Source organism: Vibrio sp. Isolate23, assembly GCF_022398095.1.
Lineage (GTDB): Bacteria > Pseudomonadota > Gammaproteobacteria > Enterobacterales > Vibrionaceae > Vibrio > Vibrio coralliilyticus_A.
The window spans coordinates 1-57671 of sequence record NZ_JAKEUV010000003.1; the positions used below are offsets into that span (position 1 = coordinate 1).

The window sequence follows — 57671 nt, forward strand, 5'->3', positions numbered from 1 at the left end:
GTGAATCCCGCCAAGCATTGATGAAAACATACAGCCCTTATGGGGAAGAGGATTTATCCTAATGAAAAAGCGCCATCATCAGAATACACAACAAACAAGCTCATTTGAGTTTAACCCCAGTCGAAGAAAATTTGTTAAAAATACGTCAGTGATGCTAGGGGYAGGGGCCGTGGCGTCAACCACCTCTTTGGGGGCTATCGCWGGCTTTGGTACCGAAAAGACGGGGGGGARTAMCCCGTTGYTGGCWAACCCACTAGGTTTTAATGGCGAACGGAAAATGCCGCTCCCAGGACGYTATCACCTGGGTAACTACCGAGTATATAACCCCAGCGTGGGGCGTTTYCATAGTCATGATAGCCTAAGCCCCTTCGGAGCGGGGGGACTGAACGGCTATCAGTATGGTAATGGTAGCCCTTTCTCCTATAAAGACCCGAGTGGACATATTGCTTTCATTCCAATATTAATTGGTGCGGTGGTTGGCGCGGTGGTTGGCGCAGCCGTGGCAACAGCAGCAGAGGTCATTGATATGGCTGTATCTGGTGATCCGTTTGACTGGGAACAGGTACTGATAGGGGCGGCGTTGGGTGCGCTAAGTGGTGGAATCGGTGCAGCTGCTGGAGCAGGAGCATCCACTGCGACTAAAATTGCGGTGGAAGCGATAGACACGGTAGTCTCAGCGGGAGCGGAGTTTGGTATTAATGTTGCGATGGGCAACAGTGTYGAGAAGTCTTTGCAGATGGCGGCTGTTGGTGCTGCGATAGGCGTAGCGAGTACATCGGCAGGAATTGGAGTGGGTAAAATTAAATCCAAAAATGGGCAATACGAGGCATTAGAAATGATGCCAGGGGCAAACCCTAATAAGACCAAATCATATCATGGAGATCGTATGACCGATCTAAAGAAGTTTGGGAAAGGAAATGCCTCGCATCTATATTTTTTTAAGGGCTCTTATAAAGGTGAATCGAGAATAACAATTAATGCGCATGGTTACTATGGAACGAAGAACTCTGTTGTTGGGTTGACAAATAAATCTTATAGTGCGGACAAGATAAATGGGATGTTAGCGGAAGCGTATGATGACTATGATTCGATTAGGCATATTAGAGTTGTAGCATGTCGCTCTGCAAATGAAATGCATAAAGGAGCTAAGGTCGGCTCCTTTATTCAGAGGCTTGCTGATTTATCAGGTAAAACAGTTAAAGGCTATAAAGGGCCTGTCTCTGTTGTTAGGCCGGAATTTGGTAAGGTATCGAGACATAGCTTGTTCTCTATTATTAAACACGGTGTTAACTATCGTCCAGTAATTGTCAGTCCTAGCTATTAAAAAGCTCCCCCCACCACATAAAACGCAACACCTCCGTAAGCGTGTTTTAATCGTCTTATTGACTTTCACGTGTCAACAAAACCGCCAACTAAGGCGGTTTACACCGCAACTTCTTTTCTCTTCCAGACATCAGAAATCAGCATATCTCTGGACTTAGAAAGTCAAGAAAGGAATGCAAAAAGCAAAGAGAGTAAAATCTAGGTATCGACTCCATACAATAACATTGTTCCTTCTTTAACTAGCCTCCTTGAATTAGATACTGTGTGCCTATACAAATAACTAATGCTTTAGTAGGTGAAACAGCAAGTTGCGTTGTACTTCTCTTGAATGCACGACAAACGAAATTTATTTGAGTATAGGAAATGATATGGACGCATCCCCAATTAACAGGGCCGACGATGATTCGATTGATGAGGAAGGATACTCCCTGTCACGGCATCAAGGTGCCCAGTGTGGTTCAATCGAGTGAACTATCGACATTGGGAGTATCCAAGATGGACAGTAACGTATTTGGTATTGATATCGCAAAACAGGTTTTTCAAATTCACTGGGTTGATCAAGAAACGGGAGAAATCCACTTAGACAAAGTAAAGCGAAAAGACTTTGTTCAATATTTTGCCAATCAGCAGCCATCAATGACTGGGATAGAAACATGCGGTGGTGCTCATCATTGGGGAAGGTTGTTCGAAAAAATGGGTCACACCGTAAAATTATTGCCAGCTAAGAAAGTAAAACCTTTCGTTGTCGGGAACAAAAATGATGTGGTAGATGCTCGTGCCATTTGGACGGCGATGCAGCAACCTGACATGAAATTTATTGCCGAGCAGCAGGCTATTTTAGGCGCCCACCGAATGCAAGAGCTGTTAGTGAAACACAGAACCGCACAAATCAATTCGATACGTGGGCTCCTGACAGAGTTTGGACTTGTGATGCCGAAAGGCAAGCAAGCATTCAAAGAACAATTACCTGATTGTTTAACACAACTCGAAGATAGGGCGCCAAGAGTCTTTATGTGTGCCTTGCAAGTTCAAGTGGAGCGGTTAGCTCAGTTGGATGACGACATCAAACAACTGGAAAAGCAAATACAAAGCTGGTTTAAGCACAATGAAGATTGTCAGCGCATCGCAAAAGTGCCAGGCATTGGACCACTCACCGCTACTGCACTTATCGCTTCAATGGGGGATGTGTCAGCGTTTAAATCCAGTCGAGAGTTTGCAGCATGGATAGGCATGGTACCACGGCAAACAGGAACAGGAGGTCGAGTCCACTTACACGGCATAAGCAAACGAGGAGATGTGTACTTACGAACACTGCTGATACATGGAGAACGAGCAGTGATGAGTCACAGTAAAGAAAAGAGTGAATGGCTTGTGTCTTTGCCGTTAAGAAGGCCGAAAAATGTCGTGACGGTTGCATTAGCGAACAAGATAGCTCGAACCGTTTGGGCGTTGGTTGCCAATCAAACCTCTCATGCTTCATACTAGCAATCCAATCATCAAACCAAAGCTGGTCTTCTCAATCTTGCAGAAGAGCTTGGCAATGTATCTAGAGCCTGCAAGGTTATGGGTGTCTCACGAGACACGTTCTATCGCTATCAAGAATTAGTTGAAACTGGTGGCATTGATGCTCTGATTAATCAAAGCAGAAGAACACCAAACTTGAAGAACCGAGTTGATGGCGAAACAGAACAAGCCGTTCTCAAGTACGCCATTGATTTTCCTGCTCATGGACAAGTTCGAACAAGTAACGAGCTGCGTAAGCTAGGTGTGTTTATTTCGCCAAGTGGCGTGCGTTCAATCTGGCTTCGTCATGACCTAGAAAACTTCAAAAAGCGCCTTATCGCCTTAGAAAGACAGGTAGCTGAAAACGGTATCATTCTAACGGACGAACAAGTTGCTGCTCTTGAGCGTAAGAAGCACGATGATGAAGCTTGTGGTGAGATAGAAACAGCACATCCAGGTTATCTAGGCTCTCAGGACACGTTTTATGTCGGCAACCTTAAGGGTGTTGGACGCATCTATCAGCAGACGTTCGTTGATACCTATAGCAAAGTAGCTTTCGCTAAGCTCTACACAACCAAAACACCAATCACAGCAGCAGATATGCTCAATGACAAAGTCCTACCGTTCTTCGAGACTCACGCGCTACCTATGCTCAGAATCTTAACCGACCGAGGCACTGAATACTGTGGCCGCGTTGAACAGCACGACTATCAACTCTACCTTGCCATCAATGATATCGACCACACCAAAACTAAAGCCATGTCGCCACAGACAAATGGCATCTGCGAGCGCTTCCACAAGACCATATTGAATGAGTTCTACCAAGTAACATTCAGAAAGAAACTGTATGGGTCGATGGAAGAGTTACAGAAAGATCTGGACGAATGGATGGACTACTACAACAATCATCGTACTCATCAAGGAAAAATGTGCTGCGGCAGAACGCCAATAGAAACATTAGAGGATGGGAAATCAATCTGGGCAGAAAAGAATCTAGCCCAGATATAATCTGACAGGCACCGAGTCAAAAAGTGGGTAACTGTCAGATCAGGTCTGAATTAGTACAGTTTAATTGCAAACTATCCATATAACCTTTTACTTGCCGAATCTTTTAATATTTAAGCTTCTGATACCACATGTTGTAAATCACTTAATAACCAGCCATTTGCAAGAGTAGATCGTTAAAAACATATACTCTCTACATTTAGTACACGTAGAGTAGGGGACGTATGATCTGCTCCAGCCAGACTGGCCACCGCCAGTTGCAATTCTTCTTCTCAATCTTTATCTTGCTTCTGGCTCTGGTGTAATTCACGAATAAGGTATGGAGACAGGCAACGTTCAATATTGCGGACTTGGGTTTGCAATCTTATGGTTTTTGCCATGCTAATGATGCATTCAGTGTTATCCTGCAGTATCTTGCGCGCTGTTTCTACTTGTTCTATGAGACGCGCATTGGTCTTCTCTAAACCTGCTCGCGTCATCGATGCGGTGTCTTTCAAGGTTTTACCTAATGTGCCTGACACGGCGTCTTTCTGTTGTGTAGCAAAGGCCTCAATGAGACTCTTTCGACTAGTTAGGGTTGAGCGAGTGTTGATCATCCCCTTAGCGTTCAACCGCCTAAATAGATTTGCCTGTGTAATTGGAGACTGTTCAAAGCCCTCATCACACATCCTGATCAGCTCTTTCTCGATGACTGTGTCCAGTTCATGCCCTTTAAGTTTGTAAGTCATTTTTAGCTCCTAAATGGCTTTGTTTGACATTAACGATTATTTTCATTGAGCTTCCCTTAGTGGATTACAAGTACCCGCATTTAAGACTTGTTCATTTCCAGTTTACGGTGTTCAAGCGCGAACAGACTGGACAACATTATAGGTTTCTTCATATTGTCCAATTCCAATAGGCTGATTTGAATTTTTTCATCTTCAAAGGTCTGAGACTGACCAAGATGGTACTGGATGTGAACCTTTCGCAAGTTGAGGGCCGTAAGTATTTCGTCAGCCTCAGTCACTTCCATATCACCGGTCATTTTCATTTGATTGATGATCGCAAGCTCAGATTCGATGCACGCTGCCAGTTGTTCCACTTTCTGAAGTTCACCTTCCCGTCCCGTAAGGGTGAAATATGGGCATGGGCTACCATCTTGACACTTCATGTTGTAAGGGCATTGGAATGTGGCCAATTTGCGACGGCAACTGCCAATATCCATAGGATTCAGGTCAGTATGGCGCGCCGCGGTTTCTTGCTTTTCTTTGTCGGAAAGGATGCCAAACATTTCATCGAACTCACTAAAAGCATTACTGTTTGAATTACTGACCACATCAACGACGAACGCAGATTTATCTTGCTTAGTCGTGTGAGTATTCATGGCCTGAGCCAGTGCATTGGCTGAGGTAAGCTTGGGATTTAAACCAATCTGACCTTCGGTCTTAATCCGCTCAAGTGCTGTCTCTTGTTTAAAATACGAATCTGGGTTATTCACCGTTACAAGTTCTGTTGAGATAGCTCTCTCGGTAATGGCAAGGTGATGATAATGTTCATTTTGGGTTAAGTCATGGCGCCCCATGAACATAGCTTGAAGGTGGTCAGAAACCCCCGCAATGGCAACGAAAGTATTGATGCCATGACGTGGGGTGTGACTGTACAACATGGTGACCTCACCGTTTTCGTCAGTGAGGCCGTATTTGGCAAAGATGCTGCGTTGACGATTGGTTTCCGAACCGTAACCTAGGAAGGGGATCAGCACGAATTTGTCGATTACTTGCGGCACCACTTTCATCGTGCCCGTACGTTTAGTGACCCCACTACCTTCGGGAATGATGAACAGCAAGTCCTCATACGGTATGCTATTGACAACTTTGGTTTTGGCGTCCGTAGTGCGATAATTGAAGTCATTCGATATACGGGCGTGACTCTCGATAGTATGGCGGATAAAGCGTTCCATGTCCGACTGAGTATAGCGAATCTCTTTTGCGTTATTGCGGCCAAGCTCGATAACAGAGTGAGGCTTAATACCCAGCCCACTGTTTTTGATTTTTTTAGTAGCCTGATCCCTTAAAGAAGAACGACCACGCGCAGTTGCGGTCGTAGAATAGGATTCATAAACCTCATCCACAATAGCATCGAGGTTGACTAACACCTCATTCATTTCGATCACGTTGTCGTGGCGTGTGTGCCACACTTTCGGCAGGTAAGACCCAAAGCCCGTTTCACGAACGTACTCTATCTGTACACGTAGTTTCTCGGTTAACACGATGGTGTTGACCCAAAGCTCCTCAACAATATCCACAGCGAACGGCTCAAGCCAGTGAGTCCGGTGTCCAGCCCCTTTTTCACCTAAGTAGACGATGCCGACGTAATACGTGGGCAGGCCGCGTTGTTCCATCAGCGCTTTAGTGGCGCGATCTTCGATCTCCACAACTTTAAAGCTATTGTAGCGCAGGGCTGCAGCCTCCATGTGGCGAAGTCCGGTAACCATTAGCAATAATACAAGGTTTAACACGATCCGCTCGCCATCATACTGTACCATGCCACGCAGAGCGACCACGTTCAAAAAGGTCTGAATGGAGAGGTTTTTTTCATGTTCGTCTTGATCGAGGTCTTCGCCGAAATCTGACTTTTTGGCTTTTTTTCCAGCCTTGGTTGTGTTGGTCGCGACACTTTTTTGTTTCTTTTTGATTTCAAGAGGCGTTGGAGTAATCCCCAGGTAATTGAGGTGCCTAGCGATCACACTAGCATCATCATAATCCTTGCCAGCATTATTTATTGCAGTGTTGCCAGTACGCGATTTTGCCAGCATGTCGGTGGCCTGTTGTAGAAACTCGGACGTGATGTTGACTGGATGTGGTTCAATACCAGACATCACCATGCGGACATAGACACGCTTCAATAACATCTGTTGAGCGTATACCACCGCGCCGGACGGGTTGCTCCCTTTATAAAGTGATGTGCAGTAGGCTTTCATGAAGTCGACATAAGTATGGTTGATATGTAGTGTCTTGAAAGGTTCGTCGTCCGGTTTGAACAGACCACCTAATCTGCGAGCGTTGATTTCGTGGAAGTTAATAGTCGTCAACGCCTTCGCCAGAAAGCCCTGAGAGGCTTGAGCATATTTCCAAACATTGGTCTCCCATGAGTAGAACGCGTCGAGATTGGTGACGCCCATATTCACATCAGGCAGTAAGGCTGTCTCAAAAAAGTCCTTTTGCGCCGTGATAAATTGCTCCAAGGCTTGGTAGTTTTCTTTCATCGTAAGCCCCTCTTGAGGCGGTTAATGACCATTTCTATTTCATTCTTGGTTTGCGTGGCAGCGTCAATCAGCAGGTTGTTATGCTGACCTGCGTCTTGCGACGTTTTGACCAATTCAAATAGCTCATGCGTGATAACTTCAAGGACGGTTTCATGCTTGTTCAAACTTTTAAACGGGCGGAAATAGAAGCAGCCATAACAAGAACGCACCAATGCAAGATGGCACTTATCTTGTAGCCGGTTGCAGCCACCGATGCGGTGGATTAGTTTACCCACGAGCATACTTGACACTGTTTTACCCGACCACTTAGACTCATCGGTGAGGTAACCGGTGAGTAGCAGTCCCATCATGTCTTTCCAAACAGGATTTTGGCCGAGTGCCTTGTGTTTCAGCAACGCCAGTTCTGGGGTCGACATGATGTAATACTGCGCCGCAACTGTGGTGGTTTGGCCGAGTACCATGGCAATTTCCTCAGCACTAGCCCCAGCCATTGCCATCGAATGGCCAATATTGTGGCGAAAATCATAGGCGGTATACATAGGGCGATGCATTTTTTTTAAGCGTATTTTTTCTTTAACATCATCCGGTTGTATGAAGAGCAACGCGTCGTTTAACGCTTTATGGATCTCACGCGATAATGCGTTATTGACGTCCCCAGCATAAGGAAATAATGCATTATCATCCCCAATGCTAAAGCGACGTTTATATTCATCCAACAGCGCACCAATTTCCTGACTCAAATTCACTTTAGGCGCGTCGACAGGCACCGTTGGCTGTTTTGCTAAGGGGACAGATACTTCGTAGAGCTTTAATGTGGTCCTATGATTAGCTGCAATGAGCTTCACTGAGCCACCTAATAGCATAGCGAATTGCTGTGGGCGGGGGCCTATAGCAAAAGATAAACCCAGCACACAGAGATTTTTTAAGTCTCTGTCCGCCAATGACCGAAGGCCTTCCTCCGAGCCAAACTCCACCAAGCGGTTGGCAATAAGATTCTTAAAGTGGGTAGGCATGATGTCATTCACTTCTTGATAGCGAAGAAAGGGATCAGTGACATTCGGGGTCGCTACACGCTGTAAAGTTTCCTCATCATCAATGTCGAAGCTAGGGAATCCATGGCGAATCAGCATATGAGTAGCTGACTTAAGTAGGTAATATTCATCCGCACTTTTCGATTTAGCCAACATTTCGAGTCGTTGTTTAAAGTCTAAAAACGAAAAACTATCAAATCCTCTTATCAGCCTTTTAATTATGCTAAACCGTTTAGTTCCAAGAGGAGCCATATGAGATTCTGTATGTATGGTAGAAAACCATTTCAGCATCTTGTTGCTGAGCACATCCAAGTCAAAGATTTCACTATTGGTACACCCCAAACGGACATACTCCCAACGGTCACTTTTCGTCTGAACATAAGGGGTATCAAACTTGGAGGCTTGGGTAATCTCCATCACACTCGGTAGTGTCATGCTATTTATAAACTTAACCTGTTCTGGTGTGAATACACAACTAATACCTCTGTGATGGACTTTCTTAACTGAATGCGGCATCCCATTCATCCTTATTGAAATCAGTATCACTGTTTACGTTGAAGTGATTGCGATACACCTCCATGAGAGTTTGATTGGCATGCTCTTGAATAAATCGCTTCGCGTATTTGGCAGGCATAACGGATTTCTTAGCCCATCCCCCCATAACTCTTAATTGCTCCTGCGCATCCTCCATAATCCCCTTAACATTGACCACTCCGTAGTCAATGTACCGACGTTTTTCCTTCTCATAAATAGCAGATAACATCGCATAGGCCCAAGTATGACGAAGCCAGTGAGGGGTGATAGTTTCACTGATGGATTCGGCATATTTTGGGTCAAAATGTTCTGGAAAATGTTCCTTAAATGATTCAACGACTTGTTTAAATTGAGTCTGAATGGTGGTGTAGGACACTGGCTTGTAGGGCTTCAAAGACGAAGCGAAGATGAAGTCGTGCTCGCATTCCTTTGGACGGATGAATTCGAAGTAGACTTGAATTTTCTTGTAGTCTTCGGCCGTGATCTCCACATCTCGAACGCTGTCTGCGGTCTTAATTTGCGGCTTATTATGACGCACATCGTCCATGGTGATATCGCTTAATTCGTAATCTTCTAGGTTACGAACGCGCATGATGACTTTGTTAGAGTTACTTTTTAGTGGAAGGAAAGATTGCTTTCGCAGCAACAATGACTCTCCAGTCCGCAGACCATAGCGGACGAGCAAAGTGGTGAACAGATAATTACGCATCTGTACATCGTAACTAACGATAGGATTGAGTGGGTTTTCCTTAATGAGTTTAAAGCTGGCTTGAATAGTGCCATTTGGTAATTTTACCGGAACTGGCTTCATTACATTCGGAGTAAGAACATGGAATAAGTCCTCAAATTGCTCGCTGGTCATACTGCGTAAAGTGCTGTGGGGGGAGACTTCTTTATTGGATTTCTTCCACTTTGAAAACTTGCGTTTCGCATCTTTCAGTCTGAGTTTTATTTCGGTGCGTAGGCGGCGTAAGTGATGAGGATCTTCATCACGGTAGGCCGTGGTTAGATATACCTCCGACAAGAATTGAATGAAATTACAGATGACCTGACAGTGTTTAGCGGCTGTGCGTTTTTTCTTGGCCATCTCTTTTTGACTATTGTTGGGTGACGGCAGCAAAACCACATTGGAAAACTGCTTCTCCGCAAGGAGATAATCCCAGAACGCCATCAGCTCGTGTGTCAACGCTTCAACGTCTTGGAAATCTTTGAGATGCAAAGCGTAATCAAGTGTGATGCCATGCTTAGCCAACCAGAAGTCATAAAACAGTTTCACAGAGGTGAGATAGCTTTTTTGTGTCGCCAGTGATTTCTCTATGAGTTCTTGCTCGGTCCAGCGAAATGCTAACAGAGATGGCATGGCGGTCACCATATCCAATAAGCAATAAAACTTACCGTTGCAATTTTCTATCTTAAACATGTACAAATGTCCATTCGTAGGTTTGGCTTTTATGTACAAGAGTAGGTATGGAGATTTTGCTTTGTCAAGATGTTGCAGATTTTCCTAAACTATTGATTTTAAGAAGTGGGAAACTAGCTCGTGTACATTATACTGATCGTATAGAATTTAACATAATATACATAATGCGCACTTAGCTTGTAAGAGCAATTTAGTAATGTCTGGTTTGAGCAATTTCAAAATGTCCTCTTATGCTTAATGCACACACTGAGCTTTGAGGACCTCAACCGATGCTAATTCCCATGAGTGACCGATACATTAACCGTTTTAAAGTGCTGCAAGATGTTCGCGAACGCCGCCTTCGTCATATAAATGCAGCCGACATACTCGACGTTGTTTATTGAGTTAGTTAAACCATTTTGGTGCTTATTCCTTAGCCCACGAAGAAAGATTGATATCATTAATGAATATTGATTTAATTGTTATCCTTCTAATGCATTTAATCAGTATAGATAATGAAAAATTTTATAATTAGCGCACTAATTTTATTAATTCCATCTTTGGTCGGTGCTGCCGAAATTTCCTGTAAAGGAACAGTTAGCTTGATTATGGCAGATCATACTTCATGTAGAGATGATAATGGAAAAAAACAATTGGCTTTTAAAGTTACGGGTGACAATTATTGGCTTTGTAGCGGTAGCGATAGTGCGTCTTCGCTTGTTTTAAGTGTTAAAATGTCGGAAAAAAATCTAGTGGTTTATTTTGATGACAATGGAGGTTCTCTGACTTGTCAGTCACACCGTCATTATTTAAAACCCAAGTACATAATCAATAAATAGGCTTCGCGGCCACAGTACTCAGTATCTCGGTTAGTCAAGATTTGCAATTCATAAGTCTTGAAGATCAATTGTTTAAAAAGTAATAAGGAACATTGTGTGAATAATGTCATCAAGCCTGCTGTCATAGGTATACTACTTTTCTCATTCTCGAGCCTTTCTTTCGCTTTTGGAAGCTCGCCTTGGACTACAGTAGAAGAAATAGTCCAAGGTCAAGGAAATAAAAACCTATTGTAAAACTTGTTAATGCTGGAGAAGCTGGTTCTGGCTGCGATAGTAAAGATTATTTGAGGATAAAAGATGCAGATTCAGGAGCAGGAAAACGCCAATTCTCGATTTTGTTAGCAGCTTTGAGCTCAGGAGCTGAAGTATTAATTGAGTCAAAAACATGCTTTCATGGCTCTCCAGCTATAGATACAGTATACATCAAACGATAATCAAAGAGCATTTGCGGACGAACGTCATCTAAAGTCTTGGAAGTGCTTTAAGTTACTGTCTATATTTAATTGACAATTCTTTCAGCTCATCGCCTTAGTGCTTAGTGCAGCTCTGATAATTCTCGGGGGTACAGTAAGTCATCGGGATATACATCACCTCCTCTACTGGCTGCTCATTGGCAAGCTTATAGAGAGTTAAGATGGCTTGCCTACCCATTTCATAAGGGTTTTGGCCTATATTGACATGCGCTAAATTATCTTTTAGGTATTCCAATTGCTCTTGAGCCGTGTCAGCCGTGATTATAATGATTTCTTTGTTTAGTATGGCATCTTTGTGAGGTGTAACAACATCTCTATACTCTTCTAGAAACTGAGTCCAGCCTCCTACTGCCACTATTGCATGGATCTTTCTTTCTTGATAGGAATTGAGTACGTTCTTGAGGTCTTCTAATGCTCTATGAAATTGACCAAAATTGTATAGGGGCTGGCTGAACTCCGTCCAGCCATTTTCGCCTTTCAAGCGCTCACCTGGAGGCGTTAAGTACTGCTTTCCTGATAGCGCTGAGCGCACTCCCATCACTCTTAGGTTTAAATTTGGTGAATCTGGACGTCCACTTTGAATGATCACTGTACCACCATTAGGGAGTTGAGATTTCAGTTGCTCACCTAACGCCTCTCCTAAGTCATAATCATTAGTGCCTATATAAGCAGCTCTTAATTCTGGATAGCTAGCTAGGGTTTCTTGTGCGAAGTCTGCGTCATAAGTGATTACTGGTACACCGAACTCCTTTGCTTGTTTCATACTATTTTCAAGCATAAACTCCGACTGAGATACAGCGATGGCAATGCCATCTATTCCCTCATCTAACAATTCAGCAATTATCTTATCTTGCTTTCGCACATCAACCGATTTGGGGCCTCGATAAATACACTCCACATTCTCTAACTCTTTGGCCGCAGCCATGCAACCTTCCCTACTGGCATCAAAGAATGGGTTGAGCTCTTCTTTGGGTACAACGGCAAAGCGAAGCAGTTTAGCTTCAGATATGCTGATAGTACACAGTAGTAGGCTGAGAGTCGTTACGCTTCTAACAAAACCAATCATATCGGCTTGTTCCCTTACAAAACTAATAATTTTACTTGTACTGTAAAAGTTAGCTCATAACGTGGAATTTTGGCGATTTCTCATATCTGTAATGTAAAACTGTGTAAGCATTACTTTTTGATATTCAATTATTTTGATAAGGTTTGCTATTATTGCTTATGCATTGAAGCTCACTCCGTGAGTAAAAACAAAAATATAAGGTTGCATCCATGGAAACCATGTCTCTTCAAGACAGTAAGGCGATTGCTTGTGAAGATCATTTGATCATCTGGTTTTGGGAAACCCATTTGCACAAAAAAGGGTTGGCACAAAATGTCATTTTGGCTGAACTAAAAAAACTTGGTGACTTGCTAGTCAGTCTAAGACAAGATACGGCCCACTTTTTATTGCCAAGTTCACGACTCGAATTAGTCGTGGACATCGTACCGCATACATTGTTGCTAGGTGATAAATTCTATGAGAAACATTACTACTTTGTTCAGGAAATCCGAGATCTAATAGACAAACAGGACCAAAGCCAGTTACTGTTTGAATACGCTTAACGTTAGTCCTTTACTTGCAACATCAAAAGTGACATTGTAACTCATAGCAAATTAATCAATATACTTATCCTTCTGTTTTAAGAACACTTCATCTCTAGATGTTTCTATCGCTTCCCATATTTTTTCCGCAAGTTCTGGATTTTTTTCAACAAATTGATGACTCAATACCAAGTAATAATTTTTGGTTGTGATTGCCGGTTCAATTTGTTTAATGTTGTTCATCTTTTGGCTACTCAAAAACTGTTGTGCCATTGTATCTTGTACAGCAATAGCCGATAAACGTTCTAATTGAAGCATGGTGAACAGTTGCTCCGTTGTTTTTACTTCATGTACTTTCAATTGCTTTTTCTTTAACTCTCTGACGATAGAAAAGCCTAGGTGGGCACCGACTTTTTGATCTGTATCCGCTAAGCTTTGTCCATCCCATTCCAAGGTATGATTTTGCAATGTATAAAAATAGTAGCCTATGGTTGCAATACGCTTACTGGCATCAGGCTTGTTATCACTCATTGGATAACTAGCATATTGTGCACGCTGTGTATTGAAAGAAAAGATGAAACCCCCATCGACTTTTGCCGCCCCTATATCTTGTAGAACTCGCTTTCCAGGTAGGCGTACATATTCAATGTTCAAGTCCAATTGTAATGCAACATGATTGATGACATCCAATGCTAGTCCTGGAGGATTAGCGACACTAGCCCCATTCCCCATCTGAAATGGATAAGATTCAACATCCGAGTATGCCAGTCTAAGAGTCGTTGAGGCCCAAACGGAAAGAGACATGGAGGCGGCTGCCAAAAATAAACAAAGTCTGCGAGTAAAGTGATTCATACGCTTTCCTTTTTTACCTAATTAAAGAAAGCATAGAGTGTATTGGTATGAATGTCCTGAAATTCCTTACCGTAACAAAAATGTATTATTGGGTGCTTTACTGCTCCGCCACAGAGCTGACAACACAAAGGATTTGTTATTCACTAGCCCCACCTCCGAGACCGAGCAATATCTCCCAAAAATCTTGCCTCTTTGTCGTGAAATGCTCTCTGTTTGTAACATATCGAGCATGCTGTTCTGGGGCTAAAGAAGGTGAAAGCTTGATACTCCACATTGGGTCAAACTTGTTAGGGATCATGGAATAGCGGACATCAATAACACTCAATTTTTCATTTGGATGTAGGGCTAGATAACCGTTTGAAAAGCGACGAAAGCGTTCAATATCTTTAGCTTGTTGTGAATTCTGTTTGAGCCATGGAAGATCTCTATTAATATCTAACTTGGCAATTGATTCCCCGCTGTAAATTTTGGTCGAGCTACCTAGCCTAATGGCGTCTACGTGATAGTGTCCGTCTGTTTCATAAATCACTTTCCACACCAGTATATTAGCAAAGCTCGGTTTCACCTCTATTCGGTTTGGAGAATGATTTCGCTCCTGAGCCAATTGCAAGCCTTCGTTGTAAGCTCTTTCTTTTTGTATGATGCCTAGGGATAGATAGGCTAACACCCATAGCAAAGCAATCCTTGCTCCCCAAGGTGTTCGCTTTCGAAACGTAACGGCAAGGCATATAAAAATCGGTAAAGTAAAAATGGGGTCGACTACGGACACCATGTTCCATGCATACCGCTCTTGAGAAAAAGGCCAAAGCAACTGGGTGCCATAGGACGTACATGCATCAAGCAACGCATGGGTACTATAGCCAAGTGCGCAATATAACCAACTTTGACCAAACGCTAGCCCACACCTTCTAGAGAAGATCCAATGCAACACCAAAGCACAAAGTAAGCTGCCGAAAGGGATAAATAAAAGAGAATGAGTAAACTGTCTATGGTACTCCAGAAACAATAAAGGATCGCTAGAAGAACGAATGAGCACATCCAAATCTGGTGACATCCCTGCAAGCATGCCCAAACCACCGGCAACAAGTAAGTGCTTTTTATCGCATACTGACTGAGGCAAAGCAGCCCCAATTAACCCCTGCGTTAACGGATCCATGTTTCCCCAAACCTGTACTCTTTTAAGAATCGAATCATCAGAAATTGTCTGAGTTTCAATTGTATAACCCTTAGTTAACTTGCGGTTTGCTCGCTTTCTGTTGTTCCTTTGTAGCTAAGTCAACTTGTTGGTCAACAAAGTTGAAAAAGTTATCTTCGCTAATAAAAGGGTTATTGGAACTTGCCTCTTTCACTCTATCTCGGTTGGAGAACAGGTTGTTTTTATGAGGGTGATTAGACAAGTTAACCGTTACAACTGGGCTACTCTCGGCGATTCTTTTGATTCTTTTCATGCTAGCGAAGTATTGCTTAACGAGAGCTGGATTTTGGAAATTGACGCCATGCCCACCAACGACAAAAGCGCGATATTCGCTTCCGTTATCTTTAACTAAGAAATCAATCGACAAGTCACCTTCGGTATGCCCTGGCGTGATGTAAAACGTAAACTTTGTGTCGCCTAACAAAACTTCGGATTCATCTTCGGCAAATTTAAAGACTTTCGGTGGTATGAATTTATTCTCACCTTTACTCTTTTCCGATTGCTTTTTAGTTAGCTCTAAGCCCTTTTCTGTCATGATCACTTTGGAATTGTAGATGGATTGCAGAAACTCTGCCCCACCCACATGATCGGAATGTCCATGCGTTACAATAATATAGCTCACCGATTTATCGCCTAATCCCAACTTCTGCAAGTTTTTGGGAATCCATTTACTGTATGGAAAATCAAGGGTATCAATAATCACTAAACCTGCTGATGTATCTATCGCATAGGAAGAAACCCACTTATCCCCGATGTAATAAACATTGTCGAACATCTTAAACGGCTCGATATAACCGTTTTCAGCACTCATCTTAGGTATACCCGTTTGAGAAAATGTTGATGCTGACAAAAACACTGCCATCAAACATAGAATTAAGCGCATTCTTTTCTCCCTAATGCCTATCAATAGCCAAAGTCCCACCGCTTTTACCGTTTTAGAATTAAATGTTGGTGTTTAGTTTGGCAAGACTACCATACTGGATGTACACACAATACGTCATTGCATTCATTTAACGTATGAAGAGTAGCAGCCACACCCCTGCTCTCAGACCAAGTTCCCTCTCTTTGGTGTTGTTTGTTTTAAGTCTTTGAATTTGGGTCAAATGGCTACTGTGTAGTATCAGGTCAGAACCTGAGATTATCTAGGCATATTGAACTGGATAAAAAATATAATTTTATAATGAATCATTTCCAAGCCTTCTACTTTTGAACTACTACTGAAAATCCTTAAAAGGATGAAAAGGACAAAAGGGTGAAGACATTAACAACGGGGCTTAGTGTGTTGAGCATGTGTTTTACGTCACTCACTATGGCTACTACCTTCTATCAGGAAGCAGAGAGCAATTATATTGCATTTGAAGCCGAAGATTACCATCACATCATTCGCCATAATGGTGAAAACGACGGGTTCAATGTAGTAGGAATCAACGAATTTACCTCAGATTTTGGGACGTCTGTTTTACCCGCAGACTCAAGTTATCCACCCTCACAAGATCGCGCTCTGCTTGCTGATTTTCGTTACCAACTGCCAATGCAGCAATCAACCGTTCAATATCAGGTTGTTTTTAACACACCAGGCACTTACCGGCTCTACTATCGACGTTCAATGTTTGAAATTGGTGACGGATCATCTTACGGAAATGAAGATTCATTCCTCTATGCGAAAACGTTTAATTCTGAGGAGTGGCTACGTCATGGAAGCCGGCAATCGCAAGACAGTGTTCTGGAATCTCACCCTTATACGAATCCTGCCGAAGGAAAGTTTTTTTGGTTCCAAATTAATAATAATTTCGTTGTTTCTGAACAACAAGTAGGAAAACCCCTAACTTTTTCAATCAGTGACCGAGAAAAGGGGTTCGCCATTGATCGTTTTGTATTCAGTTTAGATCACAGTCTCGATGTTGCTGAAACACCAAAAGATGGTGATGGTAATCAACTTGACGAATTAGCCAATTCACCAGAGCAAGCGCCTAGCCATAACGATTATCTATACCCTATGGACTATGTGCCCCACTTTGAGAGTGACGAAGAAATATTGTCTCGTGAGCATCAACTGAAAACTGTACGCGATGATTATATTGCTTATCTGTTTGAGCAGGATAAATCAGGTAATAGTGAGCAGGTTATTGATGACCTCATAGCCCTAAATAACAATCAGGATGACTCCAAAGCCGCACTCCGTAGCATGATCACCTTGATCACGGATGAGAAGTTCTTTCCTCACTGGCGTGACTACGCCGTCAATCGTTTTTATGCAGAAGCAGAGAAAGCCCGGTTAATTGCTGCACAGGTAATCGAAGATAGCGACGGACAAGTTAACGATCTAAGGCAGGTAACGCCAATCCGACGTTATATGGACTACGCTTGGGGACTAGATAGGCTAGATGCCTTCCATAGCAATACTGAGGAAGCTACCGCTTTTAGAGCTCGTTTTGAGGACTTTGTAAACCAAAATTTAGAAGGCTTAGGTCCCTATTACAACGGTCCTTATTACACAACAGGCTACAACAAAGAAGTCTTTGCTATGGATGTCGCCTCTACGGTGAGTTTGCTCTATAAAAACTCACCCCTATTCCCCAAGATGAAAGAAGCGTTCTCTGCTTTTTGGCAGAACGTGACCCAAACATCTTATGATGGCGATAACTCTCCCCATTACGATGTTAATACCGGATTTCAGATCATTCTGAATATAGCATTAAGGCACGGCTTAGAAAGCGATGTTATTCAATCTGAACACTTGTTAAGAATGATGGATCGTATGTCGAGAACCATTATGCCTAGTGGACAGTCTGCGAAATGGGGGAAATCGATGGAAAGCATTTCTTCTGGTCAGATCAAAATATCAGCTGGTGATAACCTCCCATGGGTTTTAAAAATGGGCTATCGGCTATGGCGTCACCCTCACTACTTATACATGGCGAGAAAATATCAAGCCTTTATGTATCAAGATCATGGACCATTTACAGGGAAAGAATATGTCCCCGACCTTTGGCCATTGGGTATTGATGCCTTCGACATTGAGCTTGCAAAACCAAACTCTGGCGACTTACTCTCTCGAACGACGCCTCGTATTACCTCATGCTGCGAGTATAACGGGTTACTATTAGGTCGAGGAGACAGTAACTATGTTGATGTACAGGATAAGTTAATTCTATCGACCGGGCATCACCCAAGAGCCCCATACATGTTGATAGACTTGAGTTATACACAACATAAGGCCGCCGCCGATCACCGCTCCGGTATTGATAATCATAACTTCAACGGAGCACATACTGTCACTCGTTTGAAACGATGGTCAGAAGCCAATAAAACAAGTGGGATCTATATTAACCCAGCTCAATACGACTACCCAGAAGCGCCTTACCCTTCCAAGGAAGTTGCTGCATCTGGCAGTACCGATCAATTTGATGAAGTTATGGGGTACAACCCATCATTTGATTACGAATTAGAGCATTACAATACTCAGCAACTGTCTGAAGATGCCGCTTATGGCATAGTGAAATACCATAAGTACCAGTACCCCGGAGTCACAACTCAGCGGGAAACGGTCCTTCTTCACAACGGCGCTCTTGTCGTTTTAGACACACTTTCCCCCACCACAACTTACTCTGGAGAGCATAAAGGCGGGGCAATTTATCAGGTATTGCCACAGTTTAAATCACTAGAGGGAGATAACTGGGTTCTTCTTAGAGGTGGACTGAAAATGTTACCAACCCTTTTGCCTACAGGAGAGCTGCAGTACAATGACACTTTGATATTCTTCGATAGCTCAACTGAAGATATTGACATAAGATCGACAGAAAACCGATGGGATCCTGAGAATAGGGAATGGTTTAGTGCTTCAAAAAACCTTAAAGCAGGTGAATCGTTCAAAATCGTCTCATTAATATTACCTCTAAGAGAGACTCATTCCGTTCAATCTTTCGTTAATACTCTAGATGTAAACTATGACAGTGATTCAACACAGATAACTATTCCATATAATGCTAAACAGAATCTCAAAATTGTTTTTCACTCTAACCAACCGGCGAGTGTGACCTATGAAGAAAGGGATAAGGAAAGTAAGCAAAACGAGTAATAATCTGACCACTTAATCAACGGCCATTTACCTCCACAAATAACTCAGCAGGTAAATGGCCATCACTTCAACTCTTAAGTGATAGATCTGGCATGCTGGGTTTTCTAAACCTAAAGTCGGAACTTGATACCAATAATTTGAGCTTCTTCGAGATCTTGAAGAGTGAGTCCAAAATCCTCTTTCGATGGGAGTTCGATCTCCCAATTGTCATCTTTATTTTCGATTTTCAGCTGTGAATTTTCACTACTCAGCCGCCAATTTCCGACAGGCTGTTCGACAATCACTTTTGAGCCTTCCAGAGATGCATTGATAGAACTATTTTTAACATTAAAAGTACAACTTGGTTTCAACTCGCAATCGACATTTCTCTGTTCATTATAAGTGAGTGTTCGCCAAATAAACGCTGTAATTAAAAGGCTTAACATGATGATTATTTGAGCAAAACGGGAGCGTGTCAGTTTTTCGGCTGCCATTCGGTAGAGTTCTCCGTGTAACAAACTTCAAAGTTTTAAAATAAAAGGTCAAAACCTGACCAACCGTAAGGTTACTACCCTGTCATTGAATTGTTAAATGCAGTATAGTTGGCGGCTGAAAATGCCACTTTTTTTAAAAATCGGCAAGAAAGTTTAACCGACTGTTTCGGCGTCATTTTCTTTAATGGTTTGGGTGGCATTACGACATGTGTCGTGTTGGAAGTAAAGTGTAGTTAATTAGAAATTGGAAGCATGCAAATGAGCCAAGAAAAGCAGCTTGAACAAAACTACAACTATACGGTCGTCCGTCAATTCACCTTAGTAACTATTCTATGGGGTATTGTCGGTATGGGCGTTGGTGTTTTGATTGCCGCTCAATTAGTTTGGCCACAGCTAAACTTTGATACGCCGTGGTTGACGTACAGTCGTTTACGTCCTCTGCATACTAATGCGGTTATTTTTGCGTTTGGTACAAGTGCTCTGTTCGCAACGTCTTACTACGTTGTACAGCGTACCTGTCAAACTCGTTTATTTGGTGGCCCTCTTGTTGCCTTCACCTTCTGGGGATGGCAAGCAATCATTTTAGCCGCAGCAATTACTCTGCCGTTAGGTATGACATCCGGTAAAGAGTATGCGGAACTGGAATGGCCGATCGACATCGCTATCGCAGTGGTTTGGGTATCTTATGCTATCGTGTTCTTCGGGACATTGATCAAGCGTAATACGTCTCACATCTACGTAGCGAACTGGTTCTTCGGAGCCTTCATCATTACAGTAGCGGTTCTTCATATCGTTAACAGCATGGCGATCCCTGTCTCTATGGGTAAATCGTACTCGATTTACTCTGGTGCGGTGGATGCAATGGTTCAATGGTGGTACGGACACAACGCAGTAGGCTTCCTACTCACTGCGGGTTTCCTAGGTATGATGTACTACTTTGTTCCTAAGCAAGCTGAACGCCCTGTTTATTCTTACCGTCTGTCTATTGTTCACTTCTGGGCGCTGATCTCACTATACATTTGGGCAGGCCCTCACCACCTCCACTATACTGCGCTTCCTGATTGGACACAGTCTGTCGGTATGGTGATGTCTTTGGTTCTGTTTGCACCTTCTTGGGGGGGTATGATTAACGGTATCATGACGCTATCCGGTGCTTGGCATAAGCTTCGTTATGACCCTATTCTACGCTTCCTAATCGTATCTCTATCTTTCTATGGTATGTCTACGTTTGAAGGTCCAATGATGTCGATTAAGACAGTAAATGCACTGTCTCATTACACTGACTGGACTATCGGCCACGTACACTCTGGTGCACTTGGTTGGGTTGCGATGGTTTCTATCGGTTCTGTCTACCACCTAGTACCTCGTCTGTTTGGTCAAGAGCGTATGTACTCTGTGAGCATGATCAACGCGCACTTCTGGTTGGCAACTATCGGTACAGTTCTCTACATCGTTGCAATGTGGATCTCTGGTGTAATGCAAGGTCTGATGTGGCGCGCAGTTAACTCTGACGGTACGTTAACTTACAGCTTCGTTGAATCGGTACAGGCTTCTTACCCATTCTACTTCGTGCGTTTCCTAGGCGGGTTAATCTTCCTAACAGGTATGTTCTTAATGGCATACAACACGTACAAGACTGTAACAGCGCCTAAAGATAGCCTCAAAGCTATCCCGCAGCCAGCATAAGGAGATTTAAAGAATGAGTTCTAATTCTAACAATCGCCACGAAATTGTTGAGCGCAATGTCGGTTTGCTAGCGATTCTTATTGTTTTTGCAATTAGCTTGGGGGCTCTTGTAGAGATCACCCCGCTTATTTTCCAAAAACAAACCACCGAGCCTGTTGACAATCTGCGTCCATATACAGCTCTAGAGCTTGAAGGTCGTGATATCTACACCCGTGAAGGTTGTAACGTTTGTCATAGTCAGATGGTTCGCCCTTTCCGTTCTGAAACTGAGCGTTACGGTCACTACTCTGTCGCTGGTGAAAGTGTTTGGGAGCACCCATTCCTATGGGGTTCTAAGCGTACAGGTCCTGACCTAGCACGCGTTGGTGGCCGTTACTCTGACGAGTGGCATCGAGTTCACCTACTTGATCCACGTGAGCTTGTTCCTGAGTCAAACATGCCTGGGTTCCCATGGCTGGCTGACAACGTTCTTGATGGCAAGAACACAGAGAAAAAGCTAACCGTCTTCCGCGATCAGTTTGGTGTTCCATACACGGATGAACAAATCGCAAACGCGTCTAAAGATGTAGAAGGTAAAACAGAGATGGATGCCATCATTGCTTACCTTCAGTCTCTTGGTCACGCAATGAAGTAATAAAGGGGTGAAATTATGGATATCGGTACTATTCATGGTATTTGGACCATAGTGCTTTTCGTGTGCTTTATAGGTGTAGTTTGGTGGGCATATGGCAAGAGTCGTCAAGCCCGCTTCGATGAAGCTGCGAACCTTGTTTTTGCCGATGAAGAGCAAGCACCCTCAAAAGAACAAGGAGTGACTAAGCAATGACTACATTTTGGAGTCTTTGGATCATCATCATCACAGTCGGTACACTGGTCGGCTGTGCTGCACTACTGTTTTGGTGCCTTAAAGATAAAATGGGCGTTGAAGAAGGTGCAGATATGGGTCACGAATACGATGGTATTCGTGAGCTAAACAACCCACTGCCAAAGTGGTGGACGTATCTGTTTATAAGTACTTTCGTATTTGCAGCAGTTTACTTCACACTTTATCCAGGTATGGGTAGTTTCAAAGGTGTACTTGGCTGGCAGAGTTCTGACCAGTTGGTAACAACCGTGGAAGAATCAAAAGCGTCTATCGCTAGAGCTCAAGAAAACAAACAGCTTGTGCAATACGCGAAAGAGCTAGACGATGCTGAAACTTACTTCGGTGAAGCGTTCAAGCGTCTGGCGTACGTTGATGGTTCTTCTGAACTACGCCCTATTCCAGAAATTGCCGCTGATGAAGAAGCAGTAAAAGTAGGTCAACGTTTGTTCCTACAGAACTGTTCTCAGTGTCACGGCTCTGATGCTCGTGGTCAGAGAGGTTTCCCTAACCTAACTGATGACGCGTGGCTATACGGCGGTGAGCCTGAAGCAATCGTAACGACTGTAATGCAAGGTCGTATCGGTCAGATGCCAGCATGGAAAGACGCGCTAGGCGAACAAGGTGTTAAAGAAGTGGTTAGCTACACGCTAAGCCTTTCTGGACGCTCTGTTAACGCACGTGAAGCAGAAGCGGGTAAAGCGCGCTTTGTTGTGTGTGCGGCGTGTCATGGCACTGATGGCAAGGGTAATCCTGCTGTTGGTGCTCCTGACTTGACAGATCAGGACTGGTTGTTCGGTGGCTCTCGCGCCGATGTGACTGAAACAGTAATGAATGGACGCTCTGGTGTGATGCCAGCGTGGAAAGACATTTTGGGCGAAGATAAAGTCCAGCTCGTTTCAGCTTACGTCTGGAGCTTAAGCAACTCGGAACAATAAGTTACATTTCAACAACAGCCCCTTACTTTCTATAGATGGTAATGGGGCTGTCTTTCTTTTAGAGTTAACTCCCTGATTCTATTTTATTAATCGAGAACTTTTTTATGGTAAAGCCTTGGTATAAGCAGTTTTGGCCGTGGTTCCTAATCATCCTGCCGTTAACCGTCGTTGTCTGGACAATCATCACTGTCATCGTATTTTCTAATAATTCGGTGTCTCTGGTGACTGAGGATTACTATAAAAAAGGAAAAGGAATCAACATCGATATTTCGAAGATCAATGTTGCAAGAGATTTAGGCTTGTCAGCAAAGGTCTTTTCCGACGGTAATGATGTCATCATTCAGTTTGACAAAGGCGAGCTAGACCATTTTCCTGCGATCACAGCAGAGTTCGCGCACCGAACTCTGCCAGATCGCGATTTCAACCAGCTACTGACATCGGATGCAAAGGGTCAATACCGTTTATCTCTAAATTCTGAGCTTCAGGGACCGTGGTTTATTGAACTCACACCACATGATAAACAGTGGTTGGTTCAAGGCCGAGTCACCTTCCCTTCAGCATCTCCTGTAGAATTATCAAACTGATCAGCTTATGTGTGAATCGTGTTATCACTGCGGTGAAGAAGTACCAGTCAACACGGACTTTAAAGTCGAAATCTTAGGAGAAATCAGGGCAATGTGCTGCCCTGGTTGTGAAACTGTCGCCCAAACGATCGTCGATAGTGGCTTAGTCTCTTACTACCAGTATCGTACTGCCCCCGCGGAAAAAGCCGATTTGGTGCCCGAACAACTTCAGGCACTGATTCATTATGACAACGAAGAAGTCCAATCTGAGTTTGTGAGAAACGCCGAAGACAAAGCCGAAGTGACCTTGTCACTAGAGGGTGTATCATGTGCCGCGTGTGCATGGTTGATAGAGAAACAAGTTTCCACTCGCACTGGCGTTCTTTCTATTCGAGTCAATACCACTACAAACCGCGCAATCCTAGCATGGGATAAAACCCAAACTAAACTCAGCGAACTGCTTTCTAGTATTCATCAGCTCGGTTACAAAGCTGCACCTTTTGAAGCAGACAAACAAGAAGCCGCCTATCATGAATCCATGAAGCAATACCTTTATCGACTGGGTATTGCTGGTTTGGCAACCATGCAAGTGATGATGCTGGCTGTCGCACTTTATTTGGAAGTATTTGGTGACTTAGAGCCTGAATTTAAAAGCTACTTTCGTTGGGTGAGTTTAATCTTCGCAACCCCAGTAATGCTCTACTCTGCCCTCCCATTCTACCTCAATGCATGGCGAAGCATTCGCAGCCGAACGCTAGGTATGGATGTCCCCGTCTCATTGGCCATGATCTTCGCTTACTTTGCCAGCTTGGTAGCAACCGTCACTGAGCAAGGTGAAGTCTTTTTTGAGTCCATCTCTATGTTTGCGTTTTTCCTACTCGTAGGTCGCTTTCTTGAGATGCGTGCTCGGCGTAAAGCGGCGGCGGCAAGTGGCAACCTTCTAAAGCTTATCCCCGCTATTGCAACAAAGCTGGATGGCGATCAGGTCCCGGTAAAAACGCTCAAACTCGGTGACCAAATTCGCGTTCTTCCGGGAGAGCACGTTCCTGCAGACGGGAGAATCATTAAAGGGCGTGTTCATATTGATGAATCCATGTTAACTGGCGAATCTGTACCAGTGGTCAAGAATATCGATGACCATGTGTATGCAGGCACCTTGAATGGTGAAGAATCTTTCGAACTTGAGGTGATGTCCACCAAAGCAGACTCAATGATTTCCAATATTGTTCGCTTACAAGATGAAGCCCAGCTATCAAAGCCTAAAATCGCGCAAATTGCAGATGTTGTAGCTCGCTACTTTGTCGCTATCATATTGGTCATTGCAGCAGGCACTTGGTTTTTCTGGCATCAAACTAAACCTGACGACGCGTTTTGGATCATGCTGTCGGTTTTAGTGGCAACTTGTCCTTGTGCACTATCTCTGGCAACACCAACCGCATTAACTTGTGCGACTTCTCGAATGGGTAACCTCGGTATATTACTTCGAAAAGGCCACGTCTTTGAGACACTCTGTAAAGTCAACCATCTTATTATCGACAAAACTGGCACGCTAACACATGGCGATATAGTGATCAGTGAAGTAAACACCTTCTCTGATACCTCAAAAGAAGAAGCCCTAGCGCTCGCGGCCTCACTGGAATCGCACGCAAATCATCCGATCGCGAGAGCTTTTAAATCATATCAAAATGTTGATATTCAAGTCACTGATGTTGAAAACATGATTGGCTCTGGCATTCAAGGTGTACATCAAGGCAAAAAAGTTAAGATTGGCAGTGCACAATTCATATTAGGCGAACAAGCTCAAGCGGAACCTAACTCCGTTTACCTAAGCCTTGATGGTCAGCACATTGCCACCTTCACATACCAAGACCCAATTCGGGCTGAGTCCAAAACATTCATCGAACGTTTCAAGCAAGCAGGCATCAAAGTCACTCTGTTAACGGGTGATTCTGAATCAAATGCAAATGTTGTCGCTAAAGAAATCGGTATCGAAACCGTTATTGCCGAAGCCAAACCTCAAGATAAACTTGAGTATCTGAAAAAAGTGGATGGAACGGATGTGACAATGATGATTGGCGATGGCATTAATGATGCCCCTACTCTTGCAGGAGCACACCTTTCAATTGCTATGGGGGGCGGTGCTGATGTAGCAAAGGCCTCTGCAGATATGGTCCTTCTGGGTGACCAACTTGACCGGATTCTTGAAGCTCGAACACTGGCTTTGCAAACACGTAAAATCATCCGTGAAAACCTAATATGGTCTCTTGGCTATAACGTGTTGATTCTGCCATTAGCAGTCGCTGGGTTTGTTGCACCATATTTTGCAGTTGTTGGTATGTCTGCAAGCTCAATTATTGTAGTATCTAACTCTCTACGCTTGCTCAAAGAGAAAGGTAAATAAGATGGAAAGCCTTTATATTCTGATCCCAATTGCTATCGTATTAGTGTGTGTCGCTATTGCAATCTTCCTATGGGCAGTTAAAAGCGATCAATTTGAGGATCTAGAGCGACAAGGTCATAACATCCTGTTTGATGAAGACGAGAAGAACAAGAGTCCCCACAAATGACACCCGATTGGCTGGGCGCTCTACTGATAGGGATCATCGGTGCAGGCCACTGTATGGGAATGTGTGGAGGCATTGCTTCAGTGCTTACCATGGGGCAAACCCACAGCTCTAAATGGGTTCCTGTCTTTTATAATCTAGGCAGACTGTTGAGTTATGCCAGTATCGGTGCCATCGTTGGTGGCGCTATCTCTTCTATTGCCGAAATCAGTTCATTGAACAACGCGTTGACTTGGTTGAGGCTGGGAGCTGCAGTATTCATGATGATACTAGCCTTCTACATTGGTCGTTGGTGGCAGGGCTTACTATACGTCGAGAAGATAGGCCAGAAACTGTGGAAATTCATTTCCCCAGCAGGGAAATCACTATTGCCGTTGAAATCCCCTGCTCATGCGCTTCCATTTGGCTTTATCTGGGGGTGGTTACCATGTGGGTTAGTGTATTCAACATTAACTTGGTCTGCCGTGTCAGGTAATGCTGTTAACGGGGCGTTAATCATGCTCGCATTTGGGGTAGGAACTTTACCTGCTATGCTGCTTATGGGCTTTGGTGCCACCTATTTGCACAAACTGCAACAGTCGACGATTTTTCGCAACTTTGGGGCGTTATTGATCTTATCTTACGGGATCTACACAGCTTACGGAGCAATAACTATATTATCATTAACTTGATATACTCCTGTTTTTCTGCGGCTTTTTTAACTACCCTTTAGGATTAATGAATGCTAAAATATTGATGTATATCAAATCTTGAAGGTTGTTATGATTTCTGAAAAGCCTGCAACAAAACGCGTCCAATCCGGTGGATGTGCTATTCACTGTCAAGACTGCAGTATCAGCCAACTGTGTATCCCATTTACACTGAATGAGTCCGAGCTGGACCAACTAGATCAAATCATCGAGCGAAAAAAGCCAATCCAGAAAGGACAAGAGCTTTTTAAAGCGGGTGACGAGCTAAAGTCTCTGTACGCTATTCGTTCAGGCACAATCAAAAGCTATACCATCACAGAGCAAGGTGACGAGCAAATTACCGCTTTCCATCTCGCAGGTGACTTAGTGGGCTTTGATGCTATCACCGGTGATCTACACCCAAGTTTTGCACAAGCACTGGAAACATCTATGGTGTGTGAAATTCCATACGAAACCTTAGACGACCTTTCAGGAAAAATGCCTAAACTTCGTCAGCAAATCATGCGCTTGATGAGTAACGAAATCAAAGGCGATCAAGAGATGATCTTGTTACTGTCTAAGAAAAATGCAGAAGAGCGTTTAGCCGCATTCCTTTATAATTTATCGACTCGCTTCTCTCAGCGTGGATTCAGCCCTCGCGAATTCCGTTTGACTATGACACGTGGTGACATCGGTAATTACCTAGGCTTAACTGTAGAAACCATCTCCCGCCTATTGGGTCGTTTCCAAAAATCAGAAATTCTCAGTGTCAAAGGTAAGTACATCACAATTCTTGACCATGACACGCTAATGGAGTTAGCCGGAGTTTCAACAGAATCTTAATAACTTCAATGACGTAGCTCAAAACAGAGCTGCGTCATATTTTTTCCACCTTCCCAGCTTTTTTTCTAAAAATCTTCTCCCAGCTAGGCTACATTAGTCATATAACTCTCCCACTCCTAAGGAGTTACTATGAGTATCTATAACAAAATACTAGTGGTTGCAGACATCAATAAAGATGAACAACCTGCCCTAGCTCGTGCTATGCAGCTCGCTGCTAAAAGTCGCTCTCGCAGTCAGGTGACTTTCTTCTTGTCTATCTACGATTTTTCTTATGACATGACTTCAATGTTGTCCGTTGACGAACGAGACGCTATGCGCCGTGGTGTTATTGGCCAACGCGAGCAATGGATGCAAAATGTTGCGAAACCTTATTTGAATGACAATATTGATTTTGAAGTGAAAGTGGTATGGCACAATCGCCCTTATGAAGCGATCATCGCTGAAACTTTTGCGGGAAGCCACGACATTGTCATCAAAGGCACACGTAAGCATGACGTCCTTGAGTCAGTAATTTTCACCCCAACAGACTGGCACCTGCTTCGTAAATGCCCTTGCCCTGTATTACTGGTGAAAAATGCGGATTGGCCGGAAGATGCAAGCATTCTCGCCTCTGTTCATGTAGGCTCTGAAAATGATACTCATCTCGGACTCAATGATAGTATGGTTGAGCAGATGAAAAGCTTAACAGAGCGCCTTGGTGCTAAGCCCTATCTAGTGAACGCTTACCCTATCACTCCGGCTAATATCACGATCGAACTACCCGAATTTGACCCTACTACTTATAGTGATGCGGTTCGTGGTCATCACCTCACAGCGATGAAAGCATTACGCCAGAAGCATGGTTATGATGAACAACAAACAATCGTGGAACAAGGGTTGCCTGAAGATGTCATTCCAGAAGCAGCCGAAAAACTAAATGCTGCTATGGTGATCATTGGAACCACTGGCCGCACTGGTTTATCTGCTGTTTTCATCGGCAATACCGCAGAACATGTTATTGATAAAATAAACTGTGATGTATTAGCCCTCAAGCCACAAGGTTATATAAGCCCTCTGGACCCAAAAACCGCCGTGTAATTCAGCCGATTCTCATCCCCTTAAGGTAACTTAAGGGGATTTTTTATTGCCTTCTATTTATTAGAACTGGCATCTAATTCATTTATCCGTATCATACCCACTTCATTTTGGTTTCATGATTGATTAAGACTGCAAGCGAATGACTGAGCAAACTCAAGAGCTAACAAAAGCTCAACAATACAACTTCAACAAGTTACAAAAGCGTATTCGTCGTAATACAGGCCAAGCGATTCAAGACTTCAACATGATTGAAGAAGGCGATCGCATTATGGTTTGTCTGTCAGGCGGTAAAGACAGCTTTACTATGCTTGATATTCTGATGAGTTTGCAAAAAAGTGCGCCGATTAACTTCTCGCTAATTGCAGTGAATCTAGACCAAAAACAGCCAGGCTTCCCAGGCCATATTCTTCCTGAATACTTAGAGTCTTTGGGTGTTGAGTACAAAATTGTAGAAGAAGATACTTACTCGATTGTTCAGGACAAGATCCCTGAAGGTAAGACAACTTGTTCTCTATGTTCTCGCCTACGTCGTGGCATTCTATACCGTACCGCGAACGAGCTAGGTGCGACTAAGATTGCTCTAGGCCACCACCGTGACGATATTTTAGAAACACTGTTCCTAAACATGTTCCACGGCGGAAAGATGAAAGGCATGCCGCCTAAGCTGGTATCAGATAACGGTGAACATGTGGTAATTCGTCCGCTGGCTTATTGTCGTGAGAAAGATATTATCAAATTCTCAGATATGCGTGGTTATCCTATCATCCCATGTAATCTGTGTGGTTCTCAGCCAAATCTACAACGTCAAAATATTAAGCAGATGCTGAACGATTGGGATAAGCGTTTTCCTGGTCGAATTGAAACCATGTTCCGTGCAATGCAAAATGTAGTCCCGAGTCACTTAGCTGATCATGAATTATTCGATTTTAAGTCTATCGATAAAGACTCTGGTGTTATTAATGGCGGGGATATCGGTTTTGATAAAGAAGAGATGCCAACACAAGAGATCGTTGACGAAGATAGAGTTCAAGAGTTTGATCCGAATTTACAACTTGACGTCACTAACATCTAAACGCATTGAGTATTAAAAAGGGTCGTATTTACGGCCCTTTTGTATATTCGAGTATTACTTTGCTTTTGGTAAATACGGTAATACTCTTGCTGTTTCCTGTGGCAGCATCATAAAGCCCCCCTTACCAATATCCGATAAAGCAACCTGAACTTTACCTTCCATGATAGGCTTGCTAGAACCATCAGAGAATTCAACTTTAGAGTTCAGTTTGTCAGCGAATTCAAGTGTCACGCCTTCAACGTCGGGCGTAAACCAACTCGCAAACATTCCCCCCAGATCCTCGAGCATCGTCTGCATTTGTGGCATTAATTTCTCAACGTCTTCATAAGTAACTTTGCCTGTAAGCGGCTCTTTAGTCATTACAACCATTGAGAAATCACAGCGTTGTTCTCTTGGAGTTTGAACAAAAACCAGAGGGTTAGCTGATTTAAGATTGTTATCCAATGGAACGATCAGTTCGTGGTAAGGAGAAGACTTTAACTCTTCATAGTGTTCTTCTTTTTCCATCCAGGCTTTCTCGATAATGCAGTTTTGTTTTGTATCCGCATTGAGGAAAAAGAACCCGACTTTGACGTCTTCATGCCCTTCTTTCACATTTTGCTTCATGTGAGTAAAGAGCTTCGAGTAGGTAAACATGTATTCTTGAGCAGAGACAGGCAGTGCCACAACAGTTGATAGGGTGGCTGCTAAAAAGGCTAACGGTAGTTTTTTCATTGATTATGCGGTACTTATTCTTTAGTTAGGGGCGCTTCCCAGAACGCCTGATTGTGCCTGATCATCGCTTGTAAATCCTTGACGTAGGCCTCACCCCGCTCAGAGTATTTCAACAGGCCATTGGTCAGAGCAATCGCTGCATCAGTATCTGTGAGGCTTTCGCCACTAAGATGGCGTTGATAACGAATTTCTCGCAGATCTTCATAAGCAAGATTACGGTTCACATTCATAAAGTAACCTTGAATCGACTGCTGTACTGAACTGAACTTAGCGACTTCATGAGTCATCCCCTCACCTCTCGCCATAGGAACCAGTCCACAGCCTGTGCTGTAACACCACTGACCGAAGTAATTGTTTGCCTGAATCGCAAAGCGTGAGGTCCCCCAAGCAGATTCATTGGCCCCTTGAACCAAAACCAAGGCTTCCGGTATCACATCAACGCGATGAAACATTTGATCCAGCCATTGCTGGTTTATACCAGAAGGTTCAAGTTCAACGTTATAAAGCTCGCCTAATCGTTTTGCATGATTCGTATCATTACTCGAAAGCTGCCCAGCTTGTAAGCGGGCTTGTATCTTATTTAGGCGCTTTCGTTCATCGAGAATACGTTGGTTCTCAAAAGCGATACCTGGGCGTAAATAATCGAAAAATGCTTTTTTCTTTACCTTCACATCCGTGATAGCTGAAAATTCTGGCGCTTGACCCACAGAGTGACCGTCAAATGAAATCGAATACTCTGGCATTTGGTCCTGCTTCCTGCGCTCACGTTCCTGTGCTTCATTTTTCTCGTAGCTATAAAAACTACAGCTGGCGATTAAGCCAGCTGTAGCGATAGCAATGAATTCACTTTTACGCATTGAACACTTGTGAATCGTCGTCATTGTCATCCTCATCTTTCGGTCTGTCCGTTGTGACAATCTTGAGTTTGATACCAAACATATTGCGATAGATTATGCCCTTCACATGAAAGAAGAACGGTAAAACAAGAATCAAACCAAGACCATAGAACATGGCTGCAGCAACGAACATTAGCATAACCAACGAGTAGATCCCTGCCAAAACAAAAATCTTTTTATTCACCGCACGTAATGACAGCAGTAAAGATTGCATCGGTGGGATCTGCTTCTCACAAATGAGAAGGATAGAGTTACTGAACGCAAGGGACAGATACATAGAAAGGAATGGCAGAATCATGCCAGCAACACCTTGAAGCAATAAGCTAAACAGAGTCGCCAGAATCACAGGCATGGTATGCTGAAGCCCCTTCAAGATATGGCGAGGCTTCGTAGATAGGCCTGCTGCGTGGCTCATCGCCATTAAGCTAACGCCAGCATAAATAGGAGCACTCACCACTTCATAACTGAAATTAGCAATAAAGATGGCTTGGATCATACGAGGCTCAAACGCCTCTGGGTTTGTGAACGCATCAAAGATAATAGATGGTTCACCTAACTGCAGTTTAAGCGCGATATAGAAAATCGCTAACTGAACGACGAGTAAGACAACAATAGCGGGAGAAAACGACAAAAAGTTTTTGATTGTATGGCTCCACGCTTCTCTGAGCACTTCGCCTACCTTAAGTTCGTAGTCACCAGAAAGAGCACGCTCAACACTTCCACCTAAATTGAAATCTTTTTCAATATCATTATTCATTATTGAACCCAGCGCTTAATACATCATGCACTAAGCTAACTTGTTGATTAAGAGTTATGTTACGACATCCAGACATTATACTGAAACCTTACCAAGTCCAAAATCGATTCGTACTCATCTTCTTGCTTTATTACCCATATGATTGATAATTGACCATTAACTGCGCAATCAAAGCCTAAATTTGCCATAAGTTTTCTATGTTTAAAGTATTAGAGTCACCTTAAAACAGTATGGTAAAAAATGTTTACCTTAACCTGCAAAATTTTTTGTGTTTCAAGGTAAGAAAATACTTTGATTTCACACTTTTGGTGATTATGATGCGCGCCTCTAATTTGTGTAACTACGGGTCATTTCTGTTGGCCGATTGGGAGAAAGACAGACGTTGAACGCTAAACAACACGCAGGACAGCCAGTTATCCGTTTAACTGGTATAAGCAAAAGCTTTGATGGCAAAGAGATTATCAGAAATCTTAACCTTGATGTGAATCATGGTGAATTTCTAACCATTTTAGGTCCGTCAGGCTGTGGTAAAACCACTGTATTAAGGATGATTGCCGGTTTTGAAGCCGCTGATAATGGTGACATCATTCTTGATAGTCAGAATGTCACTCATGTTCCTGCTGAGCAAAGACACGTCAACACTGTATTCCAAAGTTACGCCTTGTTCCCACACATGACCGTTTTTGACAACGTGGCCTTTGGCTTGCGTATGCAGAAAGTCCCCTCAACTGACATTGAACCGCGTGTCATCGAAGCATTGAAAATGGTGCGTCTTGAAAAAATGGCGCAACGTAAACCACATCAGCTTTCGGGCGGTCAGCAACAACGTATCGCGATTGCACGTGCCGTAGTCAACAAACCCAAGGTTTTGTTACTTGACGAATCTCTGTCAGCTCTCGATTACAAATTGCGTAAGCAGATGCAAATAGAGCTTAAACAGCTTCAGCGACAGCTTGGCATCACCTTTATCTTTGTCACACACGATCAGGAAGAAGCGCTTTCAATGTCAGACCGCATTATTGTGATGCGCGACGGCATCATTGAACAGGACGGCTCGCCTCGTGAGATCTACGAAGAGCCTAAGAATTTATTCGTTGCTCGCTTTATTGGTGAAATCAACGTATTTGACGCAACCATGATAGAACGTATCGATGAGAAGCGAATTCGCGCTGAAATTGAAGGTGTTGAATCGATTGTTTACTACGATAACGAAGCTCTGACAGGAGACAAACTTCAAGTCCTGCTCCGCCCGGAAGATCTCAGATTAGAAGAAATTAACGAATCCGAACAAAAAGGGATTGTTGGCCACGTAACAGAACGTACGTACAAAGGCATGACCTTAGACTCAGTGATTGAACTCGACTCAGGGACTCGCGTTATGGTGAGTGAGTTCTTCAATGAGGATGATCCTGATGTTGACCATTCATTAGGCCAGAAAGTGGCGATCACTTGGGTTGAAAGCTGGGAGGTGGTTCTTAATGATAAGCAAAAAGCTTAATCTGCAGAACGCCATCATCACATTGATTGTCGGTTGGCTAGCGCTGTTTGTGCTTGTTCCCAACCTCATGATCATTGGTACCAGTTTTCTGACCCGTGATGAAGCGAATCTGATTGAACTGACATTTACGTTCGATAACTACCTTCGTTTGATGGATCCGCTCTATGCAAAAGTGCTATGGCACTCTTTCTATATGGCGATTGTAGCAACATTACTGTGTTTGGTGATTGGTTATCCTTTTGCTTACATCATCGCAAAAATGCCAGAGAAATGGCGACCTATCATGCTGTTTTTAGTGATTGTGCCTTTTTGGACAAACTCACTGATCCGGACTTATGGCCTAAAGATTGTGCTTGGGACTCAAGGAGTATTGAATAAATCCCTAATGGCAATGGAAATCATCGAAAAACCTATTCGTCTGATGTATACCGAGACAGCGGTGATGATCGGCTTAGTCTATATCCTACTGCCATTTATGATTTTGCCACTCTATTCAGCTATCGAGAAACTTGATGATACTTACATTGAAGCGGCGAAAGATCTGGGCGCGAACAAATTTCAGACGATCACAAAAGTGATTTTGCCACTGACGATGCCAGGTATTATAGGTGGTTGCCTGCTAGTGCTTCTGCCTGCTTTAGGCATGTTCTATATTGCAGATCTACTTGGTGGGGCAAAGAACTTGCTCATTGGTAACGTGATTAAAAGTCAGGTCCTTAATGCTCGAGATTGGCCATTTGGCGCCGCGACGAGTATCGCACTGACTATTGCCATGGCGATCATGCTCTATGCCTACTACCGAGCCGGTAAGTTATTGAATAAAAAAGTGGAGCTAAACTAATGGGACGTACAGTTAGATTTAGCTTTATGGCATTGGTTTATGCATTTCTGTATTTGCCAATCATCGTGTTGATCGTCAACTCATTTAATGCCAATAAATTCGGCATGAAATGGGGAGGCTTTACCACCAAGTGGTACGAAACGTTAATTAATAATGACAGCTTAATGCAAGCGGCTTGGCACTCATTGAATATCGCGGTTTTTTCGGCGACTGCAGCAACAATGATCGGAAGTCTAACGGCCGTTGCCCTATTCCGTTATACGTTTAAAGGAAAAAGCGCAGTCAACGGCATGTTATTCGTGGTTATGATGTCACCCGATATTGTAATGGCTATCTCGTTGCTTGCGCTGTTTTTGGTTTTGGGTGCACAACTGGGCTTTTTCACCCTGTTGATTGCGCATATTACCTTCTGTTTACCTTTTGTTGTGGTTACGGTTTACAGCCGCTTAAATGGCTTTGATGTAAAAATGCTTGAGGCAGCCAAAGACCTTGGTGCTAGCGAATGGGTTATTCTCAAACAAATCATTCTGCCACTGGCGAAGCCCGCTGTGGCGGCAGGCTGGTTGCTGAGTTTTACTCTATCACTGGATGACGTCATCATTAGTTCATTTGTGACAGGACCAACTTATGAGATATTGCCACTCAAGATCTACTCAATGGTTAAAGTGGGAATCTCTCCAGAAGTGAACGCGCTTGCTACTGTCATGCTGATAGTGTCACTCATCTTAGTCGTGATTTCTCAGTTACTCGCGAGAGAAAAAGTTAAATAGATTTACACCTTATTTCATGAAACAGAATGGCTTGATGTCATTCTGTTTTTCTATCGACCGCCAACATGCTCAGAGATTTATCCAAAGAGTATTATGGCAACGTTTGGTTTGGAGCTAACGTCAATGAAAAAATGGGCTACTTTTTTAGCTGGTAGTGCATGTGCGCTTTCACTGTTCTCATGTTCAGTGTTCGCCGATGAAAACAAAGAACTGGTATTTATGAACTGGGGGCCATATATCAGTAGCAGCCTTCTGGAACAATTTACCAAAGAGACAGGTATTAAGGTTATCTACTCAACTTACGAGTCAAATGAAACCTTATACGCCAAGCTAAAGACACACAATCAAGGTTACGATTTAGTTGTACCTTCGACGTATTTCGTCGCCAAAATGCGTGATGAAGGTATGTTGCAAAAAATCGATAAATCTAAGCTTAGCAACTTTAATAATCTGGATAAAAACTATCTAGATAAACCTTATGACCCAAGCAATGACTACTCTATCCCTCACGTTGTTGCGATTACTGGTCTAGCCGTAAACGCCGATATGTATGACCCTGATGATTTTCAAAGCTGGGCAGATTTGTGGAATCCAGAGCTTGAAGGTCAGGTCATGCTGATGGATGACACACGTGAAGTATTCCATATTGCACTACGCAAACTGGGTTATTCGGGTAACTCAACCGATCCGAAGCAAATCGATGAAGCTTATGCTGAGCTGCAAAAATTAATGCCTAACGTACTAGTGTTTAACTCTGATAATCCAGGTGCGCCTTATATGTCTGGTGAAGTAGGTGTTGGTATGCTGTGGAATGGCAGTGCGGCAGCCGCTCAAAGTGAAGGCATGAACCTCAAGCTTATATTTCCTAAAGAAGGAGGAATTGGCTGGGTGGATAACTTTGCAATTTCATCCGGTGCAAAAAATGTAGATGCTGCTCATAAGATGATTGATTTTCTCCTAAGGCCAGAGATTGCAGAACAAATTTCGCGTGACACTGGATACCTTACTGCGGTTCAAGTATCCAATGAGAAGTTTAAAGATGTCGCCCCACTCTTCCCTTCTCAAGAAGACCTTGACCGTGTCGAATGGCAAGATGCCGTTGGCAGTATGACGGTAAAATATGAAGATTACTTTATGAAGCTCAAATCAGGTCAATAAGCATTCATTTTCTTCGAAATAGGCAGCATAAGCTGCCTATTTTCGTTATTGGCTGATATAATTCTTCTCTGTATGGTTTGTCGTTACGATAAACATCCTTACTCACGGCTTAATCTCCAAATATCGTCAGGGTTGACGATTGACTGATTCAGCAAAAACAAAACGGAAAAAGAATGAAAAGTAAATTCTATGCAAGTGCACTTTGCGCAGCGACGTTAATTGCTTCCCCTGCAATGGCTGCTGATCAAGAACTCTACTTCTATAACTGGTCTGAATACATTCCAAATGAAGTTCTTGAAGACTTTACGAAAGAAACGGGAATTAAGGTTATTTACTCTACCTATGAGTCAAATGAAAGCATGTACGCCAAGCTTAAGACTCAAGGATCTGGTTACGATTTGGTAGTACCGTCTACTTACTTCGTTTCTAAGATGCGTAAAGAAGGTATGCTGCAAGAAATAGACAAGAAGAAACTGTCACACTTCACTGACCTTGATACCAACTTCTTGAACAAGCCTTTCGACCCCAACAACAATTATTCTATCCCTTATATCTGGGGTGCTACGGGCATTGGTATTAACTCTGACATGCTAGATAAGTCTTCCGTTACTAAATGGGACGACTTGTGGGATAGCAAGTGGGAAGGTCAGTTAATGCTAATGGATGACTCACGTGAAGTTTTCCATATTGCGTTGACTAAGCTTGGCTACTCGCCAAATACAACCAACCCAGACGAAATTAAAGCAGCCTACGAAGAGCTGAAAAAGCTGATGCCAAACGTATTAGTGTTCAACTCAGACTTCCCCGCAAATCCATATTTAGCTGGTGAAGTGTCTCTTGGCATGCTTTGGAATGGTTCTGCATACATGGCACGTCAAGAAGGTGCATCTATTGATATTATCTGGCCAGAAAAAGGCACGATCTTTTGGATGGATAGCCTAGCCATTCCAGCTGAAGCGAAGAATGTTGATGCGGCCCATAAGATGATCGACTTCCTATTACGTCCTGAGAATGCCGCCAAGATCGCTCTAGAAATCGGTTACCCGACACCAGTCGCTACTGCTCATAAACTACTGCCTGAAGAGTTTGCAAATGATCCGAGCATTTTCCCTCCGCAGGAAGTGATGGACAGCGGTACTTGGCAAGACGAAGTTGGTGAGGCAAGTGTGCTTTACGATGAGTACTTTCAAAAACTAAAAGTCGATAACTAAACACGTAAACTTGTTTTCAGTTATATACTTAATAAAGCGGCTCTGGCCGCTTTATTTGTTTCACCTAAGTCGAGGGCACTATGATTGTAAGATACAAAAGGTTCCTATCTGGCTTCTGCGTACTTTCTGGTCTTGCGATATTGGTTACGGCAATCAGTTATCAAACACATCCAGAATCCTATAGTGACCTTCTTTTCGAAACCAATACTCTGCTCGTTCTTCTCTTTATCTACTTTGTTTCTCGGGAAATTTATCGCAATAACAACTTCCTAAAGTGGGGCTTAATACTCCTCGTCGCTGATCAAGCGTATGATATTTTGACTGAAATACCCGCTCTAGATAGATGGGCAGACAATAACGAGTTTACTCATACGCTGATTGAAGATGGTGGAATTCAGATTGCCTACCTATTAATTGCTTTTGGTGTCACCCAGCTTTTTCGTCAAATGAACGAGCACGCTTACACGGATGAACTGACAGGCCTATTTAACCGAAAAAAATTGTTCTCGATTGATCGTAAACAATTCGATTTAATATATATCGACTTGGATGGTCTAAAGCAAATCAATGATACGCATGGCCACGCGAGTGGCGATTTAACCATTATTCGTTTTGCACAAGCCGTTAATGCATCGGTTAATCCAACAGACAAGGCCTTTCGTATCGGCGGAGATGAATTTGTGATTGTGGTTGGCCCTGGAGAAGGTGAAGCTTTTATCGAGCGAATCAAAGAGGAACTTATTAAAGAAGAGATACTCTTCAGCTACGGTATTGAATCCTCAACACCTGAAACCTTAAAAGAAAACCTAATAAAAACTGATAAAGCTATGTATGAAATGAAAAACTCTCAACGCAAACGCGCCGAGAGCAATTAGCTTATTTTATTTAACCTCTGATGCCTGCAGAGCCAAAATTTCCTCAACCAGCTTAGGCACCTCTATACTTGCCTTACCATATCGTTTTTCTTCGAACTCACTCTCAATGGCACTTGGCTCTAAGTTAATCTCTAGCGTATGAGCTCCATGCATTTTTGCATCATGTACAAAGCCTGCGGCTGGATACACGACCCCAGAAGTACCTATTGAAATAAACAAATCAGCTTTCTCTAACGATTCGTAGATATCACCCATTCGTAGAGGCATTTCTCCAAACCATACAACATGCGGGCGCATCTGAGCAGGGATCTGACAACAATGGCAAAGATCACCTGTGTTCACCTCTCCTTTCTGCTCTACCACCTGATTTGATTCGCTGCATCTTGCTTTCAATAGTTCTCCATGCATATGGATTACATTTTGACTACCGCCACGCTCATGCAGATTGTCGATATTTTGCGTGATGATGGTAACAGTGCCTTCTAATTCCTTTTCAAGGCGCCCTAGAGCAAGGTGGGCTGCATTCGGCTCTATACCCTTTTCCTGAAGTTTGAAGCGACGCTGGTTGTAGAATTCTTGTACAAGATCAGGGTTGCGTTCAAATCCCTCTGGCGTTGCTACATCTTCAATGCGGTGATTTTCCCATAAGCCATCCTGAGCTCTAAACGTTTGGATTCCAGACTCAGCTGAAATTCCAGCCCCTGTGAGTACTACTATGTTGTTGTAAGGAAACGTCATATCAAATCCCTTTCATTATATTTGATATAAGCTTACCACCTGAGATTTATCAGCAATAGTCATTCAGATTAGACCATAGTTGTATTTTAAGGGTTCAGCTTCCAAAAAATGTGAGGAGGAATAAGCGAAATGCCTCAGCTTAGATAAGGTGATAGAAAATCATATTTGCGACCTTCTAACTTGCAAAACGCCTCCCTAGTGCTATTAGTTTTATATTCGCATTAACAAAACTGTCATAATGTACATAATTTAAGCGAATATCCAACGTCATCAGGCTACAGGGAGGTGTCCATGAGCGGATCACCTAAATCAGAACAGTTTTCTTTTTCTATTCGCGCTAAGCTAATTCTTATCAATTTAACTTTACTCGTCAGTGTCGGTTTGTACGCTTATTACGAGCAAATCAGCTTTAACAGCTTGAAGTCTCTAGAAAACGCTGCCATCGATAACTTACAAAGTTCCGTTGACCTTCTCATGTTACGTCGTCACGAAAAAGATTTTCTGGCACGGAAAGATATGAAATACCCACAGCATTTCGACAAAACATTTGAAGAGTTATCGGAACGTTTAACGGCTCTCACTGCCGTTTTAAAGTCCCACAACCTTGATATGGAAGAACGTACATCAACTATTATATCGACTCTGAATCAGTATCAGCTTCAATTTCATCAACTGGTTGATCAAGTTAATACCATTGAGGGCGTTGAATCCTCCTCGAATTTAATTTCAGAATTGAAACGAGCAAGAAAAGCATTGAAAGTGGCAGCGGCCGATAAAGACAGTTTCGCTTTAGAGGTTGAGCTGCTTGAGTTAATGGAAGCAGATTACCGATATCTCGCGAATACCAACAAGGAAACTAGTGCTGCCCTGCTGGCCGCTATCGATAAGTTCTCTACTAGTAAGCATGTCCCTGTTGATCTTCAACCTGTATTTACTCAATACCAACGAAGCGCAGAAAAGCTTGTTGAAGCATGTGAAATTCTAGGTCTGACTTCTAGTGACGGGGTAAGAGGCGCACTCAGATCTAACGTTCACAATACCGAAAAAGCCATTAATGGGCTCCAAACTGAGATAAGCCAAGTCATTTCTCAAAAATCCTCAGACATCAAAAATAAGCTTTTCTTAATTGGAGGAGCCATAGTAGTCTTACTTTCCAGTATGTTATTCCTTATTGGAAGAAGCATCCTCAGCCGAATTCAAGCTATAAACACACTTATGGAGAACATTGCCAGCGGTGATGGTGATCTCACGGTGCGTATGAATGCCAAAGGGGATGATGAGCTGGCCCAGCTTGCTAACTCTTTTGATCGATTTATCTCCCAGTTACATGGTCACATTAAAGAATTGGCCGACGTAATGACAGTATTGAGGGAAAGCTCATGCAGTTCTGAGCACGCAGCCGTTAAAAGCATGAACAACGCAGAACAGCAAAAAATACAGTCTGAGTCAGTAGCAACTGCTGTGAACGAGCTCGTAATGACCAGCAACGAAATTACTGCCAATATCGAGTCAGCAGCACAAAACGCTGAAAGTATGAAGTATGAAGCTGATAGCGCCCTCAAGGTAACGCATTCCACCAGCGAAAGTATACAAACGCTGTCATCAAACATTGAAGACTCGCAAAACTTGATTGAAGACTTAGCTGAGCAAAGTAAGGAGATCAATCAGGTCATCGCCACCATTCAAGGTATTGCCGAGCAAACCAACCTACTTGCATTAAACGCCGCGATTGAAGCTGCCCGAGCAGGTGAAAACGGCCGGGGTTTTGCCGTAGTCGCTGATGAGGTAAGACAACTTTCACTGATGACCAATAATTCTACTCATCAAATTGAAACGACTATTCAAACGCTAACCTCAGGTATCCAACAAACCGTCTCCAAAATGTCCACCGGCCTTGATCAAGCGCACCGCACTAACGAGAGCACTAAAGACGTGGTAAAAGCGATAGATAATATGGCGCTACGTATCAATGAAATGTCTGATATGAATACTCAAATTGCTACCGCTTCAGAAGAGCAATCTATGGTATCCGCTGATATCGACCGAAACATCACGGAAATCGCGCATCTAGCAGGAGATACGCATAAAGTCGTTGCAGGTTCAGTACGCTGTAGTGAGCAAGTATCCGGTGTTAGCCATAAGTTGGAGCAAATTGTCGCAAACTTCAAATATTAGACAGTATTCACTTTAACAGTGCTTATCTTCTAAAGGTAATAAACAGCAGTGTTGTGGGGATGGCATGGAAACTTCTTCCATGCCATACATCGCAGCGTAATTATCTTTATACATCCGTTTAAAGCCTTTGTGATCAGAACGCTCATCTCTTCATTACACCTCATGACTCGTTACCCAACTTGCTTATGTTCAATATTCTATACAGCGTACGACAAAGGTCGATTTTGGCACTAATCGGGCAACTCATTACACTTTCATAACGGTTACGTTTTGTTCTATTCAACATATAACCAGAACATCACACCGTATAAGGCTTAAATACATTGGCAATTTTGCCAGTCAAACGCACGCAAGCCAACAATGCATAAGAGAAAAGTCCACGAGCAGTTGTTCTTCAATGAATCAGCTGTCAGCTCGTAGTTCTACACATTGGAGCTTGCCGTTATAACAGTTGGTTGGAGAACCTCATGAAAACACTATTGGGTATCTTGCTATTACTTTTCAGTATACAAGGCCATACACACTCACTTCTGCCTGTCATTGACACAGGAAACCTTAATACTTCCACTCTAGAAAAGCACAATATCCCGACTCTTATACCAGACGGAAGATTCGTATACAGACCAATTAAATACCCCTTTTCAATGTCTGATCATTTTGCTAAAGGCTCCCAATGGCTAGCATTAGAAGAAGAATTGAACCATTGGAGTGGTGCTATGGGCGTGGATCCTCGGGTGGTCTTGGCCACACTAGCCGCATCTCACGATTGGTCGCCGGCTCATACGTTATCAATATCTGAGTTAGAACACTTTAGAAGTGAAATTCGACATGTAGCAAATCGCCTTTCGCAACTTTTCTATCACGTCAGACAGCAACCAAACACGATAGATCGTGCTGCCACCTATGCAATCGTGTCATCACTGCAGAATATTGAACAATGGCCTAAATGGCAGGCATTTTATTATCAACAGTTTGGCTCACCAACAATTGTTGAAGATGTCTCTTTCGTCTCCCCCCCTGAGATGCAATGGCCATGGAGAGCTGGCTATAACTGGATACCCAATGGTCCACACTCACACACAGGATCAGGGTTTCCGCTCTCATCGCTTGATGTCTCTTATGATTGGCCACGCTGGGGAGGACAAACTTATAGCGTCACAGCAGCACATGAAGGGTACGTTTCTGTATTTTCTCGTTGCCAACTAAGAGTGACAGCAAAGAATGGATGGGCCACAAACTATTACCACATGGATGGGATCGAAGTACAAGATGGAGCTTGGGTGGCTAAGAACCAAAAAATCGGCACCTATGCTAGCCAGAAAAACATCGCCTTATGCCAAGGTGGCTCTTCCACAGGGCCACATCTGCATTTTTCGCTGCTGTATAACGGGCGTTTTCAATCATTACAAGATAAGTCATTTGGCCCCTATACTATTGACGTAGGTCGTTATAGCTATGACAGCCATTGCAGCTACACGTGGATGTTAGATGCTAGAACTAACTCAAAACAATGTTTCTGGTACCGTGTCGACAATCCTTAGTCATATATCGCTATCCCTCAATTCTCCTGGGGGATAGCTTTTTGGCTTGCTCAGTTAGTTTATCTAGGAAAGATACTGTTCAAAAAAGTCGATAAGACAGCGTACTGTTGCCGACAAGTGCTTTCGAGAAGAATACAAAGCGTAGACCTTCATTTGTTGAGGTTTCCATTCAGGAAGCACTTCGACAAGCTTGCCACTTGCAAGATACTCATCAGCTAGATATCTCGGCTGAACCGCTAATCCCGCTCCGTTAATTGCCGCATGCAGCAAAACAGTTGCCTCGTTGGCTGTTAACTGACACTGCACTTCCACCGCGCGATGTTCTGCTTCTTTACTTAAATGCCATACATGGCGCTGAAAGTTTTTATAACCCAAACAATGCAGCTGAGAGAGGTCTTCTGGTTCACTGACTTGTATTTGTTTAGCATAACTCGGGGAAGCAACAATCACAGAATCACACACAGCAATGGGCTTACCAATCAAGGAGGGATCTGGGTTAGAAGCAATTCTGATCGCCAAATCAATTTGGTTGTCTGCCATATCGGTTACTGAATCTTGAAGATCGATATCAATGCTGACTTTGGGGTGCAGATTCATAAAATCAGTAATTGCAGGTACTAATTTGGCAAAACCAAACGACATGCTGGTCGCGATTCTCACCGTTCCGGTTAGCTCATTAGCGGTATCCGTAATAGCCAATAACTTATCAGCCTGGTTTAGCCATTGCTCAACCTGTTTAAAGCACGCTTCTCCTGCAGTAGTGAGAGAGACTTTCCTTGTCGTACGATGCAAGAGCCGTACATTTAGCCAATCTTCCATCGCTTCAACATATCTTGTCACCATTGGCCTCGACATGTCTAACCTATCAGCTGTGGCGGTAAAGCTTCCCGACTGTGCGACATCAATGAACACTTTTGCTGCAGTCACTCTATCCATAATATGCTCGATTTAAGAAATAATGTTGTTAACTTTGTGATATTTTTCAGAACAGGTCAATGCCCTACTATTCTCCCGTCCACACACAACCATGTTAATGGAGAGAATGATGAAAAAACTGACATTACTTGCGGCTTCAATGCTTATTGCAACTCACACTTATGCTGCAGAACAATCGAACCTCACTTTTGATGTTTACAGTGCTGATCAAAACAGTTTCTACGTCAATTCAACACTCATTGTCGGAGACACAGAAGTGATGGTCGTCGACACTGGATTTACAAAAGCAGATGCTCTTCGCATTGCAGCCAAGGTTCTAGACGCAGGAAAACCCCTGAAAACTATTTTTATTAGTCAGGCAGACCCTGATTACTATTTTGGTGCGGAAGTTCTCCATGAATTATTCCCAGAGGCTCAAATCATTACAACACCTGCTGTGAGAAAAGTCATTGAGGAAAAGCTACCAACCAAACTGAAAGTTTGGGCACCTCGTATGGGAGCTAACGCGCCAGTAAAACCTTACATTCCAGATGCCTATACGGCCTCTAATTTAACCATTGACGGTCATACCATTGAAATCCATGGTAATGATGGCGACATTGCCCATCGACCATATCTATGGATCCCTTCTGAAAAAGCGGTGCTAGGAAATGTTTCAATCTATGGTACGAACCTTCACTTGTGGATGGCCGATGCTCAAAGTGATGATAGCCAAGCGCTTTGGTCTAAACAATTGAATGAAATACAGTCACTAAAACCTGAAGTTGTTGTCCCAGGACATATGCTATCGGGTACAAAGTTAGATGCGGATTCTATTCAATATTCTCAGCAGTATTTAAAAGACTTTAAGCAAGCAAAGCAAACCACTGAAAACAGCGAGCAGCTGATTGAAAAAATGAATGAAAAATACGCTGAAGCGGCGTTACCCGTGGCTCTAAGTATTGGTGCAAAAGTTCACAAAGGAGAAATGGAGTGGTAAAAGTTCACGTTTTTTACGACCCAATGTGTGGTTGGTGCTACGGCGCCACCCCACTAATGGAAATGATTGAAAATCATACACATTTTGACCTTTGCTTGCACCCTGGTGGTATGGTGTCATATCGCTCTGTCGAACCTGATTTTCGACAACATATTTTACACAGCGACAAGCATATCTCAGAGCAGACAGACGCCAAGTTCGGTGAATCATACCTAAGCAAGGTAGCCAGTAACAAAGAGTTCATTCTTGATTCTTTCTTACCAACAAGAGCTATCTTGCTTGCAGAATCCCTTGGGATCTCATCTTTGAAGAGTTTGAAGGAGATTCAACGGGCACATTATTTCGATGGCAGCGATGTAACTCAGCCAGCAATACTTGCTAAGGTCATGCAGAATCTAGGAGGAAATTTAGTAGAATGGCATCAGGCACTCGCAAATCAAGAGCAGCCAGAAATAGCTAAAATTAAAGCTTCAAAGCAGCTTATGAAGGCGTTAAATGTAACCAGCTACCCGACTTTTGTCGCTGAATCAGACGGACAGTATATAAGCCTGCCACACAGTGACTACTACGGGAACCCAGCATTGTGGCTGCAACATTTAGAGCATACACTGCTTAATGGAACGAGCTGAGGTCACCTTCACTATCTTAACAACACGTATAAGCTCTTAAAACTTTGGAAGTCTGTGTTTGCGATGAACAATGGCTTCCATTCACACTCCCTCCTCAACATTTCAGACACACCACACAGAGTCAAGAACACAAACGCAATCCTGTTGTTAGCTGCTAATTTATGGCGTCAAACGGATCATTATTCGATTTTAAAATGAGTGAATTCTGAATTATTCGCTTTTCGATTGCATCATTTCAGTTTACTGTTTATTTCAATTCTTATTACTCAAAAAATGGCTAATTACATGCTCGAAAAAGAACTAAAACTAGAGTATCAATCAGTACAACAAGGCTTTATTAGCTTGCTACCGATCTCAATATTTGTTGTGGTCTTTGGTACAGCTTTTGGTCTAGCTGCCGTTCAGGTCGGTCTAAGTGAATCCTCAGCTTTGTGGATGAGCACTCTGGTATTTGCAGGCGCTTCTCAGTTTGGTGCGTTAGACCTTTGGGGCGTGCAAGTCCCTATTATTCCTTTGGCTATCACGGTATTTGCGATTAATGCTCGCCATCTTCTGATCGGGGCAACGCTATACCCTCATATCAGAACAATGAAAGCTTTACCACGTTACAGCGTAATGCTATTTGCTTCAGATGCTAACTGGGCGATGTCCATGAAAGCGTTTGCTAATAATGACCACTCAAAAGGACTAGGAATTTTGTTTGGTGGAGGTCTAGCGCTTTGGATTTTCTGGATTATTGGTACTTGGGTTGGTGTTTATTTTGGTAACGCAATTCAAAACCCAGCAGCTTATGGTATTGATATGGTAATGGGCTGCTTTCTACTGACTATGGTGCTTGAGGGTAACAAAGACCATGGCATCTACATTATCTGGGTATCTGCTGCATTCTCATCGATTATCGCGTATTTGTACCTACCAGAGAATGCCCACGTGATTGTAGGAGCACTGACTGGGGGTATTGCTGGAGTGCTGGTAGGAGATAAAAACAATGAACATTGAGACAACAGAATTTGGCACTTTGGCGATTATTGCCATCATGACTGTGGTAACCATCATTACACGTTGGGGTGGTATATACGTGATGTCCTACATTCCAATTAGTCAGCGAGTACAACAATTTATAGCCGCCATGTCGGGCTCAGTGCTAGTAGCGATTATTGCGCCATTATTTATTACTGGAGACATAGGAGCTAAAGTTGCTTTGCTAGTGACCGCCATTGGCACGCTAGTTTTGAAAAGGCCACTTTTATCAATCACATTTGGGATTTTGTTGGCAGCGCTAACACGGTCCTTGTAGCGTACCTAGCTGAAAAGAGCCTTTTACAGGCTCTTGATAAATTCCACTTAGGTGGTCACTGCTTTCAGACTTCTAAACCATTTTTTAATCGGCTGAACAATCCAGTATCGCGAAATGAAGAGCCCAATCTGAAAGAGAATATACTGACGCCGGCAGTATAGCATACAGACATAATCAAACTTCTCAGTTGGGCCTTCAAATAGGACATGAGGGTAAATGTACTTCTGCCTCTCGGCAACTTTAGGGTTACGAGCACCTGACATGAAATAGCGTTTCTTCATGCGATATGCTTCCCAGCTAGCATAAATAAAGACAAACCCACGCTCAAAGTCAGAAAGCGCTCGTTCAACCCAAAGCCCCCCACCTTCAACAATATTTTCCGTTGCATATTGAAGGGGATGCTCCTTCATATCTGCTGGTAAATCAGCCATATAGACCAAAGGGTTACCGCAGTTCACTGAATACCCTGCGCACATCTCTCCTTTTGTATCAAAAAATGCACGCACACATGTTCGACTTTGTAGATGTTCGACCCTAGTTTTATTACCTGATATCGATTGATAGTGCTTGGCAAACGCCTGAAAGTCCTCATCACTGGAGATACGTTTGCTCCTTAAGATCATGATTGATCCTCCATCGTAAATGGATAAGACACATCCATTTGGTAACGACCAGGAGAAACAATGTTGTCAGGATCAAATGCGGCTTTGATTCTGCTACGCAGCGTTAATGCATCTTTTTCAAGTTCGTGATCGCGACGGAATGGCATCTCATCGACAGCACGTCGATAGCAAGGCCATTGATAACGCTGATAGAGAGTTCGAAGTTTCTTTACCAGCTCTGTCGCTCGACTCACTTCGTCTGGATTACCTGCATCATAATAAATGCTGATTATTGCCTGACACATATATGCGTTAACGGCTGTCAAAGTTACACCAAACTCAAAACCTGCTTTATCAAAAGCCTGTTTTGAAATACGCATACACTTTTCTACTTCTTCACCAAGCATAGGTAACGTTGGCGCAACCCAGTAAAAACCCGCTCCGTCTTCTACGGGGTTCATTTTTTCCGGTACGTTGCCACGGTAACGCCAATAACAACCTTTTAAAGCCAAATCTTTTGGGTTCCCCTCTAACATATCCATCATCTCAGTAAACTCATTAAGGCTATTTTGTAGACGCCGATAGACAGGCAAACGGCCCAAAAATCGGTTGGCACTAATAGCAATTTGATTCATCTGCTTCAATGTGGATAGGCTAACTACATTCACCTGCGCAACCGATTTGAGTAGTGCTTTTACACGCGCGGCTTTTGCTTTGGCAATTTTATGTGTACCGGTAATAACAAAGGCTCCCGACCAAGGAGTCAGCTTGTACTGCTTACACAGTGACTCAATATCCCCTAGGTTAGCACCTTCATCAGTGCTCCACTTGGCGAAATTGAATCGTTCCATCATGGTTAACATTCGATAGGTGTTACCCAAGTGCGGTAGCCCATCAATACTACCTTCTGATTTCAGGCGACGCATTATTTCGATGTAAGCGGGCAAATCATTGGCTGACTTTAGACGAACGAGGCAACGTAAGCTGGACTCAGGTTTGAGCATCAGTTCAAACTTCATTTTGCTGATCACCGCAATATTATTCTGGGTGAACAATTCGTGAAGGTTAGCAGCAAGTCCCGCTCGACCACAGTATCGCACGCTCTGATTAAGCTTCATCACTTCGCCATTGGCTAATATTAACTCGCTGATGGTAAAGTGTTGACTTCGGTTACCCACAGGACCATGACCAAACCCTCTTTCCAGTACATTTCCCATTACACTTGTATCTGGCCCTGCTCCGGTACAATCCAGCATCCATGGAGTGTGCTTAAGATAAGATGACACCTGACCTTGTGTGACACCTGGTTCTATTTCGATGACTCCCAGTTCTTCATCAAAGCTCAGGATACGATTCATGCCACTTAGGTCGAGTAGTGTACAGCCATCAGTGGCAGGTGATTTATAACCATACCCCCAGTTATTCCCTCTACCGATGGGATAGACAGATAGCTTTTTTACGTAAGCCTGCTTGATGGTTTGTTGTAACTCCACATCGTTCTCAGGATGGAGAATTTGGGGGACGGTACGCGAATGGTGACCAAGGCCACTGCGAAGTTCTATTGGCTGAGGTAAATCAACCTGTTCCGCAACAGATGACACGTGTAGCTCCTTTACCGGTGAATAACAAGACTATTGAATTCTCAATCAATAGCTTCTTCTGCTGTTCTTATTGGGAGCAGGATTATCTCAGCAGCTTAAATATCAAACAACACACATATTTGCGGGGTGAATGCATTCAGCAAAAACAAGTAGATAACAACATTCACATTGACTGCACGAATAAAAAGTAAGGATTGGAAAGAGTGATTGATGAAATAGGTTCAGAGTAAGAAGAAAAGGCGCTCTATAGCTATAGTGAGCCTATTCATGATGCCTTACCACTCATCTAGTATTCAGATGATTCTCCATCTTTGACAATACGAGCGAGACAGACAAGTCAAAGGCCAGCTTCTTGCCTATTATGGCGATAATAACGGTGCCTATCGATTCTTTAAGAACTTGAAACAGTTTGGGCGCACCGTTATCAATCCTGAAATTTACGAAGCTTCGATATGGCGCCACCTAGTTACAAAAACACCACCCGGAAAACCGACACTTTCACCAATCTAGTAGCCATTATGCAACGGTGCACCCACTGTTAAAAATTGGTACGATTTGCTCAAAATAATCAAGGAATAGAAACAATGAGTACAATCGCTTACCTAACAATTGAAAGCACTGAAGGTGGTCTACTTTCAACAGCATGTAATACTCCTGAGTTCACGATTAACCTCAAGCGATAAAGAACAAACCTTTTGGAAGTGCGTATATGATGCGACTCGTAAGTAGCCTGATCCTGTTGTCCTCAAGCGCATTAGCAGACGTACAGACCGCGTATGACAACTTAAATACTAAGTTTTCTGAGTGTTCGACAGTTCAGCCAATAAATGGGAATATGCGTGATAAGTGGCTTGAGAGTCAGTCTGAACCAGTGATTAAAACAATGTTGTTAACACTGAAACATCGTGCTTTTCAACTGTGCGTAGCAGAAGCTGACAAAGAGTACTTGTATCAAGCTTTCCTTGTTTATATCAATACTGGGAACCGTGAGCCGTTAGATCTATATCTTTCATTAAGAGAGAATGATCTATTAAAGAGCCAAAAACAGATAATAGACTCTGAGTTTATAGAAAATGCAGACCGCCTTGCCAAGTTGAGCGTATTCTCGGTTAACTTTGATACTTTGCAAGCTTATGAAGAATTCAAGGAACAAACCAACCGCTAACCACTTACGCTTTACTCTATATAACGAAAAACCGCCTTGTTAGGCGGTTTTCTTTGAGGATAAATCGTTAACCATCAATTCCTTTCGACTTTAGGAATTCGGAGTAAGTGCCACGGAAATCGTTAATCTTTCCATCTTTAATCTCTAGGATACGAGTAGCCAAAGAGTCCACAAACACTCGGTCATGCGATACGAAGAACAAAGTTCCTTTGTATTGCTCAAGCGCCGTATTCAATGATTCAATAGACTCCATGTCCATGTGGTTAGTTGGCTCATCCATTAGCAGCATGTTTGGCTTATGCATCATGATTTTACCAAGGAGCATGCGTCCTTGCTCACCACCGGAAAGCACTTTTACAGACTTTTTAATGTCGTCTTGACCAAACAACATACGCCCTAAGAATCCACGAATTACTTGCTCGTCGTCACCTTCTTGACGCCATTGCCCCATCCAATCCATTAAGTTCATGTCTTCAGCAAAGTCATGTGCATGGTCTTGAGCGTAGTAACCAATGTTAGCGTTTTCTGACCATTTAAATTCACCAGCGCGCGGTTCTAGTACACCCGCGAGAGTGTTCAAAAGCGTAGTTTTACCGACACCGTTCTCACCAATAATTGCTACACGCTCACCCACCTCAAAGATTGCATTGAAGCCTGAGAATAAATCTTCATCATAGCCTTGAGATAGGTTTTCAATGATAAGCGCATTACGGAACAGTTCTTTAGATTGTTCAAAACGAATAAACGGGTTCTGGCGACTAGACGGTTTAACTTCTTCTAACTGTATCTTGTCAATTTGCTTGGCACGTGAAGTCGCCTGCTTAGCCTTCGAGGCATTAGCAGAGAAGCGCGCAACGAATGTATTTAACTCTGCGATTTGAGCTTTCTTCTTTGCGTTATCAGCCAGTAAACGTTCACGAGCCTGAGTAGCTGCAACCATGTACTCATCATAGTTACCAGAAAATAGACGCAATTCACCGTAATCTAGGTCGGCCATATGTGTACATACCGAGTTTAAGAAGTGACGGTCGTGCGAGATGATAATCATGGTACAGTTACGCTGGTTAAGCGTTTCTTCCAACCAACGGATAGTATCCATATCCAAGTTGTTGGTTGGTTCGTCAAGGAGCATAATATGTGGATCAGCGAACAGTACCTGAGCCAAAAGTACACGTAGTTTCCAGCCAGGTGCAACTTCGCTCATCAAACCGTAATGCTGTTCTTCTGGTATACCAACAGCTAGAAGAAGCTCACCGGCTTTTGCATCAGCCATGTAGCCATCCATTTCTGCAAACTCAACTTCAAGTTCAGCGACTTTAATACCGTCTTCTTCGGTCATTTCAGGCAAAGAATAGATACGATCACGTTCTTGTTTTACTTTCCACAGCTCTTTATAGCCCATGATAACGGTATCAATCACCGTAAACTCTTCATAAGCGAACTGATCCTGATTCAGCTTAGCAACACGCTCGTTTGGATCGTAACTAACGTTACCCCCTGTCGGGTCTAGTTCACCACTCAAAATCTTCATGAACGTTGACTTACCACAACCATTAGCCCCAATTAGGCCATAACGATTTCCTTCGCCAAATTTCACTGAAATGTTTTCGAACAGTGGTTTCGCCCCAAATTGCTGCGTGATGTTATTCGTACTTATGATGAGAGTATCCCCCTACATTTCTCTATACTATTCATAAAGATAGAAAAATATTTTTTTGAAACAGATAAAAAATCGAGCAGAGTATAACAGCTTGGAACTGTGAACTACATCAATTGTTGGGGTCAATTACTCTTTCAGGCTGATTTTATAACCACCAATGATGTAGCTCCCAACCTCTAGCACAATAAAAAGGTGCCTTTAGAGAATCACTAAAGGCACCTTTCAGCAACCCATTCCTAAAGGATAAAGGACTAAATTGATTTCCAACCACTCAATTCAACACATCGTCCTCGATATAAAACATCACTCTGGGGATCACGACTTGCAGTCACTATCAATTCAGAACTGCTCTTTAACGTCTTCCATTCTGCTGGCGACATATAACGAACATCTTCTACATTTTTCAGGCTATCAATCAATATAAGCTTGCCCGTTTCTCCCTCTCTCATCCAGACCATTGCTTGGCCCATCGGCACTTCATCCATACCTAGATTACGTTGCATGCGAAGGCTCGATTGACCCGGTTTATCGCCTTGGTATGCCACCAACGCAAAATGATTCTTCTCCGTTTCGGATGACATCATAGCCAAGTAGTTAACCGGGCGAACTTGAGCAACTTCAATGGGAGCAGAACTGTGCTGTAAAACTGGCTGCAGCCAAACACCAACTAACAGAGACATCGCCATTCCAGTTGGAAGCCACCACCAGCGTATACGTTTAGTCTCACTGCGAGCACTAACGGTATGAGCAGCGATGCGTTTCCAAACACGTTTAGGTGGCGGTTTAAACTCATGCTCTGAGGCACCAGACACTGTCGAAGGGCTCAGACCAGACAATTGCTGCTGCCAAAATTCTACATGCTCCCACCAAGTTGGGTCAGAAAGCATGAGTGCTTCCAGCCTTCTTCTTACTCGAGGAGTTTGAGTTCCCAGCACATATTCACTCGCTAGCTTATCTCTTAACTCAGAGTTTTGATAACGCCTGCTTGTCAATCTGTCAGACATCGTTTCAACTCCTGTAAACCACGGCGTATCCAAGACTTAACGGTACCTAAAGGGGTTTCTACGTGGTGAACTATCTCCTGATGACTCATTCCATGTCGATACGCAAGAACAATCACATTTCTCTTGTCTTCACTGAGCGCGGCTAAACATCGATTTAGCACAGTATCTGGTGTCGTTACGTGGCTCATTTCCACTTCCTCTAGCGACAAGGGCAAAGGCTCCTCCCCTCTCCTGGTGCGTTTTCTGACTTCATCGATAGCAAGATTCCTCATACTCTGGCAAAGCCAAGCCCAAGGGTAATCCACAGGATACCTTCCATCGTTATACCAAAGTTTAACGAAGCCTTCTTGAAGAAGGTCGGCTGCAACTTGGTCGTCTTTTACAACCCCCCGGATTAGGCTGTACAACCTTGAACTGGTTAACCGATAGAGCGCTTCGAACGCCTGTTTGTCACGAAGCGCTACTCTGGAAAGCAGTAAACCTATTTGATGTTTATCTGTACTCACACTTTCCTCATTGGATTACTAGGTGCCAGACGTTTTTGACCCCGTCACCACTGGTTTCACCGGGGGCTTTATCTTTAAACCAACGATAAAGCGGTTTACCCTGAAATGTCCACTGATACGATTGGTCATCTCTCTTAGCGATACCGAACCCACCTGATAACTTGAGGTTTTCAACCCCTTTTTTAGTTAGCTTAGAATCAACATACGCCGGAGGCCATTTCACTTCGCAATCCCCATAGCAAGTTGACTGATTCATTTTATCTTTATCGAAGGTATAGAGCGTTTGGTTACTGCTGTCGACCAAATAGCGCCGTTGACCATCATTAAAGAGCTTCACTGTCACATCATCGGCACGAGCAAGTGGCCATACACCTTTGACGCCTGCACCTGTTATGTCACCCGTTTGAGTATCTTTAAACCATCGGTATAGTGGTTTTCCTTGAATGGCCCATTGGCTGGTCCCATCAGCACGAGTAATTTTACTAAACGCGCTAAGTCCAGCAAATTGCGTACTATCCTCTCCTTCTGCCAATAATGGTGGCCATAATTTCTCACAGTCATCTACACATACGGATTTTCCCACTGGATCTTTAGCAAAAGTGTAAAGGGATTTACCTGCGCTATCGGTGTATACCTTACCGAAGTCAGTATCGCTTGTCTGCGTTGAAGCCATTGTGTAACTACTTGGTAGTAAGATCATCGCTGAAATTAAAAATGTTTTCATTGTCTTTATCCTTGCTATCGAGTCCAGCCTTCACGGGCAAAAAAGAGGTTACCTTCGCTACTTTTAACAAAATCAATGAATGCCTGAGTTTGAGGCTCTGCTCCTTTGGTTTTGGCTAAAGTAAGATCACGATAAATCCGGCGTTCTGGCTCAATTTCAACGAAATCCACCTTATCTTTGTGATTTAATGGCCAGTGTATCCAGGTAATCCAAGCATCCGCATTTTGTTGCTGAAATGCTTTAAAACTGGCACCACTGCCCTTGGCATACTCAATGATTTTACTGCGAAAGTTCTGTACATCAGTCAATGAACCTGTTCGTCCCACAACATCTTCCCAGACACCTGTACCTGATGTGTTATAGACACCGAGACCTTCCGTCACCACAATACGCGATGGCTTATCTAATAAGTCTTTTATGCCAGAAATATTTTTCGGATTACCTTTCGGGACTGCAATAACCGCTCTACGTAGATAGACAGGTTCAACATCTTGGTGGCTAATAAAGGGGTAAGTTTCAACAAAAGCACTCATAGATTGTTCAGAAGACCCAAAGATCAAATCTGCATTTTTTTGTGCACCTAAAGTCCACTTAGATTCAGGCCCAGCGATGACATTAACCTTTACGCCACTGTTTTTCGTAAACGCCTCTGCAGCATGACGCAGAGCGGTGTCTGGTCCCCCAGGGCCATAAACATTAATCACACCATCTCGAGGCTGGTGAACAATATTCGGGTCAAGTTTTGGTGATGCGAATGAGGACGTACTTGCAAACACCATAGCTAAGCTGGTCAAAATCAGATGACGCTTCATGTTTTCTCCTTGAAATAATAAAGATTCAGACAAGAGACGAGCAGACTTATGGTTTGGATGCAGAGAATTGGAATTTTTTTAATATTTGATTTGTGAACCAGCCAACTCGTCCTTCCCCACAAGACAAATCGCATCAGATACAAAGAGATTCACTCAAAGCTAAGCGAGCTCAAGAAATTATCACGTTACACGTGGTAAGCTTGGCTAGTTAAGCGGGTGAAGATTCTTCGTTAGCGAAAAGCCATGATGGATTCAAGACACGCCGCTACAAGTCATTACAGATACAAAGCAAGAGAACATTTATGCTTCTTCCAACGCAAACGAGTTGGGTTATTTTAGCTGGCGGTCAAGCCAGACGCATGGGCGGAAAAGACAAAGGTCTTATCGAACTCGATAATAAACCTCTGATTCAACATGTTTTTGAAAGACTGTCCAAGCAAGTTTCAGACATTATGATTAATGCCAACCGAAATCAGGAGATCTACTCCAAATACGCCACGGTCATTGGTGATGAAATCAAAGATTTTCCAGGGCCGATGGGCGGAATCCACGCAGGGTTGTCAGCGGCAAACAAGGACTGGGTTGGCTTCGTACCTTGTGATAGCCCGCAGATCAGCATGAATTTGGTTGAGCGATTCTGTGCCGCCGCCCAAGATGACTATGACATACTCGTTGCGCACGACGGGGACTTTCAGCAACCCGTCTTCACTCTCTATCACAAACGTGTGTTGCCAAAACTGACGGCATTTCTCGAGCGTGGCGATAGAAAAATCACTTTACTCTATAAAGAGTGCAAAACACGTAACGTCGATTTTAGCGATGCCAATGAGTGTTTCGTTAACCTAAACACTCCTATAGAGTTGGCACAATTTGGAACGGTAAACCAATGACACACTCGCTCCCTATCCCCATTCTGGGTTTTGCCGCTTACTCCGGCACAGGCAAGACAACCTTGTTGGAAGCATTGTTGCCTAAATTAACTCAAGCAGGGTTGCGCATTGGCATGCTTAAGCATGCCCATCATGACTTCGATGTCGATAAAGAAGGTAAAGATAGCTTTCGATTACGTAAAGCTGGAGCGTCTCAAATGTTGATTGCTTCCCGCAATCGATATGCTTTGATGACAGAAACGCCAGAAGCAGAATCTGAATTCGACTACCTTCTGAGCCGCTTTGATATCAACTCGCTTGATGTCATTCTTGTCGAAGGCTGTAAAAACATTGCTTTTCCAAAAATTGAACTTCACAGAGAAGAGGTCGGAAAGCCTTGGCTTTATCCTAACGATGACAACATTATCGCTATCGCTGCAGATACTACTGTCGATAACGTGCTACTGCCTCAAATGAGCATTAATGATATCGATATGATCGCTCGCTTTGTCTATGACTACGTCAAGCGCGATCATCAGCCTCAAAACAATACGTCAGCAACCAGCGGTGACACTCTTTCTCCTGCTTTTCATTCCGTTGAACAGGGTTTAGAAAATATCCTCTCTTCGCTCAAACCTATTGATCTGTTAGAGTCATGCTCCATTGAACTTAGCCAAGGGCGTGTTCTCGCTCGAGACGTACTCTCGCCAGTTACAACAAATGGTGCAGCCCTCTCTCAAGGTCAAAGGCTCGCATCACCGGAAATGGGTATGCTGGCTTCCCTTGGCTTGACACAATGCGAGGTTTATCGACGGTTAAAAGTAGCCATGTTCTTCCCTAGTGATGAGACAAAAGGGCCAGAGACCAAGCAAACGTCTAACTCAAAGCACCAATCCAATCGCTTTATGTTATTGGCATTACTTGAAAAGCTTGGTTGTGAGATTCTTGAGCTTGGCTTTCTCGAAGGTAATGAGAAAAGCATAACACCTGCTCTACTGCCTGCTTCTGAAAAAGCCGATGTGATTATTAGTGTTGGCAATATTTCCATGGGTGATACTAGTCCAGTCCAGCTTGATTGCGACAAGTTAGGTAGGATTGACTTCGGCATGAGACCAGAACACCGATGCGCCTATGGACAAGTCAACGATAAGCCTTTCTTTGGTCTTGCGAGTCACCCTATTGCTGTTATGGTCTCATTCATCAATGTTGTGGAGCCGGCATTGCGGAAAATACAGGGTGAAAAAGGTTGGCAGCCCCTCAAAGTTAGCGCTGTTACACAGGAGAATTTGCATTCGCGACAAGGTCAAACTGAATTTCGCCTTGGCAGCTATGAAATAGATTCTAATGGGCAGCTCACGGTGAGAGGCACAGGCAAGCAACGCTCTGGAGACCTGCAACCCATTAACGAAGCCAACTGCTTGATCGAGATTTCCCCAGCCGTTGATACTGTCAAGATTGGAGAAAGCGTGACAATCATTCCGCTTCAAGGCAGAATCTAGTGCATCCAAGGCCAGCTCAGCTGACCTCATTTATCTTAAGAGAAATACATATGGCTCGCACAATCCTGTATACCTATAAGGGTGAAGACAAAACGCTAACTTTTTCGTATCAGCAACATCGTAATATTCATGAAGCCGTAGCCGAAGCAGAAGGTATTGATATTTCCGAGTTCCTAAAGATGGAACAACAGGTTGAAGCCGTGTCAGATACTAAAGCAATGCGCAATTACCGCGACAACCATTTCCGAAAATTGGGATTTGAGAAAATCACTCTCAAACAAAAAGAAAACCTTGGTGTCGGTAAGAAGAACAAGTAGTTATAAACAGGAGCCTAGCGCTCTTGGTAGTTAAGCTCAGCGGAATCGCTCCAGTCGATAAGTTGCTTATAGTGTTCTTGTTGAAAGG

At 43.3% G+C, this 57671-nt stretch carries 53 protein-coding genes and 1 pseudogene; 33 read left to right on the forward strand and 21 right to left on the reverse strand.

What is annotated here, in order from left to right; genetic code table 11:
- Positions 1–151 precede the first annotated feature (151 nt).
- From L1D31_RS09855 to L1D31_RS09865, 3 genes and pseudogenes are all read left to right on the forward strand, one after another.
- Positions 152–1324, forward strand: a complete 1173-nt coding sequence (locus L1D31_RS09855) for an RHS repeat-associated core domain-containing protein (protein ID WP_275666120.1) — start codon at positions 152–154, stop codon at positions 1322–1324.
- 494 nt (positions 1325–1818) lie between these two features.
- The gene (locus tag L1D31_RS09860; RefSeq protein ID WP_239836916.1) at positions 1819–2808 is read left to right on the forward strand and encodes an IS110 family transposase; all 990 of its coding nucleotides are present in this window, start codon (positions 1819–1821) and stop codon (positions 2806–2808) included.
- Positions 2795–3834 (forward strand): annotated as a pseudogene (locus tag L1D31_RS09865) (IS481 family transposase). The gene L1D31_RS09860 and the pseudogene L1D31_RS09865 overlap by 14 nt, the downstream one beginning before the upstream one ends.
- 269 nt (positions 3835–4103) lie before the next feature.
- Here the strand turns inward: L1D31_RS09865 and L1D31_RS09870 are convergent.
- The 4 genes from L1D31_RS09870 to L1D31_RS09885 all read right to left on the reverse strand — a co-directional run bounded on the left by L1D31_RS09870 (position 4104) and on the right by L1D31_RS09885 (position 10060).
- The gene (locus L1D31_RS09870) at positions 4104–4559 is read right to left on the reverse strand and encodes a hypothetical protein (protein WP_239836917.1); all 456 of its coding nucleotides are present in this window, start codon (positions 4557–4559) and stop codon (positions 4104–4106) included.
- Positions 4560–4639: 80 nt separating this feature from the next.
- Positions 4640–7075: a hypothetical protein gene (locus L1D31_RS09875; RefSeq protein WP_239836918.1), complete on the reverse strand. Its 2436-nt coding sequence runs from the start codon at positions 7073–7075 to the stop codon at positions 4640–4642.
- Complete coding sequence (locus L1D31_RS09880) at positions 7072–8622, reverse strand: hypothetical protein (RefSeq protein WP_239836919.1); 1551 nt, start codon at positions 8620–8622, stop codon at positions 7072–7074. The genes L1D31_RS09875 and L1D31_RS09880 overlap by 4 nt, the downstream gene beginning before the upstream one ends.
- The gene (locus tag L1D31_RS09885; RefSeq protein WP_239836920.1) at positions 8606–10060 is read right to left on the reverse strand and encodes a site-specific integrase; all 1455 of its coding nucleotides are present in this window, start codon (positions 10058–10060) and stop codon (positions 8606–8608) included. Before L1D31_RS09885 ends, L1D31_RS09880 begins: the two co-directional genes overlap by 17 nt.
- Before the next feature lie 494 nt (positions 10061–10554).
- On the opposite strand from L1D31_RS09885, the gene L1D31_RS09890 reads away from it, so the two are divergent.
- The gene (locus tag L1D31_RS09890; protein WP_239836921.1) at positions 10555–10878 is read left to right on the forward strand and encodes a hypothetical protein; all 324 of its coding nucleotides are present in this window, start codon (positions 10555–10557) and stop codon (positions 10876–10878) included.
- A gap of 528 nt (positions 10879–11406) precedes the next feature.
- Here the strand turns inward: L1D31_RS09890 and L1D31_RS09895 are convergent.
- Positions 11407–12417: a substrate-binding domain-containing protein gene (locus L1D31_RS09895; protein ID WP_239836922.1), complete on the reverse strand. Its 1011-nt coding sequence runs from the start codon at positions 12415–12417 to the stop codon at positions 11407–11409.
- 209 nt (positions 12418–12626) lie between these two features.
- Here L1D31_RS09895 and L1D31_RS09900 point away from each other — a divergent pair, with 209 nt between their 5' ends.
- Positions 12627–12959, forward strand: coding sequence for a hypothetical protein (locus L1D31_RS09900; RefSeq protein WP_239836923.1), 333 nt, complete (start codon positions 12627–12629; stop codon positions 12957–12959).
- A gap of 51 nt (positions 12960–13010) precedes the next feature.
- On the opposite strand, the gene L1D31_RS09905 is transcribed toward L1D31_RS09900, so the two are convergent.
- The 3 genes from L1D31_RS09905 to L1D31_RS09915 form a co-directional block, all read right to left on the reverse strand.
- Positions 13011–13790 carry a transporter substrate-binding domain-containing protein gene (locus L1D31_RS09905; RefSeq protein WP_239836924.1) on the reverse strand — a complete coding sequence of 260 codons (780 nt, stop codon included), beginning with the start codon at positions 13788–13790 and terminating at the stop codon, positions 13011–13013.
- A 136-nt stretch (positions 13791–13926) separates the two neighbouring features.
- Complete coding sequence (locus L1D31_RS09910; RefSeq protein WP_239836925.1) at positions 13927–14946, reverse strand: metal-dependent hydrolase; 1020 nt, start codon at positions 14944–14946, stop codon at positions 13927–13929.
- Positions 14947–15016: 70 nt separating this feature from the next.
- Positions 15017–15868: an MBL fold metallo-hydrolase gene (locus tag L1D31_RS09915; RefSeq protein ID WP_239836926.1), complete on the reverse strand. Its 852-nt coding sequence runs from the start codon at positions 15866–15868 to the stop codon at positions 15017–15019.
- 369 nt (positions 15869–16237) lie between these two features.
- Between L1D31_RS09915 and L1D31_RS09920 the strand changes: the two genes are divergently transcribed.
- Positions 16238–19063 (forward strand): hypothetical protein, encoded by a 2826-nt coding sequence (locus tag L1D31_RS09920; protein WP_239836927.1) that lies wholly within the window; start codon positions 16238–16240, stop codon positions 19061–19063.
- A gap of 110 nt (positions 19064–19173) precedes the next feature.
- Here L1D31_RS09920 and L1D31_RS09925 read toward each other — a convergent pair whose 3' ends face one another.
- A complete protein-coding gene (locus tag L1D31_RS09925; protein ID WP_239836928.1) occupies positions 19174–19536 on the reverse strand; it encodes a hypothetical protein in 363 nt (120 codons plus the stop codon).
- Between the two features lie 258 nt (positions 19537–19794).
- On the opposite strand from L1D31_RS09925, the gene ccoN reads away from it, so the two are divergent.
- From ccoN to ttcA, 11 genes are all read left to right on the forward strand, one after another.
- On the forward strand, positions 19795–21222 hold the full coding sequence (ccoN, locus tag L1D31_RS09930) for a cytochrome-c oxidase, cbb3-type subunit I (RefSeq protein WP_239836929.1): 1428 nt from the start codon (positions 19795–19797) through the stop codon (positions 21220–21222).
- 13 nt (positions 21223–21235) lie between these two features.
- Positions 21236–21856 carry a cytochrome-c oxidase, cbb3-type subunit II gene (gene ccoO / locus L1D31_RS09935; protein WP_239836930.1) on the forward strand — a complete coding sequence of 207 codons (621 nt, stop codon included), beginning with the start codon at positions 21236–21238 and terminating at the stop codon, positions 21854–21856.
- A gap of 15 nt (positions 21857–21871) precedes the next feature.
- Positions 21872–22048 (forward strand): cbb3-type cytochrome oxidase subunit 3, encoded by a 177-nt coding sequence (locus L1D31_RS09940; RefSeq protein ID WP_239836931.1) that lies wholly within the window; start codon positions 21872–21874, stop codon positions 22046–22048.
- Positions 22045–23022, forward strand: a complete 978-nt coding sequence (gene ccoP, locus L1D31_RS09945) for a cytochrome-c oxidase, cbb3-type subunit III (RefSeq protein ID WP_239836932.1) — start codon at positions 22045–22047, stop codon at positions 23020–23022. The genes L1D31_RS09940 and ccoP overlap by 4 nt, the downstream gene beginning before the upstream one ends.
- A gap of 104 nt (positions 23023–23126) precedes the next feature.
- Positions 23127–23606 carry a FixH family protein gene (locus tag L1D31_RS09950; RefSeq protein WP_239836933.1) on the forward strand — a complete coding sequence of 160 codons (480 nt, stop codon included), beginning with the start codon at positions 23127–23129 and terminating at the stop codon, positions 23604–23606.
- Positions 23607–23613: 7 nt separating this feature from the next.
- The gene (locus L1D31_RS09955; protein ID WP_239836934.1) at positions 23614–25986 is read left to right on the forward strand and encodes a heavy metal translocating P-type ATPase; all 2373 of its coding nucleotides are present in this window, start codon (positions 23614–23616) and stop codon (positions 25984–25986) included.
- Position 25987: 1 nt separating this feature from the next.
- A complete protein-coding gene (ccoS, locus tag L1D31_RS09960; protein WP_239836935.1) occupies positions 25988–26152 on the forward strand; it encodes a cbb3-type cytochrome oxidase assembly protein CcoS in 165 nt (54 codons plus the stop codon).
- Positions 26149–26820 carry a sulfite exporter TauE/SafE family protein gene (locus L1D31_RS09965; RefSeq protein WP_239836936.1) on the forward strand — a complete coding sequence of 224 codons (672 nt, stop codon included), beginning with the start codon at positions 26149–26151 and terminating at the stop codon, positions 26818–26820. Before ccoS ends, L1D31_RS09965 begins: the two co-directional genes overlap by 4 nt.
- Before the next feature lie 90 nt (positions 26821–26910).
- Positions 26911–27660 carry an FNR family transcription factor gene (locus tag L1D31_RS09970; protein WP_239836938.1) on the forward strand — a complete coding sequence of 250 codons (750 nt, stop codon included), beginning with the start codon at positions 26911–26913 and terminating at the stop codon, positions 27658–27660.
- Between the two features lie 129 nt (positions 27661–27789).
- Positions 27790–28737 carry a universal stress protein UspE gene (uspE, locus tag L1D31_RS09975; protein ID WP_239836940.1) on the forward strand — a complete coding sequence of 316 codons (948 nt, stop codon included), beginning with the start codon at positions 27790–27792 and terminating at the stop codon, positions 28735–28737.
- A 139-nt stretch (positions 28738–28876) separates the two neighbouring features.
- On the forward strand, positions 28877–29809 hold the full coding sequence (gene ttcA / locus L1D31_RS09980) for a tRNA 2-thiocytidine(32) synthetase TtcA (RefSeq protein ID WP_239836942.1): 933 nt from the start codon (positions 28877–28879) through the stop codon (positions 29807–29809).
- A 54-nt stretch (positions 29810–29863) separates the two neighbouring features.
- Here the strand turns inward: ttcA and L1D31_RS09985 are convergent, their stop codons facing one another.
- Genes L1D31_RS09985 through L1D31_RS09995 form a run of 3 tightly spaced genes read right to left on the reverse strand, consistent with a single transcriptional unit; the run spans position 29864 to position 32176 of the window.
- The gene (locus tag L1D31_RS09985; RefSeq protein ID WP_239836944.1) at positions 29864–30523 is read right to left on the reverse strand and encodes a DUF2987 domain-containing protein; all 660 of its coding nucleotides are present in this window, start codon (positions 30521–30523) and stop codon (positions 29864–29866) included.
- 14 nt (positions 30524–30537) lie between these two features.
- Entirely contained in the window at positions 30538–31404 is an 867-nt protein-coding gene (locus L1D31_RS09990; protein WP_239836946.1) for a glucosaminidase domain-containing protein, read from the reverse strand.
- On the reverse strand, positions 31373–32176 hold the full coding sequence (locus L1D31_RS09995; RefSeq protein ID WP_239836947.1) for a hypothetical protein: 804 nt from the start codon (positions 32174–32176) through the stop codon (positions 31373–31375). The genes L1D31_RS09990 and L1D31_RS09995 overlap by 32 nt, the downstream gene beginning before the upstream one ends.
- Positions 32177–32540: 364 nt before the next feature.
- Between L1D31_RS09995 and potA the strand changes: the two genes are divergently transcribed.
- From potA to L1D31_RS10025, 6 genes are all read left to right on the forward strand, one after another.
- Positions 32541–33674, forward strand: a complete 1134-nt coding sequence (potA, locus tag L1D31_RS10000; protein WP_239836949.1) for a spermidine/putrescine ABC transporter ATP-binding protein PotA — start codon at positions 32541–32543, stop codon at positions 33672–33674.
- The gene (gene potB / locus L1D31_RS10005) at positions 33655–34515 is read left to right on the forward strand and encodes a spermidine/putrescine ABC transporter permease PotB (RefSeq protein WP_239836951.1); all 861 of its coding nucleotides are present in this window, start codon (positions 33655–33657) and stop codon (positions 34513–34515) included. Before potA ends, potB begins: the two co-directional genes overlap by 20 nt.
- Positions 34515–35285 carry a spermidine/putrescine ABC transporter permease PotC gene (gene potC / locus L1D31_RS10010; protein WP_239836952.1) on the forward strand — a complete coding sequence of 257 codons (771 nt, stop codon included), beginning with the start codon at positions 34515–34517 and terminating at the stop codon, positions 35283–35285. The genes potB and potC overlap by 1 nt, the downstream gene beginning before the upstream one ends.
- 123 nt (positions 35286–35408) lie before the next feature.
- A complete protein-coding gene (locus L1D31_RS10015) occupies positions 35409–36443 on the forward strand; it encodes an extracellular solute-binding protein (protein WP_239836954.1) in 1035 nt (344 codons plus the stop codon).
- A gap of 173 nt (positions 36444–36616) precedes the next feature.
- Positions 36617–37654, forward strand: coding sequence for an extracellular solute-binding protein (locus tag L1D31_RS10020; protein ID WP_239836955.1), 1038 nt, complete (start codon positions 36617–36619; stop codon positions 37652–37654).
- An 80-nt stretch (positions 37655–37734) separates the two neighbouring features.
- The gene (locus L1D31_RS10025; RefSeq protein WP_239836958.1) at positions 37735–38529 is read left to right on the forward strand and encodes a GGDEF domain-containing protein; all 795 of its coding nucleotides are present in this window, start codon (positions 37735–37737) and stop codon (positions 38527–38529) included.
- 6 nt (positions 38530–38535) lie between these two features.
- On the opposite strand, the gene cobB is transcribed toward L1D31_RS10025, so the two are convergent.
- Complete coding sequence (gene cobB, locus L1D31_RS10030) at positions 38536–39267, reverse strand: Sir2 family NAD+-dependent deacetylase (protein ID WP_239836959.1); 732 nt, start codon at positions 39265–39267, stop codon at positions 38536–38538.
- A 291-nt stretch (positions 39268–39558) separates the two neighbouring features.
- Here cobB and L1D31_RS10035 point away from each other — a divergent pair, with 291 nt between their 5' ends.
- Both L1D31_RS10035 and L1D31_RS10040 read left to right on the forward strand, forming a co-directional pair.
- Positions 39559–41442: a methyl-accepting chemotaxis protein gene (locus L1D31_RS10035; RefSeq protein WP_239836961.1), complete on the forward strand. Its 1884-nt coding sequence runs from the start codon at positions 39559–39561 to the stop codon at positions 41440–41442.
- A gap of 467 nt (positions 41443–41909) precedes the next feature.
- Complete coding sequence (locus L1D31_RS10040) at positions 41910–42983, forward strand: M23 family metallopeptidase (protein ID WP_239836962.1); 1074 nt, start codon at positions 41910–41912, stop codon at positions 42981–42983.
- A 63-nt stretch (positions 42984–43046) separates the two neighbouring features.
- On the opposite strand, the gene L1D31_RS10045 is transcribed toward L1D31_RS10040, so the two are convergent.
- Positions 43047–43919: a LysR family transcriptional regulator gene (locus L1D31_RS10045; RefSeq protein WP_239836964.1), complete on the reverse strand. Its 873-nt coding sequence runs from the start codon at positions 43917–43919 to the stop codon at positions 43047–43049.
- 109 nt (positions 43920–44028) lie between these two features.
- On the opposite strand from L1D31_RS10045, the gene L1D31_RS10050 reads away from it, so the two are divergent.
- The 4 genes from L1D31_RS10050 to L1D31_RS10065 all read left to right on the forward strand — a co-directional run bounded on the left by L1D31_RS10050 (position 44029) and on the right by L1D31_RS10065 (position 46824).
- Entirely contained in the window at positions 44029–44898 is an 870-nt protein-coding gene (locus L1D31_RS10050; protein WP_239837368.1) for an MBL fold metallo-hydrolase, read from the forward strand.
- Positions 44892–45527 carry a DsbA family protein gene (locus L1D31_RS10055; protein ID WP_239836965.1) on the forward strand — a complete coding sequence of 212 codons (636 nt, stop codon included), beginning with the start codon at positions 44892–44894 and terminating at the stop codon, positions 45525–45527. Before L1D31_RS10050 ends, L1D31_RS10055 begins: the two co-directional genes overlap by 7 nt.
- Before the next feature lie 285 nt (positions 45528–45812).
- On the forward strand, positions 45813–46526 hold the full coding sequence (locus L1D31_RS10060) for an AzlC family ABC transporter permease (protein ID WP_239836967.1): 714 nt from the start codon (positions 45813–45815) through the stop codon (positions 46524–46526).
- Positions 46516–46824 (forward strand): AzlD domain-containing protein, encoded by a 309-nt coding sequence (locus L1D31_RS10065; RefSeq protein ID WP_239836969.1) that lies wholly within the window; start codon positions 46516–46518, stop codon positions 46822–46824. The genes L1D31_RS10060 and L1D31_RS10065 overlap by 11 nt, the downstream gene beginning before the upstream one ends.
- Before the next feature lie 47 nt (positions 46825–46871).
- Here L1D31_RS10065 and L1D31_RS10070 read toward each other — a convergent pair whose 3' ends face one another.
- On the reverse strand, positions 46872–47447 hold the full coding sequence (locus tag L1D31_RS10070) for a hypothetical protein (RefSeq protein WP_239836970.1): 576 nt from the start codon (positions 47445–47447) through the stop codon (positions 46872–46874).
- Positions 47444–49027, reverse strand: a complete 1584-nt coding sequence (locus L1D31_RS22665) for an FAD-binding protein (RefSeq protein ID WP_239836971.1) — start codon at positions 49025–49027, stop codon at positions 47444–47446. The genes L1D31_RS10070 and L1D31_RS22665 overlap by 4 nt, the downstream gene beginning before the upstream one ends.
- 709 nt (positions 49028–49736) lie before the next feature.
- Here L1D31_RS22665 and L1D31_RS10080 point away from each other — a divergent pair.
- Positions 49737–50192 carry a hypothetical protein gene (locus tag L1D31_RS10080; protein ID WP_239836973.1) on the forward strand — a complete coding sequence of 152 codons (456 nt, stop codon included), beginning with the start codon at positions 49737–49739 and terminating at the stop codon, positions 50190–50192.
- Positions 50193–50259: 67 nt separating this feature from the next.
- Here L1D31_RS10080 and L1D31_RS10085 read toward each other — a convergent pair whose 3' ends face one another.
- From L1D31_RS10085 to L1D31_RS10105, 5 genes are all read right to left on the reverse strand, one after another.
- Entirely contained in the window at positions 50260–51852 is a 1593-nt protein-coding gene (locus L1D31_RS10085) for an ABC-F family ATPase (RefSeq protein ID WP_239837369.1), read from the reverse strand.
- 251 nt (positions 51853–52103) lie between these two features.
- Positions 52104–52856, reverse strand: coding sequence for a hypothetical protein (locus L1D31_RS10090; RefSeq protein WP_239836975.1), 753 nt, complete (start codon positions 52854–52856; stop codon positions 52104–52106).
- Positions 52841–53362 carry an RNA polymerase sigma factor gene (locus tag L1D31_RS10095; protein WP_239836977.1) on the reverse strand — a complete coding sequence of 174 codons (522 nt, stop codon included), beginning with the start codon at positions 53360–53362 and terminating at the stop codon, positions 52841–52843. Before L1D31_RS10095 ends, L1D31_RS10090 begins: the two co-directional genes overlap by 16 nt.
- A gap of 7 nt (positions 53363–53369) precedes the next feature.
- Entirely contained in the window at positions 53370–54086 is a 717-nt protein-coding gene (locus L1D31_RS10100; protein ID WP_239836979.1) for a hypothetical protein, read from the reverse strand.
- 14 nt (positions 54087–54100) lie between these two features.
- The gene (locus L1D31_RS10105) at positions 54101–54898 is read right to left on the reverse strand and encodes a substrate-binding domain-containing protein (protein ID WP_239836981.1); all 798 of its coding nucleotides are present in this window, start codon (positions 54896–54898) and stop codon (positions 54101–54103) included.
- Positions 54899–55200: 302 nt separating this feature from the next.
- On the opposite strand from L1D31_RS10105, the gene mobA reads away from it, so the two are divergent.
- Genes mobA through L1D31_RS10120 form a run of 3 tightly spaced genes read left to right on the forward strand, consistent with a single transcriptional unit; the run spans position 55201 to position 57583 of the window.
- Positions 55201–55788, forward strand: coding sequence for a molybdenum cofactor guanylyltransferase MobA (gene mobA / locus L1D31_RS10110; RefSeq protein WP_239836983.1), 588 nt, complete (start codon positions 55201–55203; stop codon positions 55786–55788).
- Positions 55785–57266, forward strand: a complete 1482-nt coding sequence (mobB, locus tag L1D31_RS10115) for a molybdopterin-guanine dinucleotide biosynthesis protein B (protein WP_239836987.1) — start codon at positions 55785–55787, stop codon at positions 57264–57266. The genes mobA and mobB overlap by 4 nt, the downstream gene beginning before the upstream one ends.
- A gap of 50 nt (positions 57267–57316) precedes the next feature.
- Positions 57317–57583, forward strand: a complete 267-nt coding sequence (locus L1D31_RS10120) for a DUF2960 domain-containing protein (protein WP_239836988.1) — start codon at positions 57317–57319, stop codon at positions 57581–57583.
- Positions 57584–57671 lie beyond the last annotated feature (88 nt).

Bases quoted from the DNA above. Each gene is read 5' to 3' on its own strand.
- ccoO (WP_239836930.1), top strand. From the start codon at position 21,236: ATGAGTTCTAATTCTAACAATCGCCACGAAATTGTTGAGCGCAATGTC.
- L1D31_RS10040 (WP_239836962.1), top strand. From the start codon at position 41,910: ATGAAAACACTATTGGGTATCTTGCTATTACTTTTCAGTATACAAGGC.
- L1D31_RS10025 (WP_239836958.1), top strand. From the start codon at position 37,735: ATGATTGTAAGATACAAAAGGTTCCTATCTGGCTTCTGCGTACTTTCT.
- mobB (WP_239836987.1), top strand. From the start codon at position 55,785: ATGACACACTCGCTCCCTATCCCCATTCTGGGTTTTGCCGCTTACTCC.
- uspE (WP_239836940.1), top strand. From the start codon at position 27,790: ATGAGTATCTATAACAAAATACTAGTGGTTGCAGACATCAATAAAGAT.
- cobB (WP_239836959.1), bottom strand. From the start codon at position 39,267: ATGACGTTTCCTTACAACAACATAGTAGTACTCACAGGGGCTGGAATT.
- L1D31_RS10090 (WP_239836975.1), bottom strand. From the start codon at position 52,856: ATGTCTGACAGATTGACAAGCAGGCGTTATCAAAACTCTGAGTTAAGA.
- L1D31_RS09995 (WP_239836947.1), bottom strand. From the start codon at position 32,176: ATGAATAATGATATTGAAAAAGATTTCAATTTAGGTGGAAGTGTTGAG.
- L1D31_RS10065 (WP_239836969.1), top strand. From the start codon at position 46,516: ATGAACATTGAGACAACAGAATTTGGCACTTTGGCGATTATTGCCATC.
- L1D31_RS09915 (WP_239836926.1), bottom strand. From the start codon at position 15,868: ATGCGCTTAATTCTATGTTTGATGGCAGTGTTTTTGTCAGCATCAACA.
- L1D31_RS10050 (WP_239837368.1), top strand. From the start codon at position 44,029: ATGAAAAAACTGACATTACTTGCGGCTTCAATGCTTATTGCAACTCAC.
- ccoN (WP_239836929.1), top strand. From the start codon at position 19,795: ATGAGCCAAGAAAAGCAGCTTGAACAAAACTACAACTATACGGTCGTC.
- L1D31_RS10100 (WP_239836979.1), bottom strand. From the start codon at position 54,086: ATGAAAACATTTTTAATTTCAGCGATGATCTTACTACCAAGTAGTTAC.
- L1D31_RS09870 (WP_239836917.1), bottom strand. From the start codon at position 4,559: ATGACTTACAAACTTAAAGGGCATGAACTGGACACAGTCATCGAGAAA.
- L1D31_RS09990 (WP_239836946.1), bottom strand. From the start codon at position 31,404: ATGACGACGATTCACAAGTGTTCAATGCGTAAAAGTGAATTCATTGCT.
- L1D31_RS10015 (WP_239836954.1), top strand. From the start codon at position 35,409: ATGAAAAAATGGGCTACTTTTTTAGCTGGTAGTGCATGTGCGCTTTCA.
- L1D31_RS09900 (WP_239836923.1), top strand. From the start codon at position 12,627: ATGGAAACCATGTCTCTTCAAGACAGTAAGGCGATTGCTTGTGAAGAT.
- L1D31_RS09895 (WP_239836922.1), bottom strand. From the start codon at position 12,417: ATGATTGGTTTTGTTAGAAGCGTAACGACTCTCAGCCTACTACTGTGT.
- L1D31_RS10060 (WP_239836967.1), top strand. From the start codon at position 45,813: ATGCTCGAAAAAGAACTAAAACTAGAGTATCAATCAGTACAACAAGGC.
- L1D31_RS09890 (WP_239836921.1), top strand. From the start codon at position 10,555: ATGAAAAATTTTATAATTAGCGCACTAATTTTATTAATTCCATCTTTG.
- L1D31_RS09985 (WP_239836944.1), bottom strand. From the start codon at position 30,523: ATGAAAAAACTACCGTTAGCCTTTTTAGCAGCCACCCTATCAACTGTT.
- L1D31_RS10020 (WP_239836955.1), top strand. From the start codon at position 36,617: ATGAAAAGTAAATTCTATGCAAGTGCACTTTGCGCAGCGACGTTAATT.
- L1D31_RS09970 (WP_239836938.1), top strand. From the start codon at position 26,911: ATGATTTCTGAAAAGCCTGCAACAAAACGCGTCCAATCCGGTGGATGT.
- ccoP (WP_239836932.1), top strand. From the start codon at position 22,045: ATGACTACATTTTGGAGTCTTTGGATCATCATCATCACAGTCGGTACA.
- ccoS (WP_239836935.1), top strand. From the start codon at position 25,988: ATGGAAAGCCTTTATATTCTGATCCCAATTGCTATCGTATTAGTGTGT.
- mobA (WP_239836983.1), top strand. From the start codon at position 55,201: ATGCTTCTTCCAACGCAAACGAGTTGGGTTATTTTAGCTGGCGGTCAA.
- L1D31_RS09950 (WP_239836933.1), top strand. From the start codon at position 23,127: ATGGTAAAGCCTTGGTATAAGCAGTTTTGGCCGTGGTTCCTAATCATC.
- L1D31_RS10045 (WP_239836964.1), bottom strand. From the start codon at position 43,919: ATGGATAGAGTGACTGCAGCAAAAGTGTTCATTGATGTCGCACAGTCG.
- ttcA (WP_239836942.1), top strand. From the start codon at position 28,877: ATGACTGAGCAAACTCAAGAGCTAACAAAAGCTCAACAATACAACTTC.
- L1D31_RS09940 (WP_239836931.1), top strand. From the start codon at position 21,872: ATGGATATCGGTACTATTCATGGTATTTGGACCATAGTGCTTTTCGTG.
- L1D31_RS09875 (WP_239836918.1), bottom strand. From the start codon at position 7,075: ATGAAAGAAAACTACCAAGCCTTGGAGCAATTTATCACGGCGCAAAAG.
- L1D31_RS09955 (WP_239836934.1), top strand. From the start codon at position 23,614: ATGTGTGAATCGTGTTATCACTGCGGTGAAGAAGTACCAGTCAACACG.
- potC (WP_239836952.1), top strand. From the start codon at position 34,515: ATGGGACGTACAGTTAGATTTAGCTTTATGGCATTGGTTTATGCATTT.
- L1D31_RS09925 (WP_239836928.1), bottom strand. From the start codon at position 19,536: ATGGCAGCCGAAAAACTGACACGCTCCCGTTTTGCTCAAATAATCATC.
- L1D31_RS09860 (WP_239836916.1), top strand. From the start codon at position 1,819: ATGGACAGTAACGTATTTGGTATTGATATCGCAAAACAGGTTTTTCAA.
- L1D31_RS10080 (WP_239836973.1), top strand. From the start codon at position 49,737: ATGATGCGACTCGTAAGTAGCCTGATCCTGTTGTCCTCAAGCGCATTA.
- L1D31_RS09885 (WP_239836920.1), bottom strand. From the start codon at position 10,060: ATGTTTAAGATAGAAAATTGCAACGGTAAGTTTTATTGCTTATTGGAT.
- L1D31_RS10120 (WP_239836988.1), top strand. From the start codon at position 57,317: ATGGCTCGCACAATCCTGTATACCTATAAGGGTGAAGACAAAACGCTA.
- L1D31_RS10105 (WP_239836981.1), bottom strand. From the start codon at position 54,898: ATGAAGCGTCATCTGATTTTGACCAGCTTAGCTATGGTGTTTGCAAGT.
- L1D31_RS09910 (WP_239836925.1), bottom strand. From the start codon at position 14,946: ATGGATCCGTTAACGCAGGGGTTAATTGGGGCTGCTTTGCCTCAGTCA.
- L1D31_RS09905 (WP_239836924.1), bottom strand. From the start codon at position 13,790: ATGAATCACTTTACTCGCAGACTTTGTTTATTTTTGGCAGCCGCCTCC.
- L1D31_RS09965 (WP_239836936.1), top strand. From the start codon at position 26,149: ATGACACCCGATTGGCTGGGCGCTCTACTGATAGGGATCATCGGTGCA.
- L1D31_RS09880 (WP_239836919.1), bottom strand. From the start codon at position 8,622: ATGCCGCATTCAGTTAAGAAAGTCCATCACAGAGGTATTAGTTGTGTA.
- potB (WP_239836951.1), top strand. From the start codon at position 33,655: ATGATAAGCAAAAAGCTTAATCTGCAGAACGCCATCATCACATTGATT.
- L1D31_RS10035 (WP_239836961.1), top strand. From the start codon at position 39,559: ATGAGCGGATCACCTAAATCAGAACAGTTTTCTTTTTCTATTCGCGCT.
- L1D31_RS10070 (WP_239836970.1), bottom strand. From the start codon at position 47,447: ATGATCTTAAGGAGCAAACGTATCTCCAGTGATGAGGACTTTCAGGCG.